Below are 55851 nucleotides of genomic sequence, written 5' to 3'. Positions count from 1 at the left end.
TGCCGTCCACCCGGCTGATCGAGGTCCGCGGCGACTCCGCGATCTGCACGGTCGCCACGTCGCCGAGACGGGTCGGACTGGAGGCACTGCTCGCGCCCGCCCCGCCGGTCGCGGTGGTCCCGGTGCCGGTCTGGCCGGCGGCGGATCCCCCGGCGGTGCCGTCACCGGACGTCTGCGTCCCACCGGCCGCACCACCGGACGCGGCACCGCCCGACGCGGCGGAGCCGCCGGCCGCGCCCGACGCGGAGCCACCGGCGGACGACGAGGACGACGAGGACGACGTGGAAGAAGAGGAGGAGGACGACGCCGTGAGCGGCAGGTCCTCGATGTCGGCGAGCGAGGCGATGCGCTGCCCGGTCTGCACCGAGAGCGTCGTGCCGTCCTGCGTGATCGTGCCGCCCGGGATCAGCGTGCCGTTGTCGCTCAGCGCGTCCGAGATCGACTGGCTCGTCAGGCCCTTCGCCGCCAGCTCGGACTCGTTCGGCGTGATGACGACGCGGCGCCCCGGGTTGCCGAACACGCTCGCCTGCCGCACGCCGTCGAGCTTCTCGAGGTCGGGCACCGCGGTCGCGTTCAGCCGGTCGACCAGCTGCTCCTGGTTGCCGGAGGCCGTGACGGCGAGCTGCAGCACGGGCAGGTCGTCGAACGACCCGGTGACGATCTGCGTCTGCACGGTGTCCGGCAGCGACAGTGCGTTCACAGCGGTCTGGATCTTGTCCTCGGCGCTCGCCAGGTTCGAGCCGTAGTCGAACGACGCCGACACCACGCTCTGCCCGGTCGACGACGTCGAGGTCGTCGACTCCAGGTTCGGCACGACCTGGATCGCCTGCTCGATCTTCGTCGACACGTCGTTCGACACGACCTCCGGCGTGGCACCGGGGTAGGCGCTGACGATGGCGACCTGCGGGAACTCGACGCTCGGGATGAGCTCCTGCTTCAGGCTCGTGAGCGAGATGCCGCCGAACACCGCGACGACGATGGTGACGAGGGCGATGAGCGCGCGGTTCCGGATGCTGAAGACCGAGAGGAGGTGCACCCGGTGATCCTCCCAGTTCCACCTGCGAACCAGACCCCCCACGGCTGACCTGTGGAGAACTGCCTCACCCGCCGATGAGCAGCAGTGCCCCGAGCACCCCGACGGCACCGACGAATCCGGTCGCGAGCGCCGTGACGCGGCCGACCGGGCTCCCCGCCCGCACGACCGCCACGACGAGCACCACCACCCCGACGGCGAGCTGCACGGCCCAGGCGGGCGTCGTCTCGGGCGTCGCCACGCGCAGGAACGCCCGCACCGACTCCCCCACGAGCACCGCCGCCACGACCCCGAGCGCCCCGGCCGCCAGCACCGCGCCCCGGGTGCCGCGCCGGAGTCCGACCCGCAGCGCCACCTCGACCGCCCCGGCCAGCAGCCCCGCGGGGACCCCGAGCAGGACCCACGGGTTCGTGATCGACAGGAAGTCGGGGTACCCGCGCAGCACCGTGGCCGCCCAGTAGCCGACGTGCATGAGCTCGAGGAGCACGACGCCGAGCAGCATCGCGAGCGGCAGGGCCACCCGGCCGGCCCGGACACCGGCGACCGCGCACAGCAGCACCGCGACGACGAACCACGGCCCGGCCGAGTTCGACACGGTCGCGAGCGCGGGGACCGCCTGCCCGAACGAGGTCAGCACCCCGGCCAGCAGGGCGCCGGTCAGAGCGATCGACACCCGCGCGACCGGCGGGACCGGACGGGCCGGAACGGCTTGGACGGGGGCAGGGTCAGGGGTGGAGACGAGGGCGTAGGTCGGGCGGGTCGGCTGCATGTCATCAGCCTCCGGCGCGGCCGCCGGCACCGCGTCCGCCGTCGGGGCGACGATGCGCCGGGCGGGTCAGCCCAGCGGATGACGTGCGCTCACACCACCGCGGCGAGCGACCCGCGGGTCCCGACCCCGTCGCCGCCGATCCGCGCCCAGGCCCGCTCGAGCACGTCGACCATGCGCTCCCGGTCCGCCGGCGCGGTCGTGAACGGCACCCGCAGGAACCGCTCGAACCCGCCGTCGGGACCGAACACCCCGCCCGAGGCGAGCACCACGCCCTCGGCCCGCGCGGCGAGCACGAGCGCGCTCGACACCGGCCGCCCGAGGCCCACCCACGTCGTCAACCCGCCCGCCGGCGACGGGACGTCCCACTCCGGGAGCCGCGTGCGCAACGCGCCCACGACGTCGTCGCGACCGGCGCGCAGGAAGGTGCGTCGCGCCTCCAGGACGGCCGCCGTCCGCGGGACGAGCTCCCGCGCGACCAACTGGTCGAGCACGGGCGTGCCGAGGTCGCCCGACGGGCGGGCGAGCAGCATCCGCTGCAGCAGGTCCGGCTCGGCGCGCACCCACCCGATGCGCAGCCCACCCCAGAACACCTTCGCCGCCGAGCCGATCATCACGACGGTGGAGGACGGCACGGCGGACGCGGCCAGCGGCGGCTCCGGCGAGCCGTCGATCCGGAGCTCGCCCATGGTCTCGTCCGCCACCACGACGGTGCCGGTCGCCGCCGCGACAGCGAGCAGGCGCTCCCGGGTCGCGGCGGGCATCGTCGCGCCGGTCGGGTTGTGCAGCTCGGGCATCACGTACGCGACCGCGGGCGCCGTCCGGCGGAGCGTCGTCTCGAGCGCCGACGCGTCCCACCCGGTGTGCGCGTCGACCGGGACGCCGACGAGCCGGCCGCCGGCCTCGCGGAAGGCCTCGTGCGCGTGCGGGTAGGTCGGCGACTCGACCAGGACGGCGTCGCCGCGGCGCACGAGCACCCGGGCGAGCAGCGCGATCGCGTGCTGCGCGCCGATGGTCACGACGATCTGCGACGGGTCGGTCGGCAGCCCGCGCTCCGTGTAGCGCTCGGCGATCGCGGCCCGCAGCCCGGGGTCCCCGACCGTGTCGTACCCGATGCCGGCGAGCGCCGCGGGGACGTGCCGGACCGCGCGTTCGACGGCCTCGGCGACCTCGGGGGCGGCGTGCAGGGCGGCCTTCCGCAGATCGAGCAGCCCGCCGTCGACGACCCCGCCGAGCCGCTCCGGGTCCGGGCGCCCGGCGAGCTCCCGCGGTAGGTGCACGACGCTGCCGGAGCCCCGCAGCGACACGAGGAACCCGTCGGACCGGAGTCGGGCGTAGGCGTTCGCGACCGTGGTCCGCGAGACGCCGAGTGCCTCGGCCAGCCCGCGCTCGGCCGGCAGCCGGACGCCCAGGGGTACGCGTCCGTCGATGACGAGCACGCGCAGGGCGTCGGACAGCGCCTCGTACGCGGGGGCGTCGGTCCCGTCCCGCCAGTCGGTGAGCAGGAGGGCGGCCGATCGCGCGCTCAGGAGAACCGGGGTCACGGGTCCACCGTAGCCAGATTGGCTCTCGACCAACAGGCCAATCCGGCGCGAGCATCGACCCGTGCCCCGCTCCGTCAGCCTCTCGCTCCGCTCCGTCCAGCTCCTCGTCGGCCTGTTCCTCTACGGCGCCTCGACCGCACTGCAGGTCCGCGCCGTGGTCGGCGTCGGCTCGTGGACGGTGCTCACGCAGGGCCTGGAGAACGTGCTGCCCTGGTCGTTCGGCGTCATCACCGTGGTGTCGAGCGTCGTCATCCTGCTGCTGTGGATCCCGCTCCGCCAGAAGCCCGGCATCGGCACGCTGTGCAACGTCCTGGCGATCGGCCCGTCCGCCGACCTGGTGCTCTGGCTCGTGCCGGAGCCGGACGGACTCGTCCCCCGTGTGCTGCTGTTCGCGGCGGGCCTGGCGCTCCTCGCGGTCGCGACGGCCTGCTACATCGGCGCCGGGCTCGGGACCGGCGCCCGGGACGGGCTGATGGTCGGCGTGCACGAGCGCTTCGGCTGGCCGCTCTGGCTCGCCCGCACCGTCATCGAGGTCACCGTCGTCCTGGTCGGCTGGCTGCTCGGCGGAGACGTGGGGGTCGGCACGGTGGTCGCCGCGTTCGCGATCGGGCCGATGGTGCAGCCGCTCATGCCGCTCTTCCGCCGCCTGCCGTGGTCCCCCACCCGCACGGGCGACGCGGACCCCGTCCACACCCCTGGTGGCGACGAGACCGGAGCGGCTAGGGTCGCGCCATGCGACTCGGAGTGTCCTCCTACAGCTACGCCCGCTCCCTCCAGCGTGGTGCGCTGACGATCTTCGACGTGGTCGACCGCGTCGCCGCGGCCGGGGGCGAGCACCTCGAGGTCGCGGCGGGCGGGTTCGGCGACGACCTGCCCCGGCAGCCCGAGCTGGTCGAGCAGCTGCGGGGTCACGCCGCGGCGCGCGGCATCGGGCTCGCCAACTACGTCATCGGCGCGGACTTCTCCGACCCGACCACCGTCGACGCCGAGGTCGCGCGGGTCCACGAGCACCTGGACGTCGCGCACCGGCTCGGTGTCACCCGGTTCCGGCACGACGTCGTGCCGTGGGCCTGGCGGGACGCCGACCACGCCGAGTTCGAGCGGGTGCTCGCGCAGGTCGTGCCGGTCTGCCGCGCGGTCGCCGAGCACGCCGCGACGCTCGGGATCACGACGATGGTCGAGAACCACGGCTTCGCCTTCAACGACAGCGAGCGGATCCTGCGGCTCGTCCACGAGGTCGACCACCGCGCCTTCCGCACCCTGCTCGACGTCGGCAACTTCGTCTGCCTGGACGACGACCCGCTCCGCGCGGTGCAGCGGACCCTGCCGGTCGCGGCCGTGGTGCACCTGAAGGACTTCCTGGTGCGCGAGACCCCGCCGGCCGCGGACGGCTGGCTCACGACCCTGGCGGGTCGCGCGGTGCTCGGCACGGTCGTCGGGCACGGTGACCTGCCCCTGGGCCGGATCGTCGAGCGGATCGTCGCGAGCGGGTTCGACGGCCCCCTCTCGATCGAGTTCGAGGGGCTCGAGGACGACGTCGACGCGGTCGAGCGCGGACTCGCGAACGCCCGCGCCCTGTGGGCAGCGGCCGGCGGTTCCTGAGACGGTGCCGTGACGGACGGGAGGCGCGGTGCCAGCCGGCACCGCGCCTCCCGTCCGCCGTCCTGGTGCGTTCAGACGGACCGCACCCGCACCGTCTCGCCGCTCGCGGCGGACTCCTGCGCCGCCAGCACGACCGCCAGCGTGCGGAGGCCGACCGCGGCGTCGGGCTGCGGCTGCTCGCCGCTCCGGACCGCGGTGACGAACGTCTCGAGCATCGCCTGGTCGAAGTCCGGCCCGTACGGCAGCACCACCGACCGACCGGTCGCGGCGTCGAGCCCCCGCACACTCGGGCGGAAGAAGTCGACGTCCACGGATCCCTCCGACCCGACCACGGTGAGCGCGAGCCCACCCCACGTCGGCGAGGTGTCCGGGCGGCTCCACGAGCAGTCGATGGCCGCGATCGTGCCGTCCGCGTAGGTGATCGTCACGAGCCCGGCGGTCTCGGCCTGCGCGCGCGCGGCGTGCAGCACCCGGTTCGTGACGGCCGTCACCGTCACGGCCGGCGTGCCGTCGAGGAGCTCGTCGAGCAGGTCCGCGATGTGCACCACGTGGTCGACGATCGCGCCGCCGCCGGACAGCTCGGGCTCGGTGAACCACGAGCGGGTCAGCGGGAGCATGCCGTTGTTCGCACCGCGGACCGAGAAGACCTCGCCGAGCCGGCCGGCCCGCTTCGTCGCCGCGAGCCGGGCGAAGGTCCCGGCGAACCGCACCGGGAACGCCACCATGAGCAGCACGCCCGCGGCCTCGGCGGCGGCCCGCATCGCCAGGCCGTCCTCCCACGTCGTCGCGAGCGGCTTCTCGCACAGCACGTGGGCACCCGCGGCGGCGGCCTGCTCGACGAGCGCGCGGTGCCGGGCGTTCTCGCTCGTCACCACGACGGCGTCGACGCCCTGGGCGAGGAGCTCCTCGACCGAGTCGACGTACGCGACCCCGAGGGCGTCGGCGAGCTCCCGACCGCGCAGGTCGGTCAGCTCCGTGCCCGTGGAGGTGCCGTCCGGGTCGGTGCCGACGACCTCGACGTCGGGCATCGCCTGCAGCGCCGTCAGGTACGACAGCGCGTGCGTGTGCGCGAAGGACAGGACGCCGATGCGCAGGGTGGTCATGCCGTCGCCCCCTCGTGCGTCCCGGCGGCCGGGGCGGGTACGAGGTCGACGGGCTGCCCGGTCTCGACCGACCGGAGCGCCGCGTTGACGATCCGGACCGCGGTCGCGCCGTCCTCGGCGGAGACGCGCGGGACGGGGCCGCCCCGGAACGCGCCGAGGTACTCGCGGATCTCGAGGAAGTAGGGGTCCTCGGTCGGGTCGAGCTCCGGCAGGTCGCCGCCCACGGCCGCCTCGTCGAGGAGCTCGGCCGTGTAGTTCCGCTCCGCGCGGGAGTCGTGCGACAGGGTGCCGAGCGTGCCGGTGGCCGAGAACTCGGTGACGAACGGCAGGTGTGCCGGCCCCCAGATGCCCGCGACGTGGCTGATCGCACCGGACGCGTGGGTGAGCAGCACGTGCGCCGCCTCGACCGGGTGGTCGATGGTGCCCTTCCTGACGTGCACCGCGCTGACCCGGACGACGTCGCCGGCGATCCACCGGGCGATGTCCAGGTCGTGGATCATCTGGTCCATGATGATGCCGCCGGACAGCTCCGGGTCGGCGAACCAGGCGGAGCGCGTCGGGAAGCCGCCGGAACGGACGAAGCGCAGGACCGCGAGCTCGCCGAGCTGCCCGGCCTCGACCGCGGCCTTGAGGCGGACGTACTCGGGGAAGTACCGGACGACGTGCGCCGGGAAGAGCTGCCGGCCGGCCTCGTGGGCGCGTCGGACGAGGTCGTCGGCGTCCGCGTCGGTGCGGGCGAGCGGCTTCTCGCTGATGACGTCCTTGCCGGCGGCGAGCGCTGCCCGCACGACCTCGGCGTGCGCGTACGTGGGGACGACGACGTCCACCACGTCCACGCGGGCGAGGAGCTCGTCGAGCGAGCCCACCACCTCGCCGCCGTGCGCGGCCACGAGCTCCTCGGCGCCGACCTCGGAGTAGACGACGACGTCGCCGAGGCGGAGCAGGTTCGGCAGGTGTGCGTGGGCGATCACCCCCGCGCCGACGAGGCCGATCCGGAGTCGCTGTTCGGTCATGGGGTCCTCCTGGTTCCGTGTGGTGCTGGGTCCGCGGCGGGCGCGGGCGCGCTGGTCGCGGGCGCGCTGGACGTCGGCGCGCTGGTCGTGCCCGTCGCGCTGGTCGTGCTGGTCGTGCTGGTCGCGGCGGCGGTGCGGGCGAGGAGCGCGGCACCCGCCAGGCCGGCACCGGCCCCCGCGAGCGACTGCTCGATGCGGGGCGACGGCCGCCAGCCGAGTCGGGCGTCGACGGCCGTGCGGAGCGGGGCGAGCAGACGCTCCCCGGACTCGCCGAGCCCGCCGCCGACGACGACGACCGCGGGGTCGAGCACGGCGGACAGGATCGCGACCCCGGCGGCGAGCGCGTCGACCGCGTCCGCCCACACCGCGGCCGCGACCGGGTCGGTGTCGACCGCCGCGACGATCTCGTCGGTGGCCCCGTCGATGGTGCCGCCGGCCGCACGGTAGCGCCGGCGGATGTTCCGGGCCGAGGCGTACGCCTCGACGCACCCACGCTGCCCGCACGTGCAGGGCTCCCCGCCGGGCCGGACGCAGACGTGCCCGACCTCGCCGGCACCCCCGGCGGCGCCGACCACCAGGCGGCCGTCGACGACCAGGCTCGCGGAGATGCCCGTGCCGATCGGGATGAAGACCATCTCGCCGACGTCCCGACCGGCGGCGGTGCGGGCGGCGATCTCGGCCGTGGCCGCGGCACGCGCGTCGTGGGCCACCGCGACGGGGACGCCGTAGCGCTCGCGCAGCAGGTCGGCGATCGGCAGGTCGTGCCAGTCGAGGTTGACCGCCACGACGACCGTGCCGGCCGCGGAGTCGACGACCCCGGGAGTGCACAGGCCGATGGCGGCGAGCGGGTGTCCGGCGCCCGTGGCGGCGGCCGCGAGCCGGTCGACCACGGCGACGACCGCGGCGAGCGCCGGTCCGCCGGCGGCCAGGTCCCCGACCGCACTGCCCCCGGTCGACGGCCCAGCGGCCGTCGGCGTGCCGGAGACCGTCCCGTCCGTGGTTCCCACGGTCCCGAAGGTCGGGACGACGGCCCGGTCGAGCACGACGTCGCCGATGCGCAGCAGGCCCTTGACCGTCGTGCCGCCGACGTCGACCGCCACGACCGCGCCGGACTGCTCGAGGTCGCGGACCGCGGTGCTCATGCGGTCCGCTCCGCCGCGGTCCGGACCATCTCGTCGATACGGGTGGGGGCGAGGACCTCGTCCACGGCGAGCACCGTCGCACCGCGGATCCCGGCGTCGCGGGGCTCGCGGCTCGCACGGACGTCGAGCGCGTCGGCGACCATCGGCAGGCACGAGCGGTAGAGCTCGCCGCGGATGGTGGCGACGAGCACCGAGGACGCCGACATCGCGCCCGCGAGCACGACCTCGCTCGGGTTGCAGAAGTTCACGATCCCGGACAGGACCCGGCCGATGTGCTCCCCGGCGCGGCGCAGCTCGTCGAGGACCACCGGGTCGCCCTGGGCGGCGAGGGCGAGGACGTCGCCCGTACTGCCGACCTCGCGCCCCGTGGCCCGGAGCCGTGCGACGACGGCGCCGCCGGAGGCCACGGACTCCAGGCAGTCCGGCACACCGCACGTGCAGCCGATCGCGGCCTCGCCGTCCACGGGGGTGTGGCTGATCTCGCCCGCGGCGCCGCTCACGCCGCGGTGCAGCCGACCGTCGAGCAGGACGCCGGCGCCGATGCGCGTGCCGAGCTTGACCGCGACGAGCGTGCCCGACCGGTCCGGCTCGGGGTGCTCGGCGAGGGCGATGAGGTTCGCGTCGTTCTCGACGAGCACGGGGACGTCGGTGTACTCCGCGAAGAGCTCGGGCAGCACGGCCCCGTGCCAGGACGGCTCGAACGACGGGGTCGCGATGCTGCCGCCCGGGTAGGACACCGGCGCGGGAATGCTGATCGCGGCGCCGCGGAACCGGTCCATGTCCAGGCCGCTGTCCCGCGCGAGCTCGACGAACCGCTGCCAGAGCGCCGCGACGGACGCCCGGGGCCCGGCGGCGACCGGGACGGTGCCGGCGCCGTGCTCGAGGGCGTCGGTGTCCGCCAGGACGGTCCCGGCCAGGTCGGTGAGGACGATGCGCACGTGGTGCGCGCCGAGGTCGGCCGCGGCGACGAACCCGGCGTCCGCGACGAGTTCGAGCCGTCGGGCCCGGCGTCCGCCGCGGGACCCCTCGGCACCGCTCTCGCGGACGAGCCCGAGGGACGTCAGCGCGTCGACCCGGGCGGACGCCGTGGACGGCGCGAGTCCGGTGCTCCGGGCGATGCTCGAGCGCGAGGTCGTGTCGGAGACGCGGATGAGTCGGAGGACGTCCCCGACGGACCCCGGGCTCCGCGCCATGTCCTGGAAGTGCTGCTCGTGCATGTCGTCACTGTAGCGGCTGATCGATCGATGATCGAACGAAGTCGGTGCAAAATCGACTATTTACTTTTGGTGATCGAACGGTAATCTGCTCGAAACAGCCGTTTCTTAGCGTTCAACGACGAGCCAAGAGGAGGTCCGCATGACGAGTGCGGTTCAGAACCCGACCAGGGTGACCGTTCCCGGTCGACGGTCGTCCACCGCGGACGCCAGCCGGATGGAACGACGGGAAGGCCGGGCGGGCTACGTGCTGATCGCCCCCACGACGGTGCTGCTGGCGCTGTTCTACCTGTACCCACTGGCGCAGACGGTCTTCTACTCGTTCACGAACTGGAACCCCGCGTCGGGCGAGACGAACGGCTTCGTCGGGCTGTCGAACTTCACCGGTCTGTTCCGCGACGGCGAGTTCCTGCGCGCCGCCGGCAACACCGCGCTCTACGTGGTCGTCGTCGTCCCCGTCACGATGGCGCTCGGCCTGTTCTTCGCGGCACTGCTCGCCCAGCCGTTCCGCGGCCGTGGCGTCTACCGCGCCCTGCTCTTCGTGCCGTACATCGCCCCGATCGTCGGCAGCGCCCTGATCTTCAGCTTCATCCTGTCGCCGCTCGGCGGCCTGGTGAACGGCGTCGTGACGGCCCTCGGCGCTCCCCCGATCGGCTTCCTGACCTCGGAGCCCTGGGCGCTCGTCTCGGTGATCGTGTTCTCGATCTGGCAGGGCGTCGGCTACACGATGATCATCTACTCGGCCGCGCTCACGAACATCCCGGCGTCCTACATGGAGGCCGCGACGCTCGACGGCGCCGGACCGATCCGGCGCTTCTTCCGGATCTCGCTCCCCCTGGTCGCGCCGACCACGGGCTTCCTCGCCATCACCGGCGTGATCGGCGCCCTGCAGGTGTTCACGCAGGTCTACGTCCTGACCCAGGGCGGCCCGATCAACTCGAGCGAGACGATCCTCTACTACATCTACAACCAGGGCTTCGTGTTCTTCCACGGCGGCTCGGCCAGCGCCGCCGCCGTGATCCTGCTCATCGTCGGCATCCTCGTCGCGGTCGTCCAGCTGCGGGTCATCAACCGCCGCGACCCCATCGAGCTGAACTAGGACCGCACCGTGACCCAGATCGCATCCCGCGCCCTCCCGTCGGACGCGCACCGCGCCTCCCGTCCGCACCGCAGCCGACCCTTCGGCGTGCTGTTCCGCAAGCACTCGCCGGCCGTCCTGCGCCACGTCATCCTGATCGTCGCCGTCGTCCTGTTCTTCGGCCCGTTCCTCTGGATGCTGCTCACGAGCTTCAAGTCCTCGGAGGAGGCGCTGGCCTTCCCGCCGACGTTCCTGCCGAAGCAGTGGGAGCTGTCGAACTACACCGACATCTTCACCGTCGCGCCGTTCGGCCTGTACTTCTTCAACTCGACCGTCGTGGCGATCGCGACGACCGCCGGGCAGATCGTGACGAGCCTGGCGGCCGGGTTCGCGTTCTCACGGCTGAAGTTCAAGGGCAAGAACATCGTGTTCGTCGTCCTGCTCGCCGCCCTCCTCGTGCCGTTCGAGGTCGTATTCACGCCGCTGATCACCCTGCTGTCCTCGCTGCACTGGCTGAACAGCTACCAGGGGCTCATCGTCCCGAACATCCCGTCGATCCTCGGCACGTTCCTGTTCCGGCAGTTCTTCACCTCGTTCCCGAGCGAGATCGAGGACGCCAGCCGGGTGGACGGCGCCGGCGTCTGGCGGCGGATGTGGTCCGTCGTGACCCCGATGGCGACGCCGATGATCGGCTCCTTCGCCGTGCTGTCCTTCGTCTACAACTGGAACAACTTCTTCTTCCAGTTCCTCGTGGCGTCCCGCACCGAGTTCTTCACGGTGTCCGTCGGCCTCACGCAGCTGCAGTCCGCGAACGCGAGCCAGAGCTTCAACCTGCTCATGGCCGGTTCGACGCTGGCGATCCTGCCGGTGTTCATCGTCTTCATCATCTTCCAGAAGCAGATCGTGTCGGCCATGGCCGGCGGACTCCGCTGATCCCGGCCACCCCTCCCCGCTCCACCCCCTCAGCACCACTCCCTGCACCACTCCTCGCACCACCCAGAAGTCCGAGAAAGGACGATCTCATGCGCAAGCGACTGCTCGGTGTCACGGCCCTCGCCGTCGGCGCCGCTCTGGCCCTGTCCGGGTGTTCCGGTGGGTCCGTCACCGGCAACTCCGGCGGCAGCGGCGGCAAGACGACGATCACCGTGTGGCACAACTACACGGGGCCGCAGGCCACCGAGGTGAAGAAGCTCATCGACGAGTACAACGCCTCGCAGGACAAGATCGAGGTCCAGCCCCAGTACGCCGCCTCGTCCGACCAGTTCGACGCGAAGCTCATCAACGCGTTGAAGAACGACACCGGCCCCGACATGGTCCTCGGCGACAGCACGCCGCAGCAGACCGGTGAGGTCATCCAGACCGGCAAGGTCCTGCCGCTCGAGGACTACCTGTCCAGCGGCGACATCACGAAGGACAGCTTCACCGAGGGCATGCTCTCGACGGGCGAGTTCGACGGCAAGCAGTACACGCTGCCGACCGACATCGGCGACTACGCCGTCGTCTACAACAAGGAGATGTTCAAGGAGGCCGGGATCACCGACACCCCGACCACCTGGGCCGAGCTCGCCGACGACGCGAAGAAGCTCACGAAGGGCACGACCCAGTACGGCGCGTACCTGCCGATCGGCACCGGCGAGTGGCCGGTCTTCACGTGGCAGTCGATGCTGTGGGGCGCCGGCGGTGACTTCCTCAACGAGGACGACACCAAGGTCGAGTTCAACAGCGACGCGGGCGTGAAGGCCCTCACCGCCTGGACCGACATGCTCAAGGACGGCACCGCGTACCCGCAGTCGCTCCTCACCACCTCGACGAACGGTGCCGTCCCGGCCCTGACGTCGAAGAAGGCGGCGATGGCGATCACCGGCGCCTACGACCTGTCCACGATCGACAGCACGCTCGGCAAGGACAACGTCGGCGTCTTCGCCCTCCCGGGCATCGAGAAGCCGGCGATGAACCTCGGCACGAACAACTCGTACCTGATCAAGACGACCAAGGCGAAGCAGGACGCGTCCTGGAAGTTCATGCAGTGGTGGCTCAGCCCCGAGACCGAGGCGAAGTGGGACATCGCGACCGGCCTGCTCCCCGCGAACAAGGCCACGTCGGACAACGAGACCTGGAAGAAGTACCTCGACGACAACCCGCGCCTCAAGGCCTTCGCCGACGAGCTCGAGTACGCCAAGGCCCGTCCGTCCATCACGGCCTACGGCGAGGTGAGCGCGGCGCTGTCCACGCAGCTGCAGTCCGCGATGCTGCTGAAGACCAGCCCGAAGGACGCGCTCGACGCCGCGGCCGAGAAGGCACAGGCGGCGCTCGACTCCGCGTCGAAGTAACCGCCCCGCCGGACCACGACGGCCCCGCGCCCACCAGGGTGCGGGGCCGTCGTGCGTCCCGACACTCGAAAGAGCAAGGGACCGGTGACAATCGCAGGCTCGCGATGTATCGTGATTTCCACCAACGCGATACATCGCGAGTTTCAGGAGGCAACATGGCCCAGGAGAAGTGGCTCGTCGAGGAGCCGAAGGTGATCGACACCGGGATCGTCCGCGCACTGCGCGTCGGGCTCGCCGGTGGACAGGTCGACGTCGTCGCACACGACGAGCCGACCGCCCGCATCGAGGTGCACAGCGTCTCGGGCAAGCCCCTCAAGATCGAGCTCGACGGCGACACCCTGACCGTCGACCACCCGCAGATCGGCTGGGACGACCCGCTCGGCTTCCTCAAGTCCTTCCGCGGCCGTGCCGCCGCCGACGTCAGCGTGCTCGTCCCCCGCGACGCGCGCGTCACGATCGGCGTCGTCTCCGCCGGCGCCCTGCTGTCCGGCACGAACCGGGGCGCCTCGGTCAACACGGTGTCCGGCGACGTCGTCGTCGACGGCCTCACGGGCGACCTCGCCGTGCACGCGGTGTCCGGCACCACCACCGTCCGCGAGCTCGAGGGCGCCCTGACGGTCCGCACGGTCTCGGGCGACGTCGTCGCGACCGGCGCCATCCCGCGCTTCACCGCCGACGGGGTCAACGCCGACGTGGTCCTCGACCTGCAGGGCACGCCCGACACCGCGCGAGTCAACACGGTCTCCGGGTCGGTGAGCGTCCGGCTCGAGGACGGCGTCCCCTACCGCTGCACCGTGAGCACCGCGTCCGGCAAGCTCCAGTTCGACGACTCCGAGATCCGCGGTGTGCGCGGCTCCTACGTCAAGCAGGGCGGCGAGCTCTCCGGACAGTGGCTCGACCTCAAGGTGAACTCGGTGTCCGGCGACATCGCGGTGCTCCACGCCCCGGCCGCGCCCGCCGCCCAGGTTCCCACCGCCACCACGACCGTGACCGACGAGAGCGAGGCGTCCGCATGAGCCCGGTCTTCGCCCACGGCCACCTGCGGCTGTACCTGCTCGTCCTGCTGGCCGACCACCCGATGCACGGGTACGAGGTCATCCAGGCCCTCGGCGACCGCTTCGGCGGCACCTACGTCCCGAGTGCCGGCACGGTGTACCCGCGCCTGGCGAAGCTCGAGGCCGAGGGGCTCGTCACCAAGACCGTCGACGGCCGCAAGACCGTCTACGCGATCACCGAGGCCGGTCGCGCCGAGCTCGACGCCCGCGCCGACGAGATCGCCGCGGTCGAGAACGGCGTCGCCGACTCCGTGAAGTCCCTCGCCGACGGCGTCCGTGCCTCGGTGGGCGAGGCCATGCGGTCCCTCCGCGCCGACCTCGCCGCGAGCGCACAGGCGCCCCGCGGACAGACCGCGGACGAGCCCCAGGACGTGCCGTCCGAGGGGGCGCGTGCACTCCGCGAGGTCGAGATGGTCCTGTCGTCGTTCCGGCAGCAGGTCCGCGCCGACCTGCGTCGCCAGGCGACGCGCGGCTCCCTGTCGGACGACACCGTGACGCGCCTGCGCGACGGTCTCGAGGCGCTGCGCCGCTCGCTCTGACCGCGCGCGACGTCGGACCGGGCCGGTCGGGCGGGCGCACCACGCGCCTCCCGTCCGGCCCGTCCGCAACCACCCGCCGGACCCGGACCTGCGGACACCGACGGCGGTCGGTCGTAGCATCGGTCCTCGACATGACGATCTCCGACCTGCGCACCTTCGCGACGTTCGACGGCCACGGCGGCAAGGTCTCGAAGCGCGTCGAGGTGCTCGACCACGAACCCTCCCCGGCCGGCCCGTACGCCGGGCTCGTCGCGGTGCGCGGCGAGCACCCCCTCGGCGCGGTCGACGAGCGCCCGGCCGACGACGGCGCGGACCTCGCCCGCGGGGTCGCGAGCATCGGCTGGGTCGACCCCGCCACGCTCCGCGACTGGTACCGCCCGGACCGCGTCGTCGTGTCACGGCTCGAGGCGCGCCGCTCCGGGCTCGAGCCCGGCCTGTTCGCCGATTCGCGCGGACGCGGTCGCGTCCGGATCGACGGCCTGGAGGCACTGCTCGCCCCCGACGGTCGGCCCGCCTTCCGCGCACTGGCCGGCCCGGCGGACGCGCCGGTCGTCGACGTCCGGCTCCCCACGGACCAGGCGGTCCGCCTGGTCGCGGTCCGCGAGGTCGACGAGGGGCTCGAGGTCGTCACGACGCCGGTCTCGCCGTTCCTGTCACCAGGGCAGCACCGGGCGTACGACGACGACGTGGTCGGACTCCCGCCGCGCCCGTCCTCGGGGACCGTCGAGGTCCGTGCCGCCGTGCTGCTGGACGGGTCCCTCCACCAGGTGGTGCGCATCGACGAGCGCGCCGCGACGATCTGGCTGCGGCAGGGCGATGCCGAGGTCCCGGTCGCGTCGAGCGCCGTGGGCGCCGACCTGGTGCGGTACACGGTCGTCCCCGCCTGAGCGCGCTGCCGGGTCCCGCCTGTCCCGCTCGCGCTGTCGGGGGACGACGTGCTGCGTTGGCCAGGCGGTCCCGCGCGTACCGTCGGCGCCATGACCGACGCAGCAGACCAGACCCCCGACGACGCCCACACCGGCGAGACGCTGGGCGGCGAGCGACCCGACCCCTCGACGACCGCGAGCAAGGACCCCGAGGACTGGGTGACCGGCGACGAGCCGATGACCGGTCCGCAGCGCAGCTACCTGGACACCCTCGCGCGCGAGGCAGGCGAGGAACTGCCCGCCGACCTCACCAAGGCCGAGGCGTCCGAGCACATCGACCGCCTGCAGCAGCAGACCGGGCGCGGCGCCGACTCCTGACGCTCCACCCCCGCCCCCGCCCCTGAAAGCGTGTCCGCGGTTCGGCGGACCGTTGTCTGGGGGACCCCTGGCGAAGTCCGGGAAGTCCCCCGGACGAGGGGGATCGATGACACGTCACTGGATACCGTCGTCGCCATGCGAACGACATCGACCTCCATCGGCCTGACCGCGCTCCGCATCGTCCTCGGCGTGGTGTTCATCGCCCACGGTGCCCAGAAGTTCGCCCAGGGCATCCCGAACGTGACCCAGGGCTTCGCCGGCATGGGCGTCCCGCTCGCCGAGGTCGCGGCGCCCGTGGTCGCCGGCCTCGAGCTGGTCGGCGGCGTGCTCCTCGTCGCCGGTGTCGCAACACGGGTCGTCGGACTCCTGCTCGCGGTCGACATGGTCGTGGCCGGCTTGCTCGCCCACGCCACGGCCGGCTTCTTCGCGCAGGACGGCGGATTCGAGTACGTCCTCGTCCTGGCCGTCGCCTCGGTCGCCGTCGCACTGACCGGCCCCGGTCGGTTCTCCGTCGACGCCCTCGTCCTGCGTTCCTCGCGCCGGAAGCGGGGCGTCGCGGAACCCCTGCCGGCCTGACGCCGGAGCCGCGGTCCGGGGGACGCCGTGCGGGGTGTCGGGATCGGGGTACATGGTAGAGTGATCGGCAGATTTCAAACCACGAACCGTCTGGTTCCCCGGGTGGCATCCCCCACCCGCCAGGACCGGACCAGAGCCGAACACGAGGGGGTCACGCATGGGGCGCGGCCGTCAGAAGGCAAAGCACACCAAGGTCGCCCGGGAGCTGAAGTACTTCAGCCCGGAGACGAACTACGGTGCACTCGAACGCGAGCTCTCCGCCGGGCAACACTCGGACGAGAACTCCTACGTCGACCGCTGGGCGGACCAGTACGGCGACGAGGAGGACGACGAGCTCGAGACCCAGCAGGACCAGAACAAGTCCGCCTGACCTCACCGTCGACGCCGCGCACCCTCCGGGGTCGCGCGGCGTTTCCGCGTGCGCGGAAGTCGGCTCGCAACCGTCCCGTGCGCCGGGGCCCGCACGAACGTGCCAGATCTGTCACGCTCGACGCACCGACGCGACACGTCTTGCCCGCCCGGCGACACGCGCCCGGCGTTTCGTGCACACTCGACGCGCCCCGAAGCCCAGGGATCTCAGTGCTCCGGCCCGGCGTCCCGGTCGAAGGCGCTCGCCGAGCGAGCCAGATCTGGCACGCTCGGGCTGTCCCGCCGACGTGTCCTGCACGCTCGGCGTCACGCACGCGGCGTGTCCTGCACGCTCGGCGTCACGCACGCGGCGTGTCCTGCACGCTCGGCGTCACGCACGCGGCGTGTCCTGCACGCTCGGCGTCACGCACGCGGCGTGTCCTGCGGGCTCACACGCCTCCGGCGCCCGGACGCCGGCCCGGGCTTCCCTGCACCAGGTCGCACTCCCCGCGCGGCGCCGCGCGCGCCCTCAGCCCGCGTAGCTCCCGACGAGCCGGACAGCGCCGCCGTCGACGCCCTTCGCGCCCTGCTCGAAGCCGTCCAGGCCGCGCGCCGATGTCGAGATCGCCCCGACGGTCCACGCCGGCAGCCCAGCGGCACCGAGCGCCGCGACGACCGAGTCGGCAGCCGACGCCGCGACGACCGCGAACATCCCGATGCCGAGGTTCCACGTGCCCTCGGTGTCCTCGACCGGGGTGCCGGCCATGTCCGCGAGCACCCGGAACACCGACGGGGGCGTCCAGGTGGCCCGGTCGACCTCGACCCAGGTGCCGACCGGCAGCACACGCGCCAGGTTCGCGGCGATGCCACCGCCGGTCACGTGCGACAAGGAGTGCACGGCGCCGGGCTGGGCCTCGAGCAGGTCGAGCAGCGGTGCGGTGTACAGGCGGGTGGGCTCGAGCAGCGCTTCGCCGACGGACACCCCGGCGCCGAACTCCGGCAGCTGGTCGGTGTAGCCGACGCCCTTCGTCGACAGGATGTGCCGGACGAGCGAGTAGCCGTTCGAGTGCAGGCCGGAGGACTCGATCGCGACGACGACGTCCCCGTCCTCGACCAGGTGTGCGCCGAGCTGGCGGTCGGCCTCGACGACGCCCGTCGCGGCACCGGCGACGTCGTAGTCGTCCGGGCCGAGCAGCCCCGGGTGCTCCGCGGTCTCGCCACCGACCAGCGCGGTGCCGGTCGCCGAGCAGCCGCGGGCGATGCCGGCGACGATGTCCGCGATGCGGTTCGGGACGACCCGGCCGCAGGCGATGTAGTCCGTCATGAACAGCGGCTTCGCCCCGACCACCACGATGTCGTCGACGACCATGCCGACGAGGTCCTGGCCGATGGTGTCGTGCTTGTCGATCGCCTGCGCGATGGCGACCTTCGTGCCGACCCCGTCGGTCGAGGTCGCGAGCAGCGGCCGTTCGAAGTCCTTCAGGAACGAGACGTCGTACAGACCCGCGAACCCGCCCACTCCGCCCAGCACCGAGGCGTTGTGCGTCGCCGAGACGGCGGACTTCATGAGCTCGACGGCCAGGTCACCGGCGGCGGTGTCGACGCCGGCGGCTGCGTACGGGTTCGGCATGCGTTGTCCTCCGCGGGGCATGGCAGACTTGTTCGGTACCACCCGATCCTACGGTCTGGAGCACTCCGCGAATGTGCGGCATCGTCGGCCTCGTTGCGCAGGGGCCCGTCAACCAATCCATCTACGACGCCCTGCTGCTCCTGCAGCACCGGGGCCAGGACTCGACGGGCATCGCCACGGTCGAGGGTCACGTGCACCACATGCACAAGACGCGCGGCCACGTCCGCGAGGGCTTCCGCACCCGTGACATGCGGGCGCTGCTCGGCACGATGGGCCTCGGCCACGTGCGCTACGCCACGAAGGGCGCCGCGAGCAACGAGGAAGAAGCCCAGCCCTTCTACGTGAACGCCCCGTACGGCATCGTCCTGGTGCACAACGGCAACCTCACGAACACGCGGGAACTCACCCGCGAGCTGTTCGACATCGACCGCCGGCACCTCAACACGAGCTCCGACACCGAGCTCCTGGTGAACGTCCTGGCGCACGAGCTGCAGGGCCAGGTCCGCGGCAGCGAACTCGACCCCGGCCAGGTGTTCGACGCCGTCGAGCGCGTGCACGAGCGCGTCGAGGGCTCCTACGCCACGATCGCGACCATCGCCGGGCACGGCCTGCTCGCGTTCCGCGACCCGTACGGCATCCGGCCGCTCATCCTGGGCCACAAGTTCGACGAGGCCGGCCAGCCGGAGTGGGTCGTCGCGAGCGAGTCGCTCGTGCTCGAGTCCGGCGGCTACGAGATCGTCCGCGACATCGCCCCGGGCGAAGCGGTCTTCATCGAGATGAACGGCCAGATGCACGCGCGCCAGTGCGCGAAGGACCCCCGCCTGGTCCCGTGCTCGTTCGAGTACGTCTACCTGGCCCGTCCCGACTCGGTGATGAACGGCATCTCGGTCTACGACGCCCGACTGCGGCTCGGCAACCGGCTCGCGGACACCATCGCGCAGTACGCCCCGACCGGCGACATCGACGTCGTGATGCCGATCCCGGACTCGTCGCGTCCGGCCGCGATGCAGGTCGCGCAGAAGCTCGGAATCGACTACCGCGAGGGCTTCTTCAAGAACCGCTACGTCGGCCGCACGTTCATCATGCCCGGGCAGGCGGAGCGCAAGCGCTCGGTCCGGCAGAAGCTCAACGCGATGTCGTCGGAGTTCAAGGGCAAGAACATCCTGATCGTCGACGACTCGATCGTGCGCGGCACGACGAGCCGCGAGATCGTCGAGATGGCGCGGGCCGCCGGTGCGAACGAGGTCACCTTCACGAGCGCCGCTCCCCCGGTCCGGTTCCCGCACGTCTACGGCATCAACATGCCGACCCGTGCGGAGCTCATCGCACACGACCGGAAGATCCCGGAGATCAACCGCGTGCTCGGCAGCGACCACCTGATCTACCAGGAGGTCGCCGACATGCGTGACGCGATCATCGAGGGCTCGGACGTCACCGACCTCGAGATGAGCTGCTTCACCGGCGAGTACGTGACCGGCTCGGTCACGCCCGAGTACCTCGCCTGGGTCGAGGCGAACCAGCTCAGCTAGGTCCGGTCGCGACGCGACCAGGAGACGGACGGGAGGCACGGTGCCAGCTGGCACCGTGCCTCCCGTCCGTCATCCGGTCACAACCGTCGGTGGCGCCGTCCGCCTGTCCGTCTCCTGTCCTTCAGGGACGGTCGCCGTCCGGGTGCTCGATCTCGCCGTCGACCGTGTCCGGGACGGGCTCGACCTCGACGCGCTCCGCCGTGAGGCGGGCGGCCCGCTTCGCGAGGACGCGGTCGAGCACGACGGCGACGACCGCGCCGACGGCGGCACCGATGGTGACCCCCCAGAGCGAGAAGTAGCCGACCAGGGTGCCGAAGCTGGCGTCCTGCTGGTCGCCGCGGTCGATGTCCATGGTGACCGACACGACGACGAGGGTCGCGAGGAAGCCGAGGACCGCACCGCCCAGGATGAACACGCCGAACTTCGGTGCCCGGCGGATGGTGACCTCGTCCGGGGTGGAGACGGCGTTCGGGGCCGGCGCCGCGGGCTCGGGCGTGCGGTCGGCGGGACCGTCGTCGGGTCGGGGTTCGGGTCGGGCGAAGTCGCTCACCCCTCCATTGTCCCCCACTGTGGGAGGTGGTCCGGTCTGTCCTGTCCCCCGCGGCCGGGGCAAGATGGTCCAGACGAGGAGCGGGAGGTGGAGGGGTGCGAGACCGACCCGTCGACGACCGTCGTCACCCACGGACCCCGGCGAGGGTGCCGTGGCCGATCGTGCCGCGGCGCGAGGAGGACCGCGCGGTCGCCGTCGTCGCCGAGCACCGCTGGAGCGTCGCGATCGTCGGCGCCCCCGGCCTCGGCAAGAGCTCGACGGCGGCGCGCGTGACGGACCGGGTCGCCCGACGCGACGCGACCGGCCGGACCCTCGTCGTCCCGATCACGGCCGTCGCCGCCGGACGCTCGATGCCGTTCGGCGCCGTCGCGGACCGCTTCGGGGAGCTCCCGGTCGCCCTGGCCGAGCTCGTCGACGACGCGGTCGCCGCCCAGCGCCTGCGCGAGACGACCGACCTCGCCGACCGGGACGTGCTGCTCCGCGTCGACGACGCCGACCACCTCGACGCGATCTCCGCCCGGTACGTCGCGTGGCTGGTCCGCGACCAGGGCGCGCGGCTCGTGCTGACCTGCCGGGACTTCACCGCGCTGCCCGACCCGCTGCGCGCACTGTGGCAGGACGACCTGCTCGAACGGATCGACCTGGCACCGCTCGACCTGCGCGAGACCGGCGAGGTCGTGGCCGCGGCACTGGGCGCCCAGCTCGAGACGGCGTCCACCGAGCGCGTGCACCGGGCGACCGCGGGCAACCCGCTGTACCTGCGCGAGGTCGTCCGTGCCGCGCTGACGTCCGGCGCGCTCGAGCAGACCACGTCCGGCTGGTACTGGCGCGGGCGGGTGACGGCGTCGAACAGCCTGGCCGACATGTACCGCTCGGAGCTCGGTGCCCTGCCGGAGGACCTGCGGGACGTCGTCGACATCGTGGCGCTCGCCGACCCGATCCCCCTCGAGCGACTGCTCCGGCTGGTGTCGGGCGGGGACGTCGACCGGGTGGTCGCCCTCGGCCTCGTGACGATCGACACGGCGGATGACTGCGCCCGGGTCGTCCGTCCGTCGCACCCCCTCGTCGGCGAGGTCGTCCGGGCCCTCGTGCCGGTCGCCCGGCGTGCGGCCCTGTTCGCGCGCGCCAACGCCTTCCGGACCGACAGCCCCGAGGGCGCCCCGCCCGCCGCTCGACTCCGTGCCGCGCTCTGGGCGCTCGACTGCGGCGTGCTGCCGCCCGTCGGGCAGCTGCTCGACGCGGCCCAGGTCGCCGTCCGGCTGCAGGAGCACGAGAGCGCGATCGCCCTGGCGTCCGCCGCACTCCGCACCGCCCTGACCGCGCGCGAGCGGGTGACCGCGCACTGCCTGCGGTCGATCGCGCACTCGTACAGCAGCGGGCGCGAGGCCGGCCGCGTCGACGCCGAGGCCGCCTGGTCCCTCGCGCGCTCCCGTCCGGCCGAGGTCGGCGACGCGATGGTCGTCGAGGCCTGCGAGACGCTCGCGAACATCCGGCAGTTCCACGACGACGACGTGGACGCCGCGGTGGCCCTGGCCGAGGCGGCGGCCGGCCTCGTCGGTCCGGAGACGGCCGAACGCCTGCGGATCCTGCGCCTGGCGCACCTCGGGTGGGGCGGCCGGTTCGAGGAGGTCCGCGCCGAGGTCGAGCGCTCCGGGGTCCTGCAGCAGCCCACGGTGTCCGTCGCGTTCCTCGCGCTCGCCCCGTGCGCCGTGATGGCCCTCGCCACCGCGGGACGGCTCGACGACGCCGCCGGGCTGGCACGACGGGCGCTGGCGACCGCGGTCGAGCACGTCGAGGAGGCCCCGTGGGCCGTCGGCGAGGTGATCTCCGTGACGCACCAGCTCCAGGTCTGGCGCGGGGACGTCGCCACGATGCTCACCGAGATCCCGGTCCGCCGGGCGAGCCCGTTCCTGAAGTACGACTTCACCCTCGAGCTGATCGGCGTCGGCAACCAGGCGATCGGCCAGCGGCGCTGGGACGACGCGATCGCGGCGCTCTCGGCCGCGTGCGAGCGGTACGACGTGGCCGACCACGGCGGGTTCGCGGCCTACCCGTGGGCCCGGCTCGCGATGGCGAACGCCTACGCCGGGCACGCCGAGCAGGCCGCTGCCGCACTCGACCGGGCACGGAGCACCCCGCTGCGGGCGATGCGGATCACCGGCGAGCAGGTGGCGATGTCGATCGCGTGGACCGAGGCCGTGCTCGGCAACCCGGCCGGGCTCCGGCACGCGGACGAGATCACCGAGCGGGCGACGGCGAGCGGCGCGTGGCTGCACGTGATGTACGCCGAGACGCTGCACTTCGCCGACGACGTCATGCGCGGGCACGACGCCACGGTCTCCCGGGACCGGATGCGTACCGCCGCGGCGCGGGTGGACGGACCGCTCGCGAACGCGGTCGTCGAGTACGCCGACGCCCTGCGCGCCGAGGACCGGTCGCGGATCGCGGAGGCGGCGGCGGTCCTCGCGACGCACGGCATGGCGGTCACGGCCGGCCGATTGAAACCCCCGCTGACCCACCGGGAGTACGAGGTGGCGGAGCTCGCGGCACGCGGGTTGAGCAACCGGCGGATCGCGGAGTCGCTCGGCCTGTCCGTCCGGACGATCGACGCCCACCTGTCGCGGGTCTTCGCGAAGTGGGACCTGCACGCGCGGTCGGAGCTCGCGGAGATGATCGGGCCGCGCTGACGGTCGGCGCTGACGGTTCTCGTGTCGCCCCGTCACGAAATCGTCGACAACGAAACCCAGGGTTCGTTGTGGATTGCAGCACGACGCGCCGCGATGGTTGACAACGCAACCCGCAAGTCGCGTACCTTGGAGTCCGTCGCCGGGTTCGGACCCGTTCGGGTCGGGTCCGAATCCCGGCGACTTCCACGCTACGGGGACGCTCTCGCCGGGCACATCGGTAGGACCTACCTAATCCCGTGAGCCTCGTCGAACAACTCGCCGGTCGAGCCAGCTGCTCCCGGTCGTGTCGTTTCCGGCGGTGTCGATCCGGGCGGTGTCGTCGTTCAGGCGCTGGTGCGGACCGGCAGGAACGCCGTGATGTCGGCGCGCGAGCCCGAGGCGCTCACCCGCGCGGTGGCGACGGCCTCGCTCCACCGCAGGGACCCGGTCGCCAGCGCGATCCAGGTCGCAGCGTCCGTCTCCACCACGTTCGGCGGGGTCCCTCGGGTGTGCCGCGGACCGGGCACCGCCTGGACGGCCGCGAACGGCGGGACGCGGACCTCGACGCTGTTGCCCGGGACGTCGTCGGCGAGTCGCTGCAGGGTCCACCGGACCGCGGTCGCGACGTCCGTCCGGACCGTGGAGCCCCCGAGCACCGCGGTGAGCGCAGCACGGCCGACGGCGTCCTCGATCCTCTTCGGCGGCATGTCCACAGGCTAGCCGTCGCATCGCGGGCGGCGTGTCGCGCTCGGTAGGGTGATCGGGTGCGAATCCTCGTCCTCGGTTCCGGTGCCCGCGAGCACGCGATCATCACGGCCCTCCTCGCTGAACGCGCAGGGCACGTCATCACGGTGGCCCCCGGCAACGCCGGCATCGCGGCCGACGTCGAGACGGTGTCGCTCGACCCCACGAACGGCGCGCTCGTCGCCGAGTACGCGATCGAGAACGGCGTCGAGCTCGTCGTCGTCGGACCGGAGGCACCGCTGATCGCCGGTGTCGCGGACCCGCTCCGGACCCGGGGCATCCCGGTGTTCGGCCCGAGCAAGGCCGCCGCGCAGCTCGAGGGCTCCAAGGCGTTCGCGAAGCGGATCATGGCCGAGGCCGGGGTGCCGACCGGACGCCCGGTGTCCGCCGGCAGCGTCGAGCAGGCCGTGGCCGCGTTCGACGAGCTCGGCGCACCGTACGTCGTCAAGGCCGACGGGCTGGCTGCCGGCAAGGGCGTCCTGGTGACCGAGGACCGTCAGGCAGCGATCGACCACGCCACGTACTGGCTGCAGCACGGCCCGGTGGTGGTCGAGGAGTTCCTCGACGGCGAAGAGGTCTCGCTGTTCTTCCTGAGCGACGGGCACGACGTCCGCCCGCTCAGCCCCGCGCAGGACTACAAGCGCCTGGGCGACGGCGACGCCGGTCCGAACACCGGCGGCATGGGTGCATACTCCCCGCTGCCCTGGCTCGACGAGCGCTGGGCCTCGGAGCAGGCCTTCGTCGACGAGGTCACCGACCTGGTGGCGCTGCCCACGGTCCGCCGGCTCGAGCACGAGGGCACACCGTTCGTCGGGCTGCTCTACTGCGGGCTGATCGTCACCGAGCAGGGCGTCCGGGTCATCGAGTTCAACGCGCGCTTCGGCGACCCGGAGACCCAGGTCGTGCTCCCCCGCCTCGCCACGCCGCTGAGCGGACTGATGGCCGCAGCGGCGACCGGACAGCTGGCGTCGGCGCCGCGTCCGGAGTTCCGGCCGGAGGTCGCCGTGACGGTCGTGCTCGCGAGCGAGGGGTACCCGGAGAACCCCCGTACCGGCCGCGTGGTCACGGGCATCGACGCCGCGAACGCCCGGGACGGCGTCTCCGTCGCCCACGCCGCGACCGCCGTGCTCGACGACGAGCTCGTCGCCACCGGCGGCCGGGTGCTCAGCGTCGTCGCCGTCGGCACCGACTTCGCCCAGGCGCGGGAGCGTGCGTACGCCGGCCTCGGCGACATCGCGCTCGAGGGCGCGCAGTACCGCACCGACATCGCCGCGAAGGTCGCCCGGTGACCGCCGCGCCCGTCCTGCCCGGCTGGCGGCACGTCTCGTCCGGCAAGGTCCGCGAGCTCTACGTCCCCGAGGGCACGGCCGACGTCGCCGACGCCACCGAGCTGCTGCTCGTCGCGTCCGACCGCGTCAGCGCGTACGACTTCGCGCTCGAGCCGCCGATCCCGGGCAAGGGTGAACTGCTGACGCGGCTGTCCCGTCACTGGTTCGACCGGCTCGCCGACGTCCCGAACCACCTGATCCCGGACGGCTCCGGCGGGACGCCCGTCCCCGAGTCCGTCGCCGCGCGGTCGATGCACGTGCTCCCGCTCGACATGTTCCCGGTCGAGTGCGTCGTGCGCGGGTACCTCGTCGGCAGCGGCTGGGCCGAGTACCGGGAGTCGGGCAGCGTGTGCGGCGTGCCGCTCCCCGACGGCCTGTCCGAGGGCGACCGCCTGCCCGAGCCGATCTACACGCCGGCGTACAAGGCACCGCAGGGCGAGCACGACGAGAACATCTCGTACGAGCAGACCGTCGAGCTCGTCGGGGCCGAGGACGCGGCGACCCTGCGCGACCTGTCGCTGCGGGTCTACGGTGCCGCGGCGGCGATCGCGCTCGAGCACGACGTCGTGATCGCCGACACGAAGTTCGAGTTCGGTCGCGACGCCGACGGTGTGGTCCGGATCGCGGACGAGGTCCTGACGAGCGACTCGAGCCGCTACTGGGACGCCCGCTCGGGCAACCGCACGGACTCGTTCGACAAGCAGATCGTCCGCGACTGGCTCAGCGCGCACTGGGACCGCCAGGGCACGCCACCGGTGCTGCCCGACGCGATCGTCGAGCGGACGGCCGCGCGCTACCGGGAGCTCATCGAGCGCCTCGGCGCCTGACGCGCGGGCGTCCGGCCGTCCGGGTGGCTGGCTGGCTGTCCCGAGACTCGGCGTGGGCGACACGACTCGGGCTCACGACCCCGAGTCGTGTCGCCCAGCGCGAGACTCGGGGCCGCGGCCGGCCCGCGCGCCCAGCCCGCGCCGCGCCTCAGTCGCGCGCCAGCACCACCACGGTCAGGTCGTCGCCCGGGTCGTGCTCGAGCGCCCGTGCCCGGACGCGCGCGAGGAACGCCTCGACGTCGGGCTCCTCGCGCCAGAGCGCCCCGAGCCGGGACAGCGAGGCGAGCGTCGAGTCCCAGAGCTCGAGCGCGCCGTCGCTCACGATGATCAGGACGTCACCGGGCGAGAGGTCGACCGACCCCGGGGTCCGCCCGAGCCCAGCCGGGTGCAGCCCGATCGGCAGGTCGCTCGACAGCAGGGTCCGCTCGGCGCCGTCGGCGCGCATCTGCAGCACGAGGCCGTGTCCGGCGTCCACGAAGTCCAACCGCCCGGTCGCCGGGGTGAGCCGCCCGTGGAACATCGTCGAGAACGACGACGCCCGGCCGAGCTCGGGTGCGACCTGGTCGTCGAGCGCGGCGACGACGTCCCGGGGGTGGGCGTCCGGACGGGCGAGCAGCGCGCCGCGGATCGTCGCCGCGAGGAGGCCGGCCGACATCCCCTTGCCCATCACGTCGGCGACGGTGAGGTGCAGGTCCGTCCCCGTCAGGTGCCAGTCGTGCAGGTCGCCCGAGACGACCCCGTGCGGGACGCTCATCCCGCCGATCCGGTAGCCCGGGACGGTCACCGGCGTCGGTTGCAGCCCAACCAGCACGTCGCGGAGCCGGTCCTCGTCGGCGCCCGCGGCGAGTTCGCGCTCCGCCCACACCCCGAGTTCCTCGAGCAGCGCGAGGTCGTCGGGGTCGAGCGTGCGGGGCGTCGGGTCGATCAGGCAGAGCGTGCCGACCTTGACGTCGTCGTCACCGACGCGCAGCGGGACCCCGGCGTAGAACCGCACGTTCGGGTCGTCGACCACCATCGGCATGTCCGAGTAGCGGGCGTCGGCCCGGGCGTCCGGCACCACGACGGGCCCGGACTCAGCCAGGGTCCGACCGCAGAAGGTGTCCTGCAGCGGGATCGTCGGGCCGAACACGGTGTCGCTCGACTGCGACTTGATCGTGACGACGTCCGTGCCCGCGAGGTTGAGGAAGGACCCGGTGACCCCGAACGCGTCCCGGGCGATCCGGGTGATGCGCTCGAAGCGCTCCTCGGGCCCGCCGTCGACGACGTCGAGCGCGGCGATGAGGGCGGCGCGACGGAGGGCTGCTGGCGATGATCCGACGGAGGTTGGTGAGGTCCCCTGGTGCATGCCTCCCACGGTATCCCTCCGGGCCGCCCTCGCCGCGTCCCCAGAACGGAGGACCCCTCAGACCCGCGGCCCGAGGGCCGCACCCCGGAAGACGGCCACCGGACCCGGGAGGCCGAAGCCACCCACCCCTGACAGATGTCACGGAGAAGTCGTGACGACCGGCACCCGGGCGCCGCCCCGCTCGGCGGGATCGTGGAGCCATGAACGAGACACCGGTCATCCAGCTCCTCGGGCTCCGCAAGCGCTTCGGCGCCGTCACCGCGGTCGACGGCGTCGACCTGACGATCCGTCCGGGCGAGGTCGTCGCCCTCCTCGGTCCGAACGGCGCCGGCAAGACCACCACCGTCGACCTGCTGCTCGGCCTGACGACCCCCACCGAGGGCGACGCACGTCTGTTCGGCACCGACCCCCGGTCCGCGATCGTCGACGGCCGTGTCGGCGCGATGCTGCAGGGCGGGGCGCTCCTGCCCGACGTGACGGTCCGCGAGGCGGTCGCCCTGGTCGCCGCGGCGCACCGCCGCCCGATGCCCGTCGCCGAGGCCCTGCGCCGGGCACGCTGCGAGGACATCGCGACCCGTCGGGTCTCGAAGCTGTCCGGCGGGCAGCTCCAGCGCGCGCGCTTCGCGGTCGCCGTCGTCTCCGACCCGGACCTGCTGGTGCTCGACGAGCCGACCGCGGCGATGGACGTCGAGGCCCGACACGTCTTCTGGTCGTCGATGCGGGAGTTCACGGACGCCGGCCGCACGGTCGTCTTCGCGACGCACTACCTGGACGAGGCGGACACCTTCGCGGACCGCATCGTCATCCTCCGCGACGGCCGGGTCGTCGCGGACGGCACCCCCGCGGCCGTCAAGGCCACCGCCGCGACGCGCACCGTCCGCTTCGCGGGCGTCGCCGAAGACCGGCACGTCGCGTTGCGCGGTCTGCCGGGCGTCGTGGGCCTGGAGGCGCGGCACGACGCCGTCACGCTGCGCACCGACCGCAGTGACGACACGCTCCGTGCCCTGCTCGCCGCGTTCCCGGAGGCGCACGACCTGCAGGTGGTCGCCTCGACCATGGACGACGCCTTCCTCGCCATCACCACCGCCACCGCCACCAGCACCACCGAGACCGAAGGGGTCCTCGCATGACCGCCACCACCGCCGCCCCGGCTGCAGCCACCACCACGTCCACCGCCCCGTCCAGCGTCGGCTCGGCCCGCGCCACCGCCGGTCGGCTCCCGATCCGGTACGTCCTGCTCGAGACGCGTCGGCAGCTCCGCAACGTCAAGGCGATGGTCTTCACGTTCGCGATCCCGGTCGTCATGCTCCTGGTCTTCGGTGCCGCGTACGGCGGCCAGGTCGACCCCGTGACGCACCTGCCGTTCCTGGTCGTCACCACGCTGCAGATGACGGCGTACGGCGCGATGATGGCCGCGCTCAGCCAGGCGTTCTCGCTCGTGACGGAACGCTCGATCGGCTGGAACCGCCAGCTCCGCGTGACGCCGCTGTCCGGGTGGGCGTTCCTCGTCTCGAAGCTCGTCGCGGCGATGGCCTTCTCGGCCGTCTCGGTCGTGATCACCTTCGCGATCGCGATCCTCGGGATGCACGCGTCGCTCGGCGCCGGGCACTGGGCCGCCGCCGGGCTCGGCATCTGGGCCGGGGTCGTGCCGTTCGCGCTCATCGCGATCCTGGTCGGGCAGTTCGCGAAGCCCGCGTACGCCCAGCCGATGTTCATGGTCGTCTTCATGGGCCTGTCGATCCTCGGCGGGCTGTGGGTCCCGCTGTCGGTGATGCCCGCCTGGATGGGGTCGATCGCGCACCTGCTGCCGTCGTACTGGCTCAACCGGATCGGCCAGATGGGTGCCGGGGCGACCGGCTCCGCGGGGATGACCGAGCCGGCCCTGGTGCTCGTCGGGTGGACGGTCGTCCTCGCCGCGGTCATCGTGTGGCGCTACCGCCGCGACGCGGCGCGCCGGTGACCGGTCTCGACGGTCGTACGCTGACCGACGTGACGGACCTGTCGGAGGTGTCGGGGGTGGACAGCACCAGCCCGACCGAGGCGCGGGGCGCGGACGACGCGCCCCGCGCCTCCCGGCCGTCCGCCCGTGCCTTCCCGTGGGCCGCCGCACCGGGCGCCGACGACGCCGAGGTCCGCGTCGCCCGCCGCCGCTGGTACGGCGGCGCCGCCTTCGGCCTGCTCTGGCAGGCCCTGCTGCTCGTCGCGGTGTGGACCGACGGCCGCACGGTCGACGAGCACGTCTCGGCGACCCTCGCGCTCGCGGTGCTGTACGTCGGGTACCTGTTCGCCCCGGAGGCCATGTGGCGGCACGGACTCCGCCGGCGCGTGGTCGTCCTGGCCGTGCTCGCCGCCTACGCGGGACTCCTGCTCGTCCCCGTCGGCCCGGCCGCGGTGTGGTCCTGGCTGCTCGTCGTCGCCCTGTCCGGGTTCGTGGCGGTGCGGCTCTGGGTGGCACTCGCCGTCCTCGGGGTCGTCGTCGCCGCCGAGCTCGTCGTCGCCGCGGTCGTCGGGTGGGACACGGCGTCGGGCACGGGCATCCTGTTCGCCCCGATCGTGGCGGTGTCGATCGGCGCCTCGATGGTGTTCTTCGGTCGCCAGCGCGAGGCCGAGGACCAGCTCGGGGTCGCGCAGGACGAACTCACCCGGCTCGCGGTGGTCGAGGAGCGCGCACGGTTCTCCCGCGACCTGCACGACGTGCTCGGGCACTCGCTGACGGTCGTCACGATGAAGTCCGAGCTCGCGGCGCGGCTGGTCGACGTCGACCCGGCCCGCGCGAAGACCGAGATGCAGGACGTCGAGCGGCTGTCGCGCGAGGCGCTGCAGGGACTCCGGCAGGCCGTCAGCGGGTACCGCCAGGCCGACCTGGACGCCGAGCTCGTCTCCGCGCGCTCGGCGCTGGACGCGGCCGGGGTCGTCGCGGAGCTGCCCACGACCGGCGACGCGGCGGCCGGGGACGTCCGGAGCCTGTTCGCGTGGGTGCTCCGCGAGGGCGTGACGAACGTCGTGCGCCACGCAGCGGCCAGCCGGGCCCGGGTGACGCTGACCCGGACCACCCTGACGATCGAGGACGACGGCACCGGAGCGGTCGACGCCCCGGCGCCCGCCGGACCGCTCGACGTCGGCGGCAACGGCCTGCGCGGACTGCACGAGCGGGCCGACGCCGTCGGGGCCACCGTGACGACGGGCACGAGCGACCTCGGCGGCTTCCTGCTGCAGGTCGAGAGGAGACCACGGTGACCGACCCCATCCGCGTCCTGCTCGCCGACGACCAGGCGCTCGTCCGCGGAGCCCTGGCGTCGCTGCTGTCGCTCGAGCGGGACATCGACGTCGTGGCGCAGGTCGCCCGTGGGGACGAGGTGCTCGAGGCCGCCCGGACCTCGCAGGCAGCCGTGGCCCTGCTCGACGTCGAGATGCCCGGCGCCGACGGCCTGACCGCCGCCGCGACCCTGGCCCGCGAGCTCCCCGCGTGCCGGTCCCTCATCGTGACGACGTTCGGCCGCCCCGGGTACCTGCGGCGAGCGCTCGAGGCCGGCGCCGCGGGCTTCGTCGTGAAGGACACCCCCGCCGAGCAGCTGGCCGACGCGGTCCGCCGGGTCGCCGGGGGCTTCCGCGTGGTCGATCCAGTGCTCGCCGCCGAGTCCCTGGCCGCCGGCCCGTCGCCGCTCACCCCGCGGGAGACCGACGTGCTCGTCGCGTTCCGCACGGCGTCGACCGTCGCGGGGATCGCCGCGGTGCTGCACCTGTCCGAGGGGACGGTGCGGAACCACCTGTCCGCGGCGATCGGCAAGACGGCGGCCCGGAACGCGACCGAGGCGCTGCGGGTCGCCGCCGACAACGGCTGGCTGATCGGCACGTAACCTGGACCGGTGCTCCGACGTCCCCTGCTCGCCCTCGCCGTGGTCGCCCTCGGCGCGCTGTCCCTGACCGGGTGCGGTGCGCACGACTCGACCGGGCAGATCGCCGTGACCGTCTCGGGGAACGCGGCCGAGCACCCCTACGAGGTGCGGGTCTACGCGGCGACCGGCAAGCTCTCCGAGCACCAGCGGGTGTTCCCGGGCGGCACCGCCGACTTCGCGGGGGTCCCGCTCGGCCGGGTGACGGTCCGGGCGACGGACCTGTGCTCGGCGAAGGCCACCGTCACCGACGACCACGTCGCGACGGTGACGCTCGCCACCACGGGCTGCTGACGACCCGGCACCGGGGCGCCGACGACCCGGTCAGTGCGTGAGCAGCACCTTGACGAGCCCGATCGCGAACGCCACGGCCGCGAGCACGATCCCGCCCCAGAGTCCGAGGAACGACGGGCGCCGCCCGCTGAACCGCTGCAGGAACACCCCGACCAGGCCGATGCGCACGACCAGGATGACGATCGCGGCCGTCTGCGCCCACGGCGACGGCAGCCACCCGGCCCACGCCACCGCGTAGAGCACGGCCGGGATCAGCCCGGAGGTCGCGATCGGGTTCGCGTCGCGCAGGATCGCCCCGACGGTCTCGCGGTGCTCCTCGTCGTCCCCGGTGTCCCCGATCGCGTGCGCGACGACGTGGGACAGCACGTGCGCCAGGTACGTCAGCACCGCCGTCGCGAGGACCGTCAGCACGGCTGCCCCGTGCGCGATCTGCTCCGGGGAGACCGCGATCGCGACGGCCAGGACGGTGATGTTGCCGTAGATGTAGGACGACATCCGGTCGCGCAGGCGCTCCAGGGGGAACGTGGACGGGTCGGGACGCTGGCGACGGGATCGGGATCGGCGGGGCACGGACCCATCCTGGCCCCCGGCGGTGCCGCGGGCGCTCGCGGTCGGACGACAGCGGTGCCAGGCTGGGCGGGTCGGCGCACCGCGGCGTCGACGGACAGGAGGCACGACACATGTCCCAGCGCCCACTCACCCCGCGCCCTCTCGCCCTGGTGACCGGGGTCGGCCGCCGCGCCGGAATCGGCGCGGCGATCGCCACCCGGCTCGCCGCCGACGGCTGGGACCTCGCCCTCTCCTGGTGGGGTCCGTACGACGCCCGCGTGCACGGCGGCGCCGACCCCGACGGGGTGGACGCGGTCGTCACGGAAGCCGAGCGCGCGGGGGCACGCGTGACGCGCCTCCCGGTCGACCTGGCCGACCCGGAGCAGGCGGCCGCACTCGTCGGCCGCGCCGAGGTGGAGGCGGGCGCCCCCGTGACGGCCGTCGTGATGTCGCACTGCGAATCGGTCGAGTCCGACTACGCGACCACGACGCTCGAGTCCTTCGACCGGCACCTGGCGGTGAACGTCCGGGCGCCGTTCCTGATCGTGCAGGCGTACGCAAGGCGCCTCCGCGAGGGCGCCCCGGCGCCCGAGGACCGCCGACGGGTCGTGGCCCTGACGAGCGACCACGTCGGGTTCAACCTGCCGTACGGCACGAGCAAGGGCGCACTCGACCGGCTGATGGTCGGCGCCGCCCAGGAGCTCGGCGACGTGCACGTCAGCGCGAACGCGGTGAACCCCGGACCGAACGACACCGGGTGGTTCACCGACGAGGTCCGCGAGGCCGTGGTCGCGCAGACCCCGCTCGGACGCCCGTCGACGCCCGCGGACACCGCGGCGCTGATCGAGTTCCTGCTCGGTCCGGACGGCGGCTGGGTGAACGGGCAGCTGCTCAAGACGGACGGAGGGTTCAGCGCCCGGTAGCCACCTCGACCGATTTGGTTGACGCGTCAACCAAATCAGCGCACACTGGGTGCATGCACACGCAGGATCTCCTCGCCGCGGACACCGGGATGGGCGCCGTCACGCTCCGGGTCGCCGACCTCGACACGATGGTCGCGTACTACCGCGACGGCGTCGGACTCACCGTCCTGACGCAGGACGGCGGCGTCGCGGTGCTCGGCCGCGGCACGACCCCGATCGTGGTGCTCGAGCACGCGCCGGCGATGCGGCACGCTGCCCCGCACGAGGCCGGGCTGTTCCACACCGCGATCCTGTTCGACACGCAGGCCGACCTGGCGGCAGCGCTCTACTCGGTCGCGACGAAGTACCCGCGGACGTTCACGGGCAGCGCCGACCACCTGGTGAGCAACGCGTTCTACTTCCAGGACCCCGAGGGCAACGGCGTCGAGCTGTACTGGGACCGCGACCGCGCGGAGTGGTCGTGGACGCACGGCATGGTCGACATGGACACGATCTGGGTGGACCCGAACGCGTTCGTGCAGCAACACCTGACGCCCTCGGCGCTCGAGTCCGCAGCATCCCGCCCCGGACGCGTGGGGCACGTGCACCTGTCCGTCGGGGACGTGGCCACCGCGAAGGCGTTCTACGTCGATCGGCTGGGCTTCGCGACGACCGCGGCGATGGGCGACCAGGCGCTGTTCGTCAGCGCGGGCGGCTACCACCACCACATGGCGATGAACACGTGGAACTCCCGCGGCGCCGGACGCCGACAGCTCGGGCTCGGGCTGGGACTCGTCCGGATCGAGGTCCCCGGGGCCGACGACCTGGGCGCGCTCGTGTCCCGGATGCACGACACCGGGGTGCAGACCGCCGACGACGGCCGGACGGTCGCGTTCGAGGACCCGTGGGCGAACCGCATCGAGGTGACGGCGCCCGGTCGGGGCTGAGCGGCGCGGGCGGGCGCGGGCCGGCTCGCCGGCTGGCCCCGAGACCCGGCTGTGCGGACACTCCCGCGGGTCGGACGCCGCGGAAGCGTCCGCATGGACGAGTCTCGCGCTCGGCCCGCAGCCGCACCCGGCAGGATGGGCACGTGAGCGAAGACATCCGGTGGGAGGTGGTCGAGGAGAGCGCGCTGTCGCTCCCCGACCACGAGGCGATCGCGGCGATGCTCGGGCAGGCCTTCCCGAGCTGGTCGCACTGGTACGTGGGCGGCCGGGACTACGCCGGCATGCAGCCCGAACGCCGGGTGATCGCCCGGGACGCCGACGGTGTGGTGCTCGCCCACGTCGGGATCCGCCGCATGTTCATCACAGTGGGCGGGCAGGACGTCCTGGTCGGCGACACCGGCATCGTCGCCGTCGCGCCCCGACTCCAGGGCACCGGCATCGGCCGCGAGCTGCTCGACCGCACGCACGCGGTCCTCGAGGGACTCCGCGTCCCGTACGGCTTCCTCGGCGCCGGTGAGGACCGCATCCCCTTCTACGCCCACATGGGCTGGCACGAGATCGCGGGTGCGGTCGGGACGTTCTCGGCCTTCACGGCCGACGGGGCCGGGGTCACCGAGACCGAGCAGGGCGGCTGGATGGTCCGGCCCGTCACCGCGGCGCTCGAGGACTGGCCGACCGGCGAGATCCTGCTGAACGGCCAGCAGGTCTAGGACAGGTCCATCAACGGACTGGAGGCGCGGTGCCAGCTGGCACCGCGCCTCCAGTCAGTTCTGCGTTACGCCTCGACCGCGACCTTCGCCGGGTCCTCGTTCGATCCCGGCGCGCTCGGCGCGACGGCGGCGCGCACGCGCGCCCCGAGGTCGGCGTCGACGCTCGTCCAGTAGGCGAACACCCGCTCGCGCAGGTCGTCGCGCGTCACCTTCGAGACGTGCCCGGCGATGTTCCCGACCAGGCGCTCACGGGCGGCGTCGTCGAGGACCTCGCGGTAGAGCGTGCCCGCCTGACCGAAGTCGTCGTCCTCGGGGTGGAGGGTCGCGGCGGAGCGCTGCAGCGCGCCGTCGGACTCCCAGCCGGGGGCGTCGTCCGTCGCGGACGGGTCGGCGTGCGCCCCGCCGAGCGAGTTCGGCGCGTAGACCGGCACCTCGGACTTCTGGAAGTCGAAGCGCATGGCGCCGTCCTTCGAGTACGAGTGCACCTCGTTCTTCGGGGCGTTCACCGGCAGCTGGGCGTGGTTCGTGCCGACGCGGTAGCGGTGCGCGTCCGCGTAGCTGAAGATGCGCGCGAGGAGCATCTTGTCCGGGCTCGCCGCGATGCCCGGGACGAAGTTCGACGGCGCGAAGGTCGCCTGCTCGATCTGCGCGAAGTAGTTCTCCGGGTTGCGGTTGAGCTCCATCGTGCCGACCTCGATGAGCGGGTAGTCCGCGTGCGGCCACACCTTCGTCAGATCGAACGGGTTGAAGCGGTAGCTCTCGGCGTCCGCGTACGGCATGACCTGCACCTTGAGCGTCCACTTCGGGAAGTCACGGCGCTCGATGGCCTCGTGCAGGTCGCGGATGTGGAAGTCCGCGTCCTCGCCGGCGATGCGGTCGGCGTCCTCCTGCGTCAGGGTCTTGTGGCCCTGCTGCGTCTCGAAGTGGTACTTCACCCAGAAGCGCTCGCCCTCGGCGTTGATCCACTGGTACGTGTGCGAGCCGAAGCCGTCCATGTTGCGCCAGCTCGCCGGCAGACCGCGGTCGCCCATCAGCCACGTGACCTGGTGCGCCGACTCCGGGGAGAGCGTCCAGAAGTCCCACTGCATGTCGTGGTCGCGCAGGTGCGAGCCCGGCAGGCGCTTCTGCGAACGGATGAAGTCCGGGAACTTGATGCCGTCGCGCAGGAAGAACACGGGGGTGTTGTTGCCGACGAGGTCGTAGTTGCCCTCGGTCGTGTAGAACTTCAGCGCGAAGCCGCGGGGGTCGCGCCAGGTGTCCGGGGAGCCCTGCTCGCCGGCGACGGACGAGAAGCGGGCGAGCATCTCGGTGGTCTGGCCCGGCTGCAGGAACGCGGCGCGGGTGTAGCGGCTGACGTCGTGCGTGACGGTGAAGGTACCGAAGGCGCCGCCGCCCTTGGCGTGGACGACCCGCTCCGGGATGCGCTCGCGGTTGAACTGGGCGAGCTTCTCGACCAGGTAGTGGTCGTGCAGGGCGATGGGGCCGTCGGCGCCGACCCCCATCGAGTGCTGGTCGCTCGAGACCGGGGCCCCGCTGTTGGTGGTGGTCGTGGGGGTGCCGGCCGGCTGGCCGGTCGTGTTCTGGTCGGACACGGTTCCTCCTCGGAACGTTGGTTCGGTCAGGGATGCTCGGGTTGCTCGTGGGCCACGGGGTTGGCGGTGCCGTCGGCGGCTGCGGACTGCTCGGCTGCGGCGCAGCGCTCGCAGATGCCCCAGTAGGTGACCTCAGCCGTCGTGACGGCGAATCCGTGCGTCTCGGACGGGGTCAGGCAGGGTGCGTGACCGACCGCGCAGTCGACGTCCTGCACCGCACCGCACATCGTGCAGACGACGTGGTGGTGGTTGTCGCCCGTCCGCCGCTCGTACCGCGCCGGACTGCCGGCCGGCTCGATCCGCCGCACGAGTCCGGCGCCGGTGAGGGCCCCCAGCACGCCGTACACCGCCTGGTGGCTCGTCGTCGGGAGCTCGGCGGCGAGCGCCGTGAGGACGTCGTCGGCGGTGGCGTGCGGCATCGTGCCGAGGGAACGCAGGACGGCCAGGCGCGGGTTCGTCACCCGCAGGCCCGCGGTGCGCAGGAGTTCCGCGTCGGTGTCCATCCCGCCCCCTCATCGGTCACTGTCTTGCATCGGTCAAGACAACCGTAGCGGTCCACCGTCCCGTGCCGCGAGCACCGGCCGGGTCCGCGCGTGTCGTCACGATCGGGTCGCGATCAGCTGGGACGCGGCTGGACCGGGCGGGAGCGCCGGTACGGTCCCTCCATGGGGGCAACAGCGGGAACACTCGTCCGGCAGGCGATCGCGCAGCGGGACCTGGTCGTCGACCTCGTCCGGACCGCGTGCGTGGTCCTCGTCGTGGTGGTCCACATCACGATGGTCGGCGTCGCGGTCGGCCCCGACGGCATCGCGGTGACGAGCCCGTTGCAGGAGGCACCGTGGTACGTCGCCGCCACGTGGGTCGGGCAGGTGATGCCGCTGTTCTTCGTCGTCGGCGGGTTCGCCAGCGCGGTGGGGTGGCGGAGCACCGTCGCGCGGGGCGGTGGGGCTCGGGACTTCGTCGCGACCCGGCTCGTGCGACTGTTCCGCCCGGCGATCCCGCTGTTCCTCGTGCTCGCGGTCGCCCTCGGTACCGCGACCGCCCTCGGCACGCCGCCGGAGCTCCTCGGCGAGGTCGCGTTCGGCATCGGCTCCCCGCTCTGGTTCCTCGCCGCGTACGGCATCACCCAGTGCTGCGTCCCCCTCAGGGCGCGGCTGCACGCCCGGGCTCCGTGGCGGACCCTCGGTGCACTGCTCGTGCTCGCCGCGGCGGTCGACGCGGTCCGGTTCGCCACCGGCGTCGCGGAGGTCGGGCTGCTCAACCTCGGTCCGGTGTGGCTCTTCGCGCAGCAGCTCGGCTTCCTGTGGGCGGACGGCTGGTTCGCCCGGCGCTCCCGGCTCGTGCTCGTCGGCGGAGCGGTGGCCGGCTACGTGGCGCTCGTCCCCCTCACCTCGGTCGGGCTCTGGGCGCCGGACATGCTGCAGGACCTCAACCCGCCGATGCTCCCGCTGGCGTTCCTCGCGGTCGCGCAGGCGTGCCTCGTGCAGCTCGTCCACGGTCCGCTCTCACGGCTCGTGCGGACCCGGGGCGCCCAGGCCGCCGTGTTCGTGGTCGGCCGGGACGGCATGGTGGTCTACCTCTGGCACCTGCCGCTGTTCATCGCCCTGAACGGCATCGCCCTGCTCCTCGGTGCGCCGTTCCCCGAGCCCGGCTCCGCGGTGTGGTGGGCGACCCGGCCGGTGGCGCTCGTGGTGGTGCTCGCCGTCGCGATCGGGATCGCCCGTGTGCTCCGGTGGTTCGATCGACCGCTCCCCCGCCTCGTGCCCGGCACGGACCGTCCGGGATGGCCCGTCCTGGCCGTCGCGGCGCTCTGCACGATCGGACCGGCCTTCGCGGTGATGCAGCTGCACCTGTCGCTCGGGACCGCCGTGGTCGGCGCGGTGCTCGTACCGCTCGGGGTCGTGCTGCTCGGGCGCACCGTGCGGCTGAACTGATCCTCACCGCGCCGGGGCTCGTCCGCGGGCACACCCCGACGTCGACGGCAGAGGATGGCGGGGCACCGACCACGCTCTGTTCTCCCCCGGAGGTTCCCCACGCCGCAGCCCGCCGAGTTCTGGAGCACGTGGCAGTTCGATCCCCTCGCCGCCGTGCTGCTCGCCGTCGCCGCCGTCGCGTACGGGTGGTGGATCGTCGGAGTACGCCGTCGGGGTGCACGCTGGTCCGGCTGGCGGACGCTGTCGTTCCTGCTCGCGCTCGTGCTGTTCGGGCTGCTGCAGTTCGGCGTGGTCGGGCGGTACGACCAGCTGCTCCGCTGGGCCTTCACCCTCCGGCTCGCCCTGCTCTTCTTCGCCGTCCCGACGTTCGCCGCCCTCGCCGCACCGGTGTCGCTGCTGCGGCTCGGCGGCCCTGGACGCCTGGCACGGCTCGCCGACCGTGCGATGGGGTCCCGTCCGATCCGGGTCCTCGGCAACGCGATCGTCGCCCCGGTCGTCGGACTCGTGCTGTTCGCGGTGCTGCTGACCCCGCTCGCGGCGACCATCCGGGAGTCCTCGGCGTGGGCGGTCGCGATCACCGTCCTCGTGCCCGTGCTCGGCTTCGGGTTGCTCGCGCCGCTGTCCGAGCCGGGCGTGCTGCGGAGCTCGACGTTCGTCACGGTCGAGTTCCTGCTCGCCTTCGTGGAGCTCCTGCTCGACGCGGTCCCCGGCATCGTGATGCGCGTGACGAACCACGTGCTCGACGGTTCCCTCGTGCACGTCGTCGGGCAGCCGTGGTTCCCGAACCCCCTCGAGGACCAGCACCTCGCCGGCGACCTGCTGTGGTTCATCGCCGAGGTGGCCGACGTCCCCGTCCTCATCATGCTGTTCATCCGGTGGCAGCGGACCGACCGCCGCGAAGCCCGGTCCGTCGACGCGCTCTCCGACGAGGAGATGGAGGCGCTCACCCGCGAGCACCTGCAGCGGCGCGGCTGAGCCCGGTGCGGTGGTGGCGCTGGCGAGCGGGAGCCGCCCCCACGCAGGACCGGCCCCGCACGCCCCGTGATCGGGGGCGGCGCGGGGCCGGGCTGGGCCGCGCAGGGATCGGCGCAGCGCGGGTCAGGCGTCCGCGTGACGACCGTGGTGGTCGGTGGCCGCCAGCTCCTCCTCCGCGGTGGCCGGCGCCGGAGCCGCAGCGTGCGCCCCCGCACCGACCTTCTCGGCCTCGGGCTGCGTCGGCACCGCCCCGGTCTGCTGCCACTGCACGGTCTGCTTCGGCTTCGCCAGGAACAGGGCCGCGACGATCGCCACGACGAGCACCAGGGCCGGCAGCACGAGCGACTGCCCCATCGCGGTGGCGAACGGCTGCTGCAGGAACGCCGGCAGCGCACCGACCTGCTGCTCGGCGCCGCCGCCCGACGTCGAGCCGGCACCGGACGGGAAGTTCGCCGTGATCCGGGCCTCGATCAGCGCCGCGATCCCCGCGGAGCCGAGCACCGCACCGATCTGCCGGGTGGTGTTGTAGACGCCCGACCCGGCACCCGCGAGCGCCGGCGGCAGGTTCCGCGTCGCGGAGACCGAGAGCGGCCCCCACATGCACGCGTTCGCGAGCCCGAGCAGCGCACTCGGCAGCAGCGTCCAGCCCCAGTCGGCACCGGACCACAGGAGCGACCCGAACCAGAAGAGGGCGCCGGAGAAGCAGGCGAGACCGAACGCCCCGACCCACCGCGGGTTCCACTTGTTCAGGTTCTTGCCGACGAGCGGCGCGAGCCCGGCGGAGATGACGGCCTGCGGCACGAGGAGCAGCGCGGCCTGGGTCGGGGTGAAGCGGAGCACGTCCTGCGCCCACAGCATGATCGGGAGCGCGAACGACGAGATCGCGACGCCCACCGCGGTGATCGCGATGTTCGCGAGCGTGAAGTTGCGGTCCTTGAACAGCCCGAGGGGCAGCAGCGGCTCGCCCTTCTGCGTGCCCTGCCACACGACGAACGCGGCGAGGACGACGATCCCGGTGATGATGAGCGACCAGACGGAGATCGGCCCGGTGATGGTGCCCCAGTCGTAGGTCTCGCCCTCCTGGATGCCGAAGACGAGCAGGAACATGCCGACGGCGGACAGCACGATGCCGAGGTAGTCGAAGCGGTGCCCGCGACGCTCGAAGGTCGGGACGAACCGCTGCGCGAGCACGAACGCGACGATGCCGACGGGGACGTTCACGAAGAAGATCCACTCCCAGCCGAAGCCGTCGACGAGCAGGCCGCCGACGATCGGGCCGACGAGCGAGGCGACACCGGCGACGGCGCCCCACAGGCCCATCGCAGCGCCGCGGTTCTGCGGCGGGAAGATGCGCGTGATGACGGCCATCGTCTGCGGGGTCATCATGGCGGCGCCCAGGCCCTGCACGACGCGGGCGATGATGAGCACCACGATCGAGCCGGCCAGGCCGCACCACAGGCTGGCGAGCGTGAAGACGACGAGCCCGACCTGGTACAGCACCTTCGGGCCGAAGCGGTCGCCGAGCCGGCCGGTGATGAGCAGCGGCACCGCGTACGCGAGCAGGTAGGCGCTGGTCACCCAGATCACGGCGTTGATGTCCGCGTCGAGCGCCGAGGCGATGGTGGGGGTCGCGACCGACACGATGGTCGAGTCGACGAGGATCATGAAGAACCCGACGACGAGGGCCCAGAGCGCGGGCCAGGGCTTCTTCTCGTGCGTCGTCGGGGCGCCAGTGGTGGTGGCGGAGGTCATCGAGTGTGTTCCTTGCTGCTGGTGGTGGTGTCGGGGAGGACTGGGTCGGTCCAGGGGACGGCGCCGTTCCGGAGGCGTTCCGTCGTGGCGCGGAGCCACTCGATCTGGGCGGTCAGCATGGCACGGACGTACGACACGTCCAGCCAGTACCGCTCGGGCAGGTCCTTGCCGCGGACGACGTCGAGGATCTCGTCGGCCTCGTCCCGCTGCCGCTCGAGCGCGTGCACCCGCCGGTCGAGCGCGTCGACGGCCTCGGCGAGGGGCAGGTTCTCGACCTCGGCGAGCGCCAGGTGGAACACCGGGTACTCGTCGGCAGGGTCGGCGAGCATGCCGACCAGGCCGTCGTGCAGCACCGTCCACCCGCTCTCGGTGATCGCGTAGGTGGTGCGTTCCGGTCGGTTGCCCTCGCGGTCGGTGCCGACGACCTCGGCGAGGCCGAGCTCCACGAGGCGGCCGACCTGGTGGTAAAGAGTGCCCGGTCGGACCTTGACGTTCCGCCCGTCGCGCCGGTGGGTCATCGTCTGGAACATCTCGTACGGGTGCGTGGGGCCCTCTGCGAGGAGCCCGAGCGCGGCGAACGCGAGCGGCGTGAGCGACGCCATCCGTGCCTCCAGTCCGACATGACGGATTGCTCCGTCCCGATCATTCGACTTGGAATATACGCCTTGGAGCAGCCGTCGGCAACCAAATGGGCGCGTTCTCCACAGGCGCGCACCGCGCACGTGCAGTTCCACACAGGAGGCACGGTGCGGTCCCGGCGCGTCGCGCGCGGACCGTAGACTGGTCGCGTCCCACCCAACCCACCCAAGCGCTGGAGTGAACACGTGCCAACCATCGTCGTCGAGGTCATGCCCAAGGCTGAGATCCTCGATCCCCAGGGCAAGGCGGTGGGCAACGCGCTCGCCCGTCTCGGCAAGGCCGACCTGACCGACGTCCGCATCGGCAAGCGCTTCGAGATCGCCGTCGACGGCCCCGTCGACGACGCGAAGCTGGCCGAGGTCCGCGAGATCGCGGCCGACGTCTTCTCGAACGCCGTGATCGAGGACGTCGTCTCGGTCACCGTCGCCGAGCAGGCGTGAGCCGCATGCGGATCGGCGTCATCACCTTCCCCGGCTCGCTCGACGACCGCGACGCCCAGCGCGCGGTCCGGCTGGCCGGCGGCGAACCCGTCGCGCTCTGGCACGGCGACCACGACCTGCAGGGGGTCGAGGCGATCATCCTCCCCGGCGGGTTCTCGTACGGCGACTACCTGCGTGCCGGTGCGATCGCGGCGAAGGCCCCGATCATGGCCGAGGTCGTCGACGCCGCCGGCAAGGGCATGCCCGTGCTCGGCATCTGCAACGGCTTCCAGATGCTGGCCGAGGCACGGCTGGTCCCGGGCGCGCACACCCGGAACGCTCACCAGCAGTTCATCCGGCGCGACCAGAAGCTCCGCGTCGAGAACGCCGGCACCGCGTGGACCTCGGGCTTCGACGCCCAGCAGGAGATCACCATCCCGCTGAAGAACGCCGACGGCCGCTTCGTCGCGGACGCCGACGAGATCAAGCGCATCGAGGACAACGGTCAGGTCGTGTTCCGCTACGTCGGCGTGAACCCGAACGGGTCGATCGACGACATCGCGGGCGTCTCGAACGAGCGCGGCAACGTCGTCGGGCTGATGCCCCACCCCGAGCACGCGACGGAGCCCGGGTTCGGCCCGGACACCCCCGCGGCGATGGCCTCCGGCACGGACGGCCTCACCTTCTTCACCTCCGTGATCGAGTCGACGCTGGTCAAGTGACCGCGGCCACGACTCCAGTGACAGGGAACGACAACACCGTGACGACCCACGCTCGCCCGAAGCCCGACACCGTCCAGGACGCCGCCGCGACGCCCGACAAGGAGCAGCCGTACGAGGCCCTCGGGCTCAAGGCCGACGAGTACGCGAAGATCCGCGAGATCCTGGGCCGCCGCCCCACCTCGGGCGAGCTCGCGATGTACTCCGTGATGTGGTCGGAGCACTGCTCGTACAAGTCGAGCAAGAACTACCTGCGGCAGTTCGGCAAGAAGGTCACGCCGGAGATGACCAAGAACCTCATGGTCGGCATGGGCGAGAACGCCGGTGTCGTCGACGTGGGCAACGGCTGGGCGGTGACCTTCAAGGTCGAGTCGCACAACCACCCGTCCTACGTCGAGCCGTACCAGGGCGCCGCGACCGGTGTCGGTGGCATCGTCCGCGACATCATCTCGATGGGCGCGCGTCCGGTCGCCGTGATGGACCAGCTCCGCTTCGGCGCGATCGACCACGAGGACACCGCCCGCGTCGTGCACGGTGTCGTCGGCGGCATCTCGTTCTACGGCAACTGCCTCGGCCTGCCGAACATCGGCGGCGAGACCTACTTCGACCCGGTGTACCAGGGCAACCCGCTGGTGAACGCCCTCGCGGTCGGTGTCCTGCGGCACGAGGACCTGCACCTGGCGAACGCCTCGGGCGCGGGCAACAAGGTCGTGCTCTTCGGTGCCCGCACGGGTGGCGACGGCATCGGCGGCGCGTCGATCCTGGCGTCCGACACCTTCACCGAGGGCGGCCCGACCAAGCGTCCGGCGGTCCAGGTCGGCGACCCCTTCGCCGAGAAGGTGCTCATCGAGTGCTGCCTCGAGCTGTTCCAGAAGGAACTGGTCGAGGGCATCCAGGACCTCGGCGCCGCCGGGATCTCGTGCGCTACGTCGGAGCTCGCGAGCAACGGCGACGGCGGCATGCACATCTCGCTCGACGACGTGCTGCTCCGCGACCCCACGCTGACGGCAGAGGAGATCCTCATGTCGGAGAGCCAGGAGCGCATGATGGCCGTCGTCCGTCCCGAGAAGCTCGACGAGTTCCTCGCGGTCGTCGGCAAGTGGGAGGTCGAGACCAGCGTCCTGGGCGAGGTCACCGGCACCGGCCGTCTCGTCATCGACTGGCAGGGCCAGGAGATCGTCAACGTCGACCCGCGCACCGTGGCCGTCGACGGGCCCGTGTACGACCGCCCGGTCGCCTACCCGACGTGGATCGACGCCCTGCAGGCCGACACCGCAGCCTCGCTCGACCGTCCGACCGACGGCCCGGCGCTCAAGGCGCAGTTCCTGCAGCTGCTCGGTTCGCCGAACCTGGCGTCGAAGAACTGGGTCACCAACCAGTACGACACCTACGTGCTCGGCAACACCGCGCTGTCCTTCCCCGACGACGGCGGCATGATCCGCGTCGACGAGGAGACCGGACTCGGCGTCGCCATCGCGACCGACGCCAACGGCCGGTACTGCCAGCTCGACCCGAAGCAGGGCGCACGGCTGGCCCTGGCCGAGGCGTACCGGAACGTCGCCGTCACCGGTGCCGTCCCGGCCGCGGTCACCGACTGCCTGAACTTCGGCTCCCCCGAGAACCCCGAGGTCATGTGGCAGTTCTCCGAGGCGGTCGAGGGCCTGGCGGACGGCTGCATGGAGCTCGGCATCCCGGTCACCGGCGGCAACGTGTCGTTCTACAACCAGACCGGCACCACCCCGATCCACCCGACCCCCGTCGTCGGCGTGCTCGGCATCATCGACGACGTCGCGCTGCGGGTGCCCTCGGGTTGGCAGGACGACGGCCACAACATCTACCTGCTCGGCACGACGAGCCTGGAGCTCGACGGGTCGGCGTGGGCCGGCACGGTGCACGGGCACCTCGGCGGACGCCCGCCGGCGGTGGACCTCGAGCGCGAGAAGGCCCTGGCGGAGCTGCTGTACGCGGCCTCCGGCGAGCAGCTGCTGACCAGCGCCCACGATCTGGCGGACGGCGGCCTCGGCCAGGCCCTCGCCGAGTCGGTGCTGCGGTTCGGCCTCGGCGCCCGGGTGGTGCTCGACGAGCTCGAGGCCCGCGACGGCGTCGACACCGCGACCGCACTGTTCTCGGAGTCGACCGGCCGCGTCATCGTGACCGTCCGGCGCGAGGACGACGTGCGCTTCCAGGGCCTGTGCGAGGGCCGGGGCTTCCCGGTGCTGCGCATCGGCGTGACCGACGCCGCGTCGGGCACGCTCGAGGTCCAGGGCGCGTTCGAGGCAACGCTCGACGAGCTCCGCGGCACGCACGCCGCGACGCTGCCGGCGCGTTTCGGCGACGTCATCACCGAGGACGTGACCGAGGGCTACGTCGGCCGCGGCCCGCTCGACACCGACGGCGCGTTCTCGCCGCGGGCCGACAGCTGATGTCGATCCGGCGGACGGCAGCGGCGGTGGTCGCCCCCGGCCCGGTCACCCGGGTCGCGCGGTGATCGTCACCCTGCCGTTCGCCGAGCTCGTCGACCGCTTCGGCCCCGTGCCGGACGGCGTCGAGCTCGACGTGTGGGACGTCGAGGGCCCGTACGGCCGCCCCGACGAGGTGGCCCTCACGCTGCTGCCGTTCTACTTCGGCGGACGGCACCGCTGGCAGTACGTGCACGAGCTGCCGAACCTGCGGCTGCTGCAGCTCCCGAGCGCCGGCTACGAGCACGCGGTGCCGCACGTCCCGGAGCACGCCGAGCTCGCGAACGGCCGCGGCATCCACGACGACGAGACCGCCGAGCTCGCGGTCGGGCTCGCGCTGACCTCGCTGCGGGAGATCGCGGCGTTCCAGTCCGACCGTGCCGCCGGGGTGTGGGATGCACGGCAGACCCGCTCCCTCGCGGACCGTCGCGTCACCGTGGTCGGCTACGGGGCGATCGGCGCCGCGATCGCGACCCGGTTCGAGGCGATGCGGTGCCCGGTGACCGTCGTCGCACGGACGGCTCGGGAGCAGGACGGTCGGCAGGTGCACGCCTTCGGCGACCTGCCGTCCCTCGCCGCCGACACGGACGTCCTCGTGCTCATCACCCCGCTGACCGACGAGACCGAACGGCTCGTCGACTCGGACCTGCTCGCCGCGCTGCCGGACGGTGCCCTCGTGGTGAACGTCGCCCGCGGCAAGGTCGTCGACACCGACGCCCTGGTGGCGGAACTCACCTCGGGCCGTCTGAGTGCGGCGCTCGACGTCACCGACCCCGAACCGCTGCCGGCCGGACACCCGCTGTGGACGACGCCGAACACCGTGCTCACGCCGCACGTCGGCGGCAACACCGACCTCAGCGTGCCGCGCACCCTCGAGCTGGTGCGGCAGCAGGTCACCGCGCTGGCCGAGGGCAGCCCCTTCCGGAACGTCATCCCCCGCTGACCGGCGAGGCCGCCGTCGGGCGTCGCGCCGTCGCGAGACTCGCCTCCGCGGGCGGTTCCGCGGGTCGGCGGCCGAGAAAGCGCCCGCCGAGCCGAGTCTCTGGCCGCGCCGCGCCGCCGCTCAGTCGATCGGCAGCGCCATGCCCAGGCTCGGCGCCACGTCCTCGAACCCGAGCGACCGGTAGAGCCGCTGCCCGGGCGGATCCCCGACGAGCGTGATGTAGGCCCCTCGGGGCGCTCGCGCGCGGACGTCCGCGACGAGCCACTCGACGACCGCACGTCCGAGTCCGCGGCGCTGGTGCGCGGGATCGGTGGCGATGTCCGCGATGTGGAAGTACCACCCGCCGTCCCCGATGGTGCGGCCCATCGCGACCGGCACACCCTCGGGGTCCACGACGTGGCACGCCGACCACGACCCGGCGATCGCCCCGGCACCCTGCTCGGGCTCCTTCGGCGACAGTCCCGAGTCCCGTCGGAGGCGCAGGTAGTCGTCGAGCGGGGGCGGACCCACGACGAGCCCGTATCCGTCGGCGAGGGGCCCATCGGCGAGGGGCCCGTCGGCGAGCGATCCCCCGGACACGGTCAGCCCTGCGCCGACGGTGCGATCGGCAGGACGCACGCCGGGCTCCCGACGGCGATCTGCGCCACGGGTCCGCCGGGCACGCCGTCCTCGCCCACGGGCAGCACCGCCACGGCGTCCGACATCTGGTTCGCGACGAGCAGGAACCCGGGGACCTGCGCGAAGTGCCGCGGCCACACCCCGCCCGAGGAAGCACTGCCGACCACGGCGAGCCCGTCCCCGTCGGTGTCCAGCACGACGATCAGGTCCCGGCCACGGACGGCGACGAGCACCCGCCCGGCGTCGTCGACCTCGATGTGGGACAGGAGCGACTCCCCCACCGGCCCTTCGAAGGTCGCGGCCGAGCCGATGGGCACGAGCGACCCGGAGTCGTCCCGGCGGAGTCGGTACACGCGCCCGTCGAGCTCGCCCGCGACGATCAGGTCGTCGCCGAGCCACACCATGTGCCGCGGCCCGACCCCGGGACCGAGGTGGTGCACGCGGACCAGGTCGATCGCGGGCTCGTCCGTCACGCGGAACTCGTGCAGCGCGTCACCGCCGAGGTCCGCCACCAGCACGGTGCCGTCGGGCGTCCCGATGGACTGGTGTGCGTGCGGCCCCTCCTGCCGGTCCTCGACGGGACCCTCGACGTCGGGCAGCACGCCGGTGACGATCGCGGAGTCCGGCACGACGACGCGGTCCCCCAGCCCGTGCGGCTCGGCGGAGCCCGGAGCGACGGAGCTGCCGTCGAGCACCGCGGACGCGTGCGCCTCCGCTGCCGCGAGCCCGATCGCCGTGACCGTCCCGGAGACGTAGTTCGTGACGACGAGCGCGCCGGACGGGTCGACCCGGACGTGACAGGGGGCGTCGCCGCCGGCGGTCGCGTCCCAGCGGTGCTCGAGCGCTCCGTCGGCGTAGCGGAAGGCCGAGACGCTGCCGTCGGCGGTCTCGGACACGGCGTACACCCGGTCGCCGTCGGCAGCGAGGAACGACGGATCGTCCATCACGGCCGCGGTGTGGGCTGTGGTGCCGTGCACGATCGAGATGCCCGTCGCCGACCCGCCACCCGTCGCCGTGTACGACCCCACGAGCACGTGCAGGTCGTCGAGCACAGCCAGGTCGTCGAGCGCCCCGGACTCGCTCACTTCGCGCCGCCCGCGATGCGCTCGTGGTGGTGGATGACCTCGGCGACGATGAAGTTCAGGAACTTCTCCGCGAACGCCGGGTCGAGGTGCGACTCCGCCGCGAGCTGCCGGAGCCGGGCGACCTGGACCTGCTCACGGTTCGGGTCGGCGGCGGGCATGCCGGCCGAGGCCTTGAGGTACCCGACGCGCTGCGTGTACTTGAACCGCTCCGCGAGCATGTGGATCACGGCGGCGTCGATGTTGTCGATGCTCTGCCGGATGCTCGTCAGCTCGGCGACTGCATCGTCGTGGACGGGCGTGGACTCGTCGGCACTCATGGCCCGAGCCTACCGGCGGTGCCCCGCTTCGAGGGCTGCGTGACGGGCGGACACGAGCACCTCCCCCGGGCTGCGAGAATGGAGGCCATGTCGGTCCTGCTCGTGATCTCGAGCGTGTGTGCGGTCCTCGCGGGCCTCGTCCACGTGTACATCTTCTTCCTCGAGTCCGTCGCCTGGACCAGCCCCCGCGTGCGCCGTGTCTTCGGCATCGCGAGCGAGACCGAGACGCAGGCCACCCGCGCCCTCGCGTTCAACCAGGGCTTCTACAACCTGTTCCTCGCGATCGGTGCGATCGTCGGCGTCGCCCTGGTCGCGGTCGGCAACGGCGCCACCGGCTGGCCGCTCGTCGTGTTCTCGACCGTGAGCATGCTCGGCGCCGCCGTGGTCCTGGCGGGAACGGGGCGCCGGTACCTCAACTCGGCGTTCGTGCAGGGCTCGCTGCCGCTGATCGCCCTCATCTTCGCGTTCCTCGGCTCGACCTTCCCCGCGTCCTAGCCCGACGCGCGCCCGACACCGCGCCCCAGCCCGACGCGCGCGGGACGCCGGCGTCGTTCCGTCCCATCGCGCGTGCGATCGGAGGACGGAACGCGCATGGGGAGCAGGAAGGAACGGTCTCCTTCGAGCGGATCGGCCTCCCACACGCGGATCGGCACCCCACGCGCGGATCGGCACCCCGAGCACCCAGCACCCGGACGCGCCGGGCGCACCCCGAGACGGACGGGAGGCGCGGTGCCAGCTGGCACCGCGCCTCCCGTCCGTCCTGGGGTCGGCTCAGCCGACCTTCTTCGCCATCTCGTCCGGCAGCCGCTCGAGTGCCCACTCGATCGCCGCGGTCGTCCCGAGCGAGAACGCCGACGAGACGTTCGCGTCGCTGACGACGATCGAGTGGCCCTCCTGCACGGACGGGACCTTCTGGAACAGCGGGTCGGCCTCGGCCTTGGACGCGTCGACGTAGATCGGCAGGATCAGCGTCAGGTCGGCGTTCAGCAGGTCGAGGTTCTCCTCCGACAGCTTGACCGAGAAGGCGTCCCCGGCCTGCTGGTCGATGGCCTTCGGGATCGTGAACCCGAGGTTCTTCAGGAACACCGAGCGGCTGTCGCTCGAGGCGTAGGCGCCGAAGCCCTCGGACGTGTACGAGCCGACGACGGCGGTCTTGCCCTGGAACTCCGGGTGCGCCTTCTTCGCGGCGGCGTACGCGTCGTCGAGGCCGCTGAGCAGCTTCTTGCCCTCGGACTCCTTGCCGAGCGCCTTCGCGATCAGGTCGACCTGCTGCTCGGTGGTCGTGAGGTAGTTCGCACCGCCCTTGGGGATCGCCACGGTCGGAGCGATCGCGGAGAGCTTGCTGTAGCGGTCCTTGTCTCCAGAGCTCTTGGTGTCGAGGATCAGGTCCGGCTTGAGCTTCAGGATCTGCTCGTAGCTCGGCTCGAGCGTCTGGATGATCTCGGGCTTCTTCGTGTAGGCGTCCTTGAGCCACGGCCCGACGCCGTCACCACCGAAGGCGAGCCAGTCGCTGGCGCCGACGGGCTGCACACCGAGCTCGAGCGCCGTCTCGGCGTCACCCCAGCCGAGGGCGACGACGCGCTTCGGCTGCGAGGGGATCTCGGTGGTGCCGAGCGCGGTGGTGATGGACACCGGGAAGGCGCCGGACGAACCGGACGCGTCGCCGGAGGCCGAGCCGGACGGCGAGCCGCCGCTGCAGCCGGCGAGGACGAGGGACGCGGCGACGACGGCGCCGGCAGCCGCGAGCACGCGCCGGACGCGACGCGCGGAGGGGGAGGTACGGATCACGAAGGTAAGGCTACCCTAAGCGCTGCTCGGGTGCCGCGCCGTGGATAGGCTCGCCTGCGTGGAGTACTCGGACCCCCACCGCACCCGCCTCGCCGTGCTCGGCTCCCCCATCGCGCACTCGCTCTCGCCCACCCTGCACGCAGCGGCCTACGACGCGCTCGGGGTCGGATGGACGTACGGGAGGCACGAGGTCGCGTCCGGCGAGCTCGACGCGTTCGTCGCGGGGCTGGGTCCGGAGTGGCGTGGGCTGAGCCTGACCATGCCGTTGAAGCGGGACGTCGTACCGATGCTCGACCGGACGACCCCGCTCGTCGACGCACTCGGCGTCGCGAACACCGTCGCGTTCCGGCAGGAGGGCGACCGGGTCGTCCTGGCGGGCGCGAACACCGACGTCGAGGGGATCGTCCGGCCCGTCGAGGCCCTCGGGCACGTGCCCGGTCAGGCGAGCATCCTCGGCGGCGGTGCCACCGCGGCGAGCGCCCTCACCGCGGCCGTCCGGCTCGGGGCCGTCGACGTCCGGCTGTTCCTGCGGGACACCGCGAAGGCCGGTGCCCTCGTCGACCTGGCATTGCGGCTGGGCGTCACGCTCGAGGTCCTGCCCGTGTCCGCGCTGCCCGGCGCCCGGCACGGGTTCCTCGTGTCGACGCTCCCCGGCGGTGCGGCGGACTCGCTCGAGCTGCTGCCGTCGGGGCCGGACGCCGTGCTGTTCGACGTGGCCTACGAGCCGTGGCCGACCGTCGCCGCGAGCCGGTGGGCGGCCGCGGGTGGGCGCGTGCTGAACGGGCTCGACATGCTCACGGAGCAGGCGATCGGGCAGATCCGGTTCTTCCTGACCGGGGACCAGGACGAGCTGCTGCCCGACGAGGCTGCGGTGCGCCGGGCGATGCGACGCTCCGTCGGGCTGCCGGACGCGATCGCGGGCTGAGCCGGGGGGCGGGGGACGATCAGCCCGCGCACCGATCAGGCGACGACGCCGTCGACGTAGAACCAGCGGCCCTGCTCGCGGACGAACTCGCTCGTCTCCTCGAGCGTCCCGCGCTCGTCGTCGGTGCGCCACCACGCGCGGAAGGCGACCTGACCTGCGGAGTCGAACGGGCCTCCAGAACGGGTCGCGACGATGTCCAACCGTGTCCAGCGCTGCGCCGGGTCGAGCGTCAGCTCGTCCGGCCGGGTGCTCGGGTGCCAGCTGCGGAGCAGGTACTCCGGCAGGCTCAGGGCGAACGCGCTGAACCGGGAGCGCATGAGCCGCTCGGCGGTCGGGGCCGCGGCGCCGGCGTGCAGGGGGCCGCAGCACTCGCCGTAGGGGTTGCCGCTCAGGCAGGGGCAGCGCTGGTCGTCGGGGAGCACCCCGGCACGGTAGCAGCGGTGCGCTCGCGCTGACCTGCCCGCGCCCGTCCGCCCGTCCGTCCGTCGATGGAGCAGAAGACGTCGGGTGCCCGGCCCCGACGCGACGGCCTCTGCTCCATCGAAGGCGGTGCGCGAGTGAGGCGAGGGCGTTCCGAGGGCGTAGCACGTCCGCGCACGCAGGGCGTGGGGGTAAGAGTGAGGAGTGTTGCGGCTCGGGTGGCAGGTGATGCGGGGGCTCCTCGGCCAGGTCGTCGACCCCGCGCGGGTCCGCCGCGCCCTGTGGATCGCCGGTGCCGTCGCTGCCGTGGCGCTCGGCGCGCTCGTCGCCCTGCACCTGGCGAACGGCTGGGCCGGGACGGGGGCCCTGCGCCCGGGGCTCGTGGTCGCGGCCGTGACGATCAGCGCGTTCCTGCTCACGTACGGCTGCTGCCCCACGGCGCGCGAGGTCGGCCCGGAGCTGCGGATCAACGGACGACAGGTCCGGCCGGACACGGCGTCGGCGGTCCGGTGGGAGGTCCGCCCGTACCTGGACCGTGTCCGGCGCCCGGTGCACCCGGAGCACCGCGACGCGATCCTGAACGACGTGCCCCTGCTGCAGCGCGGCCTGGTGCGCCGGCTGACCCGGCTCGCCCCGCTGCTGTTGGCCGTGGCGATCGGTGTGGCCGTAGTGTTCAGCTTCGGGTCGGTGAACGGGTTCCTCCTGGTCTGGCCGTTCATGTACCTCGGCCTCCTGCCCGAGATGCTGGTCCGGCTCGGGCGCTCCGAACGTGCACGACGGGACGCCCTCGCGACACCGCCCGCGGCCCCGGAGCAGCGGCCGCAGTGGCGTCGGGACCCGAGCGGCTCGAAGCTGGGCCTGCCCGGGGAGTGACCGTCGGGCGGGTGTCGGTCCGGCCGGGCACACTGGGCGCGTGTGCGGACGCTACCTCGGATCGTTGCTCCCGCGCCAGTGCGGGTCAGGAGTGCAGCCATCCGAGTAGCCCACGGCCGCTCGCCCCGCGTGGCGGTACTCTTCGGGGCATGCAGACCAGGTCGATCGGCGTCCTAGCGGGCATCGCGCTGCTCTCCGTCACGCTCGCCGGCTGCGTCATGAGTCCGGCCCAGCCCAGCTCGCCGACGCACACCTCGAAGGCGGCGGGCTCGGCGCCAGCAGCCGCGTCGGACTTCGATGAGCCGCCCGCCGTAGGCTCCACGGCCTCAGCCGCGCCCTATCCGGACTGCGCCGTCACGGTCGCCGGGTGGACCGCCACGGCGACCGGCAAGCCGTGGGTGACGGTGAACACGGACGGCGTCGACTTCGTCACTGCGCTTGTCACGCTCGCCTCCGGTGTCACCGAGCGACAGACGTTCGAGATTCCCGACGGCCAAGACACGCACATCTTCGAGTTCAACGACGTGAAGGCCGCCGACGTGAAGACGGTTGTCGTGACGGCCACGGGGAACGCCCGGAGCCAGGGCGGTTCATGCATCGCGACGGGCAGCCCCGACGCCTGAGCCTCAGAGTCGGAAGCTGATGCCCTTGCCGAGCCGGATGGTGACGCGGCCGCGGGTGTTGACGGTGACGCCGGCGCGGCGCGCGCTGACGGAGACGCCGCGCTTCGAGAGGTTCGCGGTGACGCCGGGGGCGATGCGGCGTCGTGCTCGGAGGATCAGACCCATCTGCTCGGTCTACACCTCGCGACAGGCGATCGGCGAGACCAGTCGGGCGGACGGACGTGGCCCCTCGCGATGTCCAAGCGAGGGGCCACATCCGTTGCGAGTGCTACTTGTACCGCGCAGCTCCGGCGTCGAATCGCCAACCGATCGGGAACCGAACGGTGAGGACCGCGCCCGGGAACTCCGGACCGACCTCGGTGGCGAACGCTTCGGCGTCCGCGCTCGAGTCGAACACGCCGAGGACGTTGTTGTCGGCGGTGTCGTCGCGAAGGACCAACCAGACTTCGGTCACGTTGCTCACGTCCCGCAGTTGTAGGTCTCGTGCGAGCTGATGACCTCGGAGTAGTAGGTCTTCCCGCCGTAGACGACCGTGCCGTCGGTGACCGCGAACCACGTCGTCGAGAGCTGGTTGTCGCAGCGGCGGTCGACGTTCTTCTGCGTGTAGTTCGCCACACCTCGGTTGCCGCCTGAGTACGTGCCCTGGTCCAGGTTGACCGACCCGAAGAACGCGGTCTTGTAGATCTTGGTCTCCTGGTGGATCGAAGTCACCGGGACGTCGCACTTCGTGTACGGCTTGTTGCCGACGGTGCCGTACCCGCTGGATGCACGCAGGTGCACAACGGACGGGTACAGCTTGCACGGCCCGTACTCTGCCGCGAGGATGTGCGCCCCACCGGGCGTCGCGGCCTTCGCGGTGAAGCCCTGCGGGCCGGTGGGCGTGAACGTGCCCGGGACTTGCTCGCCCACGTGGCTCAGGTCCACGCTTGGTGCTTCCTCCGTGACCGCCATCGCTGGTGACGCCGGCAGGGCGATCGCGACCGCGACCCCTGCGGTCACGAGCGCCGCGATGATCTTCTTCATGATGCCTCCCGAAGTGGCGGCGGAGCCCCTCTCCGGTACGCCACGACGACGACGGTAGACCTGACTGGAGCCGTCACGTGGCCACATCTTTCTGGCCGCGTGGTCAAGCCGCCGGGTGCTTCCTCTCCCAGTTGTCGGCGGCCCCGGCGACCATGCCCGCATGGCCGAACACCGGTGGGCGCCGCCCGAGCACCAGGACGTCCCGATCTACGCTGCGGACTCGCTCCCCCTCGACCAGATCGGCAGTCCGGAGCCCGTCGACCCGCCGCAGCCCGTCACCGTGCACGACCTCCGGTTCGACCAGATCGACTTGCTCGCCGAGGTGAAGGCGTTCGCGGTCGCCCGATCCGACGTCGCCGTGTTCGTCGAGATCGCCTGGCAGGGACGCCTGCAGCGCGCATGGGTGCCGCGCGACACCGTGACCACTCGCGCGTTGAAGCCGCGCCACTGATGGGTGTCCGCCGTCGTGACCGCTGGCGGCTCGTCGACGCGTACTCGCTCCCCGAGGCGGCGCGCGGCGGGCCCGAGGTCGACCTCGCACGTCCGGACCCGGTGTTCGCGTGGGTCCAGTTCCCCGACCGACTCCTCGAGGTCGAGGGACGCGTCCTCGCGTACACAGAACGCGCGGCGCTCGTCGAGTGGGGCTTCGGGCAGGGCGCCGACTGCGCTTGGGTCTGGCGCGACGCCGTCCGACTCCGAGACGCCTTGAGAGCTGAGGGTGGCTCGCGCCACGCGCTAAGCTCACGGCAGAGGTAGACCAGAGGGGGAAAATTGACCACCAGCTCAGTTCCGGACGTGCCCGAGAAGGCGCCCGCATCACCCGACGAGCAGCTACTCGAAGGACTCCTGGAGGCATTCGAAGTATTTTCGCACAGGCTGCGCGAAATTCGCCGCCTGGGCCGCTATGTCCGTGAGCGCGGTGAGGAAATCGATGACGCGAAGACCCGCGCGCGTGAGCTCATTCAACAGCAGCTATCCGAGGTCAATGACGATGCGTTGGACGAGCTGATGGAATCCTGGCGGCAGACCGTCTACGCTGCGGCGGAGGCCGAAGGGCTGTCTGACGACGACAGACGCGAAGTCGTTCAAAGCGCATTGGAAGAAGCATCCCAAGGACTCCCAGAGGGCGCCCTCAGCAGCTACTTACGCAGCATCGTTCGCGTCACGATTGCACCACCGGCCGCACCGATGCTGCTCGCCTCGCTACTTATCGCGCTAGTCGGCGAGCTCGAGACGCTCTTCGGTAGCGTCACCCGGGCGCTCTACATCCACGACCCCACAAAGCTGGAGCAGTCCGGGAAGCAGTACGCGTGGGCCGAGATCAAGAAGTTCGGGACCCTCGACGACTTCGAGGCACACGTCCGAGACCATACGGTCGACCGCATGCTGCACGGTTCGTTCGGGGACTGGGTGAGCGAACTGAAGAATCGATTCCACATCCCGGAACCAGCCCGCAGTGGCGACTTCGAGACACTGGAGATCATTCAACGTCGACACCTGATGGTGCACAATCGCGGCTTCGTATCCCGCCAATATCTCGAAAAACTCGATCAATTCGAACACGATACCAAGCTTCACGATGAGCTTGAAGTCGACTATGACTATCTCACTAGAGCTGCCGATACACTCCTGGTAGTCTCCCTGAGCCTGATCTCCGGAGCCACCTTCCGCGTCACTTCGAACGAAGAGGTCGCGCAAACCATGGAAGGCTTCCTCGCCAACACTTGCTTCTGGCTTCTGCAGGAGAAGCGCTACGAGGCGGTGGTGGATATCACTCGACGGCTTCCCGTGGGAAAAGTCAAGACAGAGCTGTATCGACACATCATCCAGGTCAACGGCTGGATCGCGCTCAAGCAACTCGGTCGGTTCCGCGAGTGCGCAGACGCCGTCCGACGGTTCGACGTGAGCGCCCGTAGCAACGACCTCCGGCTCGCGAAGCTGGCGTTGCTCGACGATGTCGAGCGGGCGGACAAGCTCGCTCAGCAGATGCTGGCCGAGGGCCAGCTGCTTCATGAGCACTGGCTCACTTGGCCACTCTTGGCCGATGTGCGCGCCTACCACGATCGTCAAACACTCGGTGAAGCCGAAGGTGCATCCCAAGCCTAGAGCGACTATGGTTCGAGATGTCTTCAGTACCCCTGATTGGAAGGGATCCACCAATGTCCACACCTGATCTGTGATGTACTAGTCTCCCTGAAGCCCCGACCGAAACGGTCGGGGCTTCGTCGTTGTGCAGCGGCACACAC

60 protein-coding genes (1 of these 60 running past the window's edge) are annotated in these 55851 nt (G+C 72.4%); 36 read left to right on the top strand and 24 right to left on the bottom strand.

Translation table 11 applies throughout. The annotated features are described in order from the left end of the window. From LQK89_RS03120 to yczR, 3 genes are all read right to left on the bottom strand, one after another. Nucleotides 1–1036, bottom strand: partial view of an efflux RND transporter permease subunit gene (locus tag LQK89_RS03120; protein WP_231050167.1) — the 5' portion only. It extends 2372 nt beyond the left edge of the window; only the first 1036 of its 3408 coding nucleotides appear in the window; its start codon is at nt 1034–1036; its stop codon lies beyond the left edge, outside the window. Nucleotides 1037–1100: 64 nt separating this feature from the next. Beyond that, nucleotides 1101–1802 (bottom strand): DUF6518 family protein, encoded by a 702-nt coding sequence (locus LQK89_RS03115; protein WP_231050166.1) that lies wholly within the window; start codon nt 1800–1802, stop codon nt 1101–1103. 89 nt (nt 1803–1891) lie between these two features. Then, nucleotides 1892–3343, bottom strand: a complete 1452-nt coding sequence (yczR, locus tag LQK89_RS03110) for a MocR-like transcription factor YczR (RefSeq protein WP_231050165.1) — start codon at nt 3341–3343, stop codon at nt 1892–1894. Between the two features lie 61 nt (nt 3344–3404). Here yczR and yczE point away from each other — a divergent pair, with 61 nt between their 5' ends. After that, nucleotides 3405–4133 (top strand): membrane protein YczE, encoded by a 729-nt coding sequence (gene yczE, locus LQK89_RS03105; protein ID WP_231050164.1) that lies wholly within the window; start codon nt 3405–3407, stop codon nt 4131–4133. Continuing rightward, entirely contained in the window at nt 4076–4945 is an 870-nt protein-coding gene (locus LQK89_RS03100) for a sugar phosphate isomerase/epimerase family protein (protein WP_231050163.1), read from the top strand. The genes yczE and LQK89_RS03100 overlap by 58 nt, the downstream gene beginning before the upstream one ends. A gap of 71 nt (nt 4946–5016) precedes the next feature. Here the strand turns inward: LQK89_RS03100 and LQK89_RS03095 are convergent, their stop codons facing one another. The 4 genes from LQK89_RS03095 to LQK89_RS03080 are packed head-to-tail and all read right to left on the bottom strand — an operon-like array spanning nt 5017 to nt 9420. After that, nucleotides 5017–6048 (bottom strand): Gfo/Idh/MocA family protein, encoded by a 1032-nt coding sequence (locus LQK89_RS03095; protein WP_231050162.1) that lies wholly within the window; start codon nt 6046–6048, stop codon nt 5017–5019. After that, entirely contained in the window at nt 6045–7061 is a 1017-nt protein-coding gene (locus tag LQK89_RS03090) for a Gfo/Idh/MocA family protein (protein WP_231050161.1), read from the bottom strand. The genes LQK89_RS03095 and LQK89_RS03090 overlap by 4 nt, the downstream gene beginning before the upstream one ends. Then, nucleotides 7058–8203 carry an ROK family protein gene (locus tag LQK89_RS03085; protein ID WP_231050160.1) on the bottom strand — a complete coding sequence of 382 codons (1146 nt, stop codon included), beginning with the start codon at nt 8201–8203 and terminating at the stop codon, nt 7058–7060. Before LQK89_RS03085 ends, LQK89_RS03090 begins: the two co-directional genes overlap by 4 nt. After that, a complete protein-coding gene (locus LQK89_RS03080; protein WP_114850204.1) occupies nt 8200–9420 on the bottom strand; it encodes an ROK family transcriptional regulator in 1221 nt (406 codons plus the stop codon). The genes LQK89_RS03085 and LQK89_RS03080 overlap by 4 nt, the downstream gene beginning before the upstream one ends. A gap of 139 nt (nt 9421–9559) precedes the next feature. Between LQK89_RS03080 and LQK89_RS03075 the strand changes: the two genes are divergently transcribed. The 9 genes from LQK89_RS03075 (at nt 9560) to LQK89_RS03035 (ending at nt 16609) form a co-directional block, all read left to right on the top strand. Next, nucleotides 9560–10516 (top strand): carbohydrate ABC transporter permease, encoded by a 957-nt coding sequence (locus tag LQK89_RS03075; RefSeq protein ID WP_083520143.1) that lies wholly within the window; start codon nt 9560–9562, stop codon nt 10514–10516. Nucleotides 10517–10525: 9 nt separating this feature from the next. After that, nucleotides 10526–11428 (top strand): carbohydrate ABC transporter permease, encoded by a 903-nt coding sequence (locus LQK89_RS03070; protein WP_058743231.1) that lies wholly within the window; start codon nt 10526–10528, stop codon nt 11426–11428. An 89-nt stretch (nt 11429–11517) separates the two neighbouring features. Next, nucleotides 11518–12825, top strand: a complete 1308-nt coding sequence (locus tag LQK89_RS03065; protein ID WP_231050159.1) for an ABC transporter substrate-binding protein — start codon at nt 11518–11520, stop codon at nt 12823–12825. A gap of 155 nt (nt 12826–12980) precedes the next feature. Continuing rightward, a complete protein-coding gene (locus LQK89_RS03060) occupies nt 12981–13841 on the top strand; it encodes a DUF4097 family beta strand repeat-containing protein (RefSeq protein ID WP_231050158.1) in 861 nt (286 codons plus the stop codon). Further along, nucleotides 13838–14419, top strand: coding sequence for a PadR family transcriptional regulator (locus LQK89_RS03055; RefSeq protein WP_058743234.1), 582 nt, complete (start codon nt 13838–13840; stop codon nt 14417–14419). The genes LQK89_RS03060 and LQK89_RS03055 overlap by 4 nt, the downstream gene beginning before the upstream one ends. 131 nt (nt 14420–14550) lie before the next feature. After that, the gene (locus LQK89_RS03050) at nt 14551–15306 is read left to right on the top strand and encodes a hypothetical protein (RefSeq protein ID WP_175326729.1); all 756 of its coding nucleotides are present in this window, start codon (nt 14551–14553) and stop codon (nt 15304–15306) included. A gap of 90 nt (nt 15307–15396) precedes the next feature. Further along, nucleotides 15397–15663 carry a DUF3072 domain-containing protein gene (locus tag LQK89_RS03045; RefSeq protein WP_114850423.1) on the top strand — a complete coding sequence of 89 codons (267 nt, stop codon included), beginning with the start codon at nt 15397–15399 and terminating at the stop codon, nt 15661–15663. A gap of 135 nt (nt 15664–15798) precedes the next feature. Next, nucleotides 15799–16239, top strand: a complete 441-nt coding sequence (locus tag LQK89_RS03040) for a DoxX family protein (RefSeq protein WP_231050157.1) — start codon at nt 15799–15801, stop codon at nt 16237–16239. A gap of 157 nt (nt 16240–16396) precedes the next feature. Next, nucleotides 16397–16609, top strand: a complete 213-nt coding sequence (locus LQK89_RS03035; RefSeq protein ID WP_058741523.1) for a DUF3073 domain-containing protein — start codon at nt 16397–16399, stop codon at nt 16607–16609. A gap of 507 nt (nt 16610–17116) precedes the next feature. Here LQK89_RS03035 and purM read toward each other — a convergent pair. Further along, nucleotides 17117–18217 carry a phosphoribosylformylglycinamidine cyclo-ligase gene (gene purM / locus LQK89_RS03030; protein ID WP_144802896.1) on the bottom strand — a complete coding sequence of 367 codons (1101 nt, stop codon included), beginning with the start codon at nt 18215–18217 and terminating at the stop codon, nt 17117–17119. 71 nt (nt 18218–18288) lie between these two features. Between purM and purF the strand changes: the two genes are divergently transcribed. Further along, nucleotides 18289–19746, top strand: a complete 1458-nt coding sequence (gene purF / locus LQK89_RS03025) for an amidophosphoribosyltransferase (protein ID WP_058741525.1) — start codon at nt 18289–18291, stop codon at nt 19744–19746. Nucleotides 19747–19867: 121 nt separating this feature from the next. On the opposite strand, the gene LQK89_RS03020 is transcribed toward purF, so the two are convergent. Further along, the gene (locus tag LQK89_RS03020; RefSeq protein WP_231050156.1) at nt 19868–20296 is read right to left on the bottom strand and encodes a hypothetical protein; all 429 of its coding nucleotides are present in this window, start codon (nt 20294–20296) and stop codon (nt 19868–19870) included. A gap of 95 nt (nt 20297–20391) precedes the next feature. Here LQK89_RS03020 and LQK89_RS03015 point away from each other — a divergent pair, with 95 nt between their 5' ends. Then, the gene (locus LQK89_RS03015; protein ID WP_231050155.1) at nt 20392–22983 is read left to right on the top strand and encodes a helix-turn-helix domain-containing protein; all 2592 of its coding nucleotides are present in this window, start codon (nt 20392–20394) and stop codon (nt 22981–22983) included. Between the two features lie 323 nt (nt 22984–23306). Here LQK89_RS03015 and LQK89_RS03010 read toward each other — a convergent pair whose 3' ends face one another. Beyond that, entirely contained in the window at nt 23307–23669 is a 363-nt protein-coding gene (locus LQK89_RS03010) for a sterol carrier family protein (RefSeq protein WP_231050154.1), read from the bottom strand. A gap of 57 nt (nt 23670–23726) precedes the next feature. Between LQK89_RS03010 and purD the strand changes: the two genes are divergently transcribed. Next, nucleotides 23727–24995 (top strand): phosphoribosylamine--glycine ligase, encoded by a 1269-nt coding sequence (purD, locus tag LQK89_RS03005; RefSeq protein ID WP_174778911.1) that lies wholly within the window; start codon nt 23727–23729, stop codon nt 24993–24995. Beyond that, nucleotides 24992–25861, top strand: coding sequence for a phosphoribosylaminoimidazolesuccinocarboxamide synthase (locus LQK89_RS03000; RefSeq protein ID WP_058741529.1), 870 nt, complete (start codon nt 24992–24994; stop codon nt 25859–25861). The genes purD and LQK89_RS03000 overlap by 4 nt, the downstream gene beginning before the upstream one ends. A gap of 148 nt (nt 25862–26009) precedes the next feature. Here LQK89_RS03000 and LQK89_RS02995 read toward each other — a convergent pair whose 3' ends face one another. Then, nucleotides 26010–27206: a SpoIIE family protein phosphatase gene (locus LQK89_RS02995; RefSeq protein ID WP_231050153.1), complete on the bottom strand. Its 1197-nt coding sequence runs from the start codon at nt 27204–27206 to the stop codon at nt 26010–26012. Nucleotides 27207–27406: 200 nt separating this feature from the next. Between LQK89_RS02995 and LQK89_RS02990 the strand changes: the two genes are divergently transcribed. Genes LQK89_RS02990 through LQK89_RS02970 form a run of 5 tightly spaced genes read left to right on the top strand, consistent with a single transcriptional unit; the run spans nt 27407 to nt 31393 of the window. Then, nucleotides 27407–28336 (top strand): ABC transporter ATP-binding protein, encoded by a 930-nt coding sequence (locus tag LQK89_RS02990; protein ID WP_231050152.1) that lies wholly within the window; start codon nt 27407–27409, stop codon nt 28334–28336. After that, nucleotides 28333–29166: an ABC transporter permease gene (locus LQK89_RS02985; RefSeq protein WP_231050151.1), complete on the top strand. Its 834-nt coding sequence runs from the start codon at nt 28333–28335 to the stop codon at nt 29164–29166. The genes LQK89_RS02990 and LQK89_RS02985 overlap by 4 nt, the downstream gene beginning before the upstream one ends. A 29-nt stretch (nt 29167–29195) precedes the next feature. Further along, nucleotides 29196–30443, top strand: a complete 1248-nt coding sequence (locus LQK89_RS02980) for a sensor histidine kinase (protein WP_231050150.1) — start codon at nt 29196–29198, stop codon at nt 30441–30443. Beyond that, a complete protein-coding gene (locus tag LQK89_RS02975; protein WP_204621226.1) occupies nt 30440–31063 on the top strand; it encodes a response regulator transcription factor in 624 nt (207 codons plus the stop codon). Before LQK89_RS02980 ends, LQK89_RS02975 begins: the two co-directional genes overlap by 4 nt. 9 nt (nt 31064–31072) lie before the next feature. Then, nucleotides 31073–31393: a hypothetical protein gene (locus LQK89_RS02970; RefSeq protein ID WP_058741534.1), complete on the top strand. Its 321-nt coding sequence runs from the start codon at nt 31073–31075 to the stop codon at nt 31391–31393. A gap of 30 nt (nt 31394–31423) precedes the next feature. Here the strand turns inward: LQK89_RS02970 and LQK89_RS02965 are convergent, their stop codons facing one another. Further along, nucleotides 31424–31963: a hypothetical protein gene (locus LQK89_RS02965; RefSeq protein WP_231050149.1), complete on the bottom strand. Its 540-nt coding sequence runs from the start codon at nt 31961–31963 to the stop codon at nt 31424–31426. A gap of 110 nt (nt 31964–32073) precedes the next feature. Between LQK89_RS02965 and LQK89_RS02960 the strand changes: the two genes are divergently transcribed. The 3 genes from LQK89_RS02960 (at nt 32074) to LQK89_RS02950 (ending at nt 34501) form a co-directional block, all read left to right on the top strand. Further along, the gene (locus LQK89_RS02960) at nt 32074–32865 is read left to right on the top strand and encodes an SDR family oxidoreductase (protein ID WP_231050148.1); all 792 of its coding nucleotides are present in this window, start codon (nt 32074–32076) and stop codon (nt 32863–32865) included. Between the two features lie 53 nt (nt 32866–32918). Beyond that, nucleotides 32919–33791 (top strand): VOC family protein, encoded by an 873-nt coding sequence (locus LQK89_RS02955; protein WP_231050147.1) that lies wholly within the window; start codon nt 32919–32921, stop codon nt 33789–33791. A gap of 143 nt (nt 33792–33934) precedes the next feature. Further along, nucleotides 33935–34501 carry a GNAT family N-acetyltransferase gene (locus tag LQK89_RS02950; protein WP_058741537.1) on the top strand — a complete coding sequence of 189 codons (567 nt, stop codon included), beginning with the start codon at nt 33935–33937 and terminating at the stop codon, nt 34499–34501. A 65-nt stretch (nt 34502–34566) separates the two neighbouring features. Here LQK89_RS02950 and LQK89_RS02945 read toward each other — a convergent pair whose 3' ends face one another. Beyond that, on the bottom strand, nt 34567–36093 hold the full coding sequence (locus LQK89_RS02945; RefSeq protein WP_058741538.1) for a catalase: 1527 nt from the start codon (nt 36091–36093) through the stop codon (nt 34567–34569). Nucleotides 36094–36119: 26 nt separating this feature from the next. Continuing rightward, complete coding sequence (locus tag LQK89_RS02940; protein ID WP_231050146.1) at nt 36120–36596, bottom strand: Fur family transcriptional regulator; 477 nt, start codon at nt 36594–36596, stop codon at nt 36120–36122. Nucleotides 36597–36758: 162 nt separating this feature from the next. Here LQK89_RS02940 and LQK89_RS02935 point away from each other — a divergent pair, with 162 nt between their 5' ends. Both LQK89_RS02935 and LQK89_RS02930 read left to right on the top strand, forming a co-directional pair. Then, on the top strand, nt 36759–38027 hold the full coding sequence (locus tag LQK89_RS02935; protein ID WP_231050145.1) for an acyltransferase family protein: 1269 nt from the start codon (nt 36759–36761) through the stop codon (nt 38025–38027). A 153-nt stretch (nt 38028–38180) separates the two neighbouring features. Next, nucleotides 38181–39002: a cytochrome c oxidase assembly protein gene (locus LQK89_RS02930; protein ID WP_231050144.1), complete on the top strand. Its 822-nt coding sequence runs from the start codon at nt 38181–38183 to the stop codon at nt 39000–39002. A 123-nt stretch (nt 39003–39125) separates the two neighbouring features. Here LQK89_RS02930 and LQK89_RS02925 read toward each other — a convergent pair whose 3' ends face one another. Then, complete coding sequence (locus LQK89_RS02925; protein WP_231050143.1) at nt 39126–40754, bottom strand: DHA2 family efflux MFS transporter permease subunit; 1629 nt, start codon at nt 40752–40754, stop codon at nt 39126–39128. Then, nucleotides 40751–41356, bottom strand: a complete 606-nt coding sequence (locus LQK89_RS02920) for a PadR family transcriptional regulator (protein WP_144802945.1) — start codon at nt 41354–41356, stop codon at nt 40751–40753. The genes LQK89_RS02925 and LQK89_RS02920 overlap by 4 nt, the downstream gene beginning before the upstream one ends. 222 nt (nt 41357–41578) lie before the next feature. Here LQK89_RS02920 and purS point away from each other — a divergent pair, with 222 nt between their 5' ends. The 4 genes from purS to LQK89_RS02900 all read left to right on the top strand — a co-directional run bounded on the left by purS (nt 41579) and on the right by LQK89_RS02900 (nt 45933). After that, on the top strand, nt 41579–41833 hold the full coding sequence (gene purS, locus LQK89_RS02915) for a phosphoribosylformylglycinamidine synthase subunit PurS (protein WP_114850231.1): 255 nt from the start codon (nt 41579–41581) through the stop codon (nt 41831–41833). Between the two features lie 5 nt (nt 41834–41838). After that, the gene (purQ, locus tag LQK89_RS02910) at nt 41839–42534 is read left to right on the top strand and encodes a phosphoribosylformylglycinamidine synthase subunit PurQ (RefSeq protein WP_175326768.1); all 696 of its coding nucleotides are present in this window, start codon (nt 41839–41841) and stop codon (nt 42532–42534) included. A gap of 38 nt (nt 42535–42572) precedes the next feature. Continuing rightward, nucleotides 42573–44954 (top strand): phosphoribosylformylglycinamidine synthase subunit PurL, encoded by a 2382-nt coding sequence (purL, locus tag LQK89_RS02905; RefSeq protein ID WP_231050142.1) that lies wholly within the window; start codon nt 42573–42575, stop codon nt 44952–44954. A 61-nt stretch (nt 44955–45015) separates the two neighbouring features. After that, nucleotides 45016–45933, top strand: coding sequence for a 2-hydroxyacid dehydrogenase (locus tag LQK89_RS02900; protein WP_231050141.1), 918 nt, complete (start codon nt 45016–45018; stop codon nt 45931–45933). A gap of 120 nt (nt 45934–46053) precedes the next feature. Here the strand turns inward: LQK89_RS02900 and LQK89_RS02895 are convergent, their stop codons facing one another. From LQK89_RS02895 to LQK89_RS02885, 3 genes are all read right to left on the bottom strand, one after another. Further along, nucleotides 46054–46443 (bottom strand): GNAT family N-acetyltransferase, encoded by a 390-nt coding sequence (locus LQK89_RS02895; protein ID WP_231050140.1) that lies wholly within the window; start codon nt 46441–46443, stop codon nt 46054–46056. Nucleotides 46444–46514: 71 nt separating this feature from the next. After that, nucleotides 46515–47636, bottom strand: a complete 1122-nt coding sequence (locus tag LQK89_RS02890) for a lactonase family protein (RefSeq protein ID WP_231050139.1) — start codon at nt 47634–47636, stop codon at nt 46515–46517. Then, entirely contained in the window at nt 47633–47953 is a 321-nt protein-coding gene (locus LQK89_RS02885) for a chorismate mutase (RefSeq protein ID WP_144802956.1), read from the bottom strand. Before LQK89_RS02885 ends, LQK89_RS02890 begins: the two co-directional genes overlap by 4 nt. Before the next feature lie 87 nt (nt 47954–48040). Here LQK89_RS02885 and LQK89_RS02880 point away from each other — a divergent pair, with 87 nt between their 5' ends. Then, the gene (locus tag LQK89_RS02880) at nt 48041–48448 is read left to right on the top strand and encodes a DUF1304 domain-containing protein (protein WP_231050138.1); all 408 of its coding nucleotides are present in this window, start codon (nt 48041–48043) and stop codon (nt 48446–48448) included. A gap of 276 nt (nt 48449–48724) precedes the next feature. Here the strand turns inward: LQK89_RS02880 and LQK89_RS02875 are convergent, their stop codons facing one another. Further along, entirely contained in the window at nt 48725–49741 is a 1017-nt protein-coding gene (locus LQK89_RS02875; protein WP_231050137.1) for an iron-siderophore ABC transporter substrate-binding protein, read from the bottom strand. 58 nt (nt 49742–49799) lie between these two features. Here LQK89_RS02875 and LQK89_RS02870 point away from each other — a divergent pair, with 58 nt between their 5' ends. Then, entirely contained in the window at nt 49800–50666 is an 867-nt protein-coding gene (locus LQK89_RS02870; protein WP_175326747.1) for a shikimate dehydrogenase family protein, read from the top strand. A gap of 35 nt (nt 50667–50701) precedes the next feature. Here LQK89_RS02870 and LQK89_RS02865 read toward each other — a convergent pair whose 3' ends face one another. After that, nucleotides 50702–51088: a YchJ family protein gene (locus LQK89_RS02865; RefSeq protein ID WP_231050136.1), complete on the bottom strand. Its 387-nt coding sequence runs from the start codon at nt 51086–51088 to the stop codon at nt 50702–50704. A gap of 202 nt (nt 51089–51290) precedes the next feature. Between LQK89_RS02865 and LQK89_RS02860 the strand changes: the two genes are divergently transcribed. Together LQK89_RS02860 and LQK89_RS02855 are read left to right on the top strand one after the other, a co-directional pair. Further along, a complete protein-coding gene (locus LQK89_RS02860) occupies nt 51291–51959 on the top strand; it encodes a hypothetical protein (protein ID WP_231050135.1) in 669 nt (222 codons plus the stop codon). Between the two features lie 149 nt (nt 51960–52108). Then, nucleotides 52109–52582, top strand: coding sequence for a hypothetical protein (locus LQK89_RS02855; protein WP_231050134.1), 474 nt, complete (start codon nt 52109–52111; stop codon nt 52580–52582). A gap of 3 nt (nt 52583–52585) precedes the next feature. Here LQK89_RS02855 and LQK89_RS02850 read toward each other — a convergent pair whose 3' ends face one another. The 3 genes from LQK89_RS02850 to LQK89_RS02840 all read right to left on the bottom strand — a co-directional run bounded on the left by LQK89_RS02850 (nt 52586) and on the right by LQK89_RS02840 (nt 53605). Next, nucleotides 52586–52747 carry a DUF4236 domain-containing protein gene (locus LQK89_RS02850; RefSeq protein WP_231050133.1) on the bottom strand — a complete coding sequence of 54 codons (162 nt, stop codon included), beginning with the start codon at nt 52745–52747 and terminating at the stop codon, nt 52586–52588. A 103-nt stretch (nt 52748–52850) separates the two neighbouring features. Beyond that, the gene (locus LQK89_RS02845; protein ID WP_231050132.1) at nt 52851–53045 is read right to left on the bottom strand and encodes a hypothetical protein; all 195 of its coding nucleotides are present in this window, start codon (nt 53043–53045) and stop codon (nt 52851–52853) included. Then, the gene (locus tag LQK89_RS02840) at nt 53042–53605 is read right to left on the bottom strand and encodes a hypothetical protein (RefSeq protein WP_231050131.1); all 564 of its coding nucleotides are present in this window, start codon (nt 53603–53605) and stop codon (nt 53042–53044) included. Before LQK89_RS02840 ends, LQK89_RS02845 begins: the two co-directional genes overlap by 4 nt. A 160-nt stretch (nt 53606–53765) precedes the next feature. Between LQK89_RS02840 and LQK89_RS02835 the strand changes: the two genes are divergently transcribed. The 3 genes from LQK89_RS02835 to LQK89_RS02825 are packed head-to-tail and all read left to right on the top strand — an operon-like array spanning nt 53766 to nt 55711. After that, nucleotides 53766–54056, top strand: a complete 291-nt coding sequence (locus tag LQK89_RS02835; RefSeq protein WP_231050130.1) for a hypothetical protein — start codon at nt 53766–53768, stop codon at nt 54054–54056. Further along, on the top strand, nt 54056–54361 hold the full coding sequence (locus LQK89_RS02830) for a hypothetical protein (protein WP_231050129.1): 306 nt from the start codon (nt 54056–54058) through the stop codon (nt 54359–54361). The genes LQK89_RS02835 and LQK89_RS02830 overlap by 1 nt, the downstream gene beginning before the upstream one ends. Before the next feature lie 39 nt (nt 54362–54400). Beyond that, nucleotides 54401–55711, top strand: a complete 1311-nt coding sequence (locus LQK89_RS02825) for a hypothetical protein (protein WP_231050128.1) — start codon at nt 54401–54403, stop codon at nt 55709–55711. Nucleotides 55712–55851: the final 140 nt, after the last annotated feature.

Source organism: Curtobacterium sp. C1, assembly GCF_021049325.1.
GTDB lineage: Bacteria > Actinomycetota > Actinomycetes > Actinomycetales > Microbacteriaceae > Curtobacterium > Curtobacterium citreum.
Note: the sequence above shows the minus strand (reverse complement) of the source record. Positions and strands in the feature narration are given on the sequence as shown.

Coding starts and splice junctions, on each gene's coding strand:
- LQK89_RS02960 (WP_231050148.1), top strand. CDS start 32,074: ATGTCCCAGCGCCCACTCACCCCGCGCCCTCTCGCCCTGGTGACCGGG.
- LQK89_RS03050 (WP_175326729.1), top strand. CDS start 14,551: ATGACGATCTCCGACCTGCGCACCTTCGCGACGTTCGACGGCCACGGC.
- LQK89_RS03080 (WP_114850204.1), bottom strand. CDS start 9,420: ATGCACGAGCAGCACTTCCAGGACATGGCGCGGAGCCCGGGGTCCGTC.
- LQK89_RS02880 (WP_231050138.1), top strand. CDS start 48,041: ATGTCGGTCCTGCTCGTGATCTCGAGCGTGTGTGCGGTCCTCGCGGGC.
- LQK89_RS03010 (WP_231050154.1), bottom strand. CDS start 23,669: ATGCCGCCGAAGAGGATCGAGGACGCCGTCGGCCGTGCTGCGCTCACC.
- LQK89_RS03040 (WP_231050157.1), top strand. CDS start 15,799: ATGCGAACGACATCGACCTCCATCGGCCTGACCGCGCTCCGCATCGTC.
- LQK89_RS03075 (WP_083520143.1), top strand. CDS start 9,560: ATGACGAGTGCGGTTCAGAACCCGACCAGGGTGACCGTTCCCGGTCGA.
- LQK89_RS03095 (WP_231050162.1), bottom strand. CDS start 6,048: ATGACCACCCTGCGCATCGGCGTCCTGTCCTTCGCGCACACGCACGCG.
- LQK89_RS02840 (WP_231050131.1), bottom strand. CDS start 53,605: ATGAAGAAGATCATCGCGGCGCTCGTGACCGCAGGGGTCGCGGTCGCG.
- LQK89_RS02940 (WP_231050146.1), bottom strand. CDS start 36,596: ATGGACACCGACGCGGAACTCCTGCGCACCGCGGGCCTGCGGGTGACG.
- LQK89_RS02925 (WP_231050143.1), bottom strand. CDS start 40,754: ATGACCTCCGCCACCACCACTGGCGCCCCGACGACGCACGAGAAGAAG.
- LQK89_RS02835 (WP_231050130.1), top strand. CDS start 53,766: ATGGCCGAACACCGGTGGGCGCCGCCCGAGCACCAGGACGTCCCGATC.
- LQK89_RS02855 (WP_231050134.1), top strand. CDS start 52,109: ATGCAGACCAGGTCGATCGGCGTCCTAGCGGGCATCGCGCTGCTCTCC.
- LQK89_RS03100 (WP_231050163.1), top strand. CDS start 4,076: ATGCGACTCGGAGTGTCCTCCTACAGCTACGCCCGCTCCCTCCAGCGT.
- LQK89_RS02920 (WP_144802945.1), bottom strand. CDS start 41,356: ATGGCGTCGCTCACGCCGCTCGCGTTCGCCGCGCTCGGGCTCCTCGCA.
- LQK89_RS02990 (WP_231050152.1), top strand. CDS start 27,407: ATGAACGAGACACCGGTCATCCAGCTCCTCGGGCTCCGCAAGCGCTTC.
- LQK89_RS02885 (WP_144802956.1), bottom strand. CDS start 47,953: ATGAGTGCCGACGAGTCCACGCCCGTCCACGACGATGCAGTCGCCGAG.
- LQK89_RS02935 (WP_231050145.1), top strand. CDS start 36,759: ATGGGGGCAACAGCGGGAACACTCGTCCGGCAGGCGATCGCGCAGCGG.
- LQK89_RS03035 (WP_058741523.1), top strand. CDS start 16,397: ATGGGGCGCGGCCGTCAGAAGGCAAAGCACACCAAGGTCGCCCGGGAG.
- LQK89_RS03045 (WP_114850423.1), top strand. CDS start 15,397: ATGACCGACGCAGCAGACCAGACCCCCGACGACGCCCACACCGGCGAG.
- purM (WP_144802896.1), bottom strand. CDS start 18,217: ATGCCGAACCCGTACGCAGCCGCCGGCGTCGACACCGCCGCCGGTGAC.
- LQK89_RS03085 (WP_231050160.1), bottom strand. CDS start 8,203: ATGAGCACCGCGGTCCGCGACCTCGAGCAGTCCGGCGCGGTCGTGGCG.
- LQK89_RS03090 (WP_231050161.1), bottom strand. CDS start 7,061: ATGACCGAACAGCGACTCCGGATCGGCCTCGTCGGCGCGGGGGTGATC.
- purF (WP_058741525.1), top strand. CDS start 18,289: ATGTGCGGCATCGTCGGCCTCGTTGCGCAGGGGCCCGTCAACCAATCC.
- LQK89_RS02830 (WP_231050129.1), top strand. CDS start 54,056: ATGGGTGTCCGCCGTCGTGACCGCTGGCGGCTCGTCGACGCGTACTCG.
- LQK89_RS03060 (WP_231050158.1), top strand. CDS start 12,981: ATGGCCCAGGAGAAGTGGCTCGTCGAGGAGCCGAAGGTGATCGACACC.
- LQK89_RS03115 (WP_231050166.1), bottom strand. CDS start 1,802: ATGCAGCCGACCCGCCCGACCTACGCCCTCGTCTCCACCCCTGACCCT.
- LQK89_RS02850 (WP_231050133.1), bottom strand. CDS start 52,747: ATGGGTCTGATCCTCCGAGCACGACGCCGCATCGCCCCCGGCGTCACC.
- purQ (WP_175326768.1), top strand. CDS start 41,839: ATGCGGATCGGCGTCATCACCTTCCCCGGCTCGCTCGACGACCGCGAC.
- LQK89_RS02995 (WP_231050153.1), bottom strand. CDS start 27,206: ATGCACCAGGGGACCTCACCAACCTCCGTCGGATCATCGCCAGCAGCC.
- LQK89_RS02955 (WP_231050147.1), top strand. CDS start 32,919: ATGCACACGCAGGATCTCCTCGCCGCGGACACCGGGATGGGCGCCGTC.
- LQK89_RS03055 (WP_058743234.1), top strand. CDS start 13,838: ATGAGCCCGGTCTTCGCCCACGGCCACCTGCGGCTGTACCTGCTCGTC.
- LQK89_RS02985 (WP_231050151.1), top strand. CDS start 28,333: ATGACCGCCACCACCGCCGCCCCGGCTGCAGCCACCACCACGTCCACC.
- LQK89_RS03065 (WP_231050159.1), top strand. CDS start 11,518: ATGCGCAAGCGACTGCTCGGTGTCACGGCCCTCGCCGTCGGCGCCGCT.